This is a genomic window from Streptomyces sp. NPDC057002 (assembly GCF_042673825.1).
Classification (GTDB): domain Bacteria; phylum Actinomycetota; class Actinomycetes; order Streptomycetales; family Streptomycetaceae; genus Streptomyces.
Genome location: NZ_JBHURZ010000009.1, coordinates 227565 through 284650, shown reverse-complemented (window position 1 = coordinate 284650; position 57086 = coordinate 227565). Strand labels below are relative to the sequence as shown.

The window sequence follows — 57086 nt, the reverse complement described above, 5'->3', positions numbered from 1 at the left end:
GATCGAGCTGCGTGACCTGTCGGAGGCCCTGGTGCAGCCCGCGGCCGAGGACCCTGAGGTCGTGGTCGAGGTCGGGCCCGGCGGCCGCTGGGTCGCCGAGTACTACCCGCACGACAGCGCGGACGAACTGCCCGACGGCGGCCTGAAGATCACCCTGCGCACGCCCGACCCGGCGTCGCTCCGCCGGCTGGCGCTGCGGCTCGGGCGGGACGGCCGCATCGTCTCGCCGCCCGAGCTCGCCGACAGCGCCCGGCAGGCGGCCCGCGAGGCGCTGACGGCGTACGACGGGATCGAGGCGGCCGGGACGGCCGACGCGGTGGAGACGGCCGAGGCCGGCGGGCCGCGCGGCGTGAGCGCGGTGCGCCTCGCCCCGGACGGGCCGGACGGCGGGCGCGCGTGATGCGCGGGTGCCCGCGGCGTCGACGGCCGAGTGGGACTGCCCCCGGCACCGGCCGCGGTACCGGGACACGGCCCCGGCCGGCGTCGCTGATGAGCCGGCCCGCACCGGTGTCACCCGGGCGCCCCGGAGTCGCACGACCCGAGGAAGAGGAGCGAGGCCTGTGAGCGAGTCGGCGACGCCCGGTGCGCGCGGCATGACGGTGGAGTCCGCGTTCGCCGGGATGACGAGTGTGTCCCCGGTGGTCTTCAAGGCGGGCTGCCCGGACTGCCGGGAGCGCTTCGAACTCACCGCCGGAGCCCTGCGCCTCGCCATCGGCGCCAGCAGCCGCACCACCTTCTACTCCTTCACCTGCCCGGAGTGCGGCGCGTCCGTCCGCAAGCCCGCGGGGGAGCGGATCGTGGAGCTGCTCACCGGCGGCGGTGTGCGGACCCTGCGGCTCGCTCCGGCCCTCTGAGGGTCTGAGCGTCCGTCCCTCCTGGAGGGTCTAGGCTCGACGGCATGTTCTGGCCGATGTTCGCGGTTGCCGTGGGGTTCGTGGGTCTCGCCGTGCTCGGGGTGCTCGCCGTCCGGGTCTTCGTCGAGGCAGAGCGCCTGGGCAGGCAGGTCTCGGAGTCCGCGCGCCGTATCAACCGGGCCGCCGAGGACCTGGAGCGGGCCGCGGGGAGCGCGGCCCGGTCCGTGGACGCCCTGTGAGCCGTTCGGCAGGCGGCTGTGAGTTGCGCTTTGGGACACTTCGCCCTGTCACCTCTGCGGTTCGGACAGGTACTCTGCTGGTCGCGGCCCGGTTAACGAGGCACTGGCCGCGGACGGGAGTACGCACAGGAGATGCAGAGGGATTGCCCCGCGTTTACCCCTGGGCGTTACGATCGCTGTCAACACGATCGTTCGGACATATGTCCGACCGGTCGGACAGCATCCCACCCCAGCCGCCTCGGTGAGAAGGTAAAGACTTATGTTCGGAAGGCTCGGAGCCCCCGAGATCATTCTCATCCTCGTCGTCATCATCCTGCTGTTCGGCGCGAAGAAGCTTCCGGACATGGCTCGGTCGCTCGGCAAGTCCGCCCGCATCCTCAAGAGCGAGGCCAAGGCGATGAAGGACGAGAGCAAGTCGTCCACGACCCCGGCCGGCCCGCCCAACAACGACGAGCAGCCCTCGCAGCGCACCATCCAGTCAGCGCCCGGTGACGTGACCAGCTCCCGCCCGGTCAACGAGCCCACGGACACGACCAAGCGCTGAAGCCGGGCCGGTGACCTCCGGCCCGCCGCACGAGATGGGAACGTGGGTTGCTGAAGTCTGCCCGCAAGCAGGAGAGGGATCCCGAGGGGCGGATGCCCCTCGCGGAGCACCTTCGCGAGCTCCGCAACCGGCTCGCCAAGGCGATGCTGGCGATCGTCGTCATCACGGTCGTCGCCGCCTTCTTCTACAACGACATCATCAACTTGATCACCAAGCCGATCCTCGACTCGGTCGGCTGTGACAAGACCTTCGAGGAACTGGCCGCGTCGCGGGCGTCCTCCAAGCCGTGTGCGCAGATCACCATCAACGGTCTGATCACCCCCTTCACGCTGGCGCTGAAGGTGTCCCTGATGGCCGGCGTCGTACTGGCCTCGCCGGTATGGCTCTACCAGCTGTGGGCCTTCGTCGCGCCGGGCCTGCACCGGCACGAGAGGAAGTACGCGTACGCCTTCGTCGGCACCGGCGCCCCGCTGTTCATCATCGGCGCCTACTTCGCCTACACGGTGCTTCCCACCACGGCGAAGGTGCTCCTCGAGTTCACCCCGGGCGGCACGTCCAACCTCCTCCCGCTGGACGACCTGCTCGACCTGGTCATGCGGATGGTGCTCGTCTTCGGCCTCTCGTTCGAGCTGCCCCTGCTGCTGGTCATGCTCAATCTCACCGGAGCACTCACCGGCAAGCGCATGCTCGGCTGGTGGCGCGGCATGATCATGGGCATCACGGTCTTCGCGGCCATCGCCACCCCCAGCACCGACCCGCTGACCATGCTGATGCTCGCCGGGCCGATCTGGATCCTGTACTTCGCGGCCGTCGGCTTCTCCCTGCTCAACGACCGCCGCCGCAGCCGTCGCGAGGCCCTGGGCCCCGACGACGACGAGGCCTCCGAGCTGGACCTCACGCCCGACGACATCGGCGAGATCGAACCCGTGACCACCAGCCGGGCCGCGCTGCCCGAGCAGGCGAGTTCGGACCGCTCGGACCGGGTCAACGGTTATGACGACGTGACCTGAAGATCGCCGGGCAGCTCATAGGGTCGGTCGCGTGACCAGCGAGATCACCCTCTTCGTCAACCCCACCGCGGGCCGCGGCCGGGGCGCCCGCGCGGCGCAGCCGGCCGCTTCCGCTTTGCGGGCGGCAGGTTTCTCGGTGCGCACGGTGCTCGGTGAGGACGCCGCGGACGCCCTCACCCGTGCCCGTGCCGCCGTCGAGGGCGGTACCGGAGCGCTGATAGCCGTCGGTGGTGACGGCATGGCCAACCTGGCGCTGCGGGCGGTCGCGGGCACCGCCACCCCGCTCGGCCTGGTCGCCGTCGGCACCGGCAACGACTTCGCCCGCGCCCTCGGCCTGCCCGTGCGCGAGCCGGCCGCCGCGGGCCGCATGATCGCCGACGCCCTCAAGTGCGGCCGGATCCACGACATCGATCTCGGCCAGGTGGGCGACCGCTGGTTCGGCACGGTCCTCGCCTCCGGCTTCGACTCCCGCGTCAACGACCGCGGCAACCGCATGCGGTGGCCCGCCGGCCGCTTCAAGTACGACCTGGCGATGATCGCCGAACTCGCCGCGTTCCGGCCCGTCCCGTACCGGATCCGGCTCGACGACGGCGAGGTCCGTGAGGTCGAGGCGACTCTGGTGGCCGTCGGCAACGGCTCGTCGTACGGCGGCGGAATGCGGATCTGCCCCGGGGCCGATCTCACCGACGGGCTGTTCGACATCACGGTGGTCGGGGACTGCAGCCGTACGACCCTGCTGCGGGTGTTCCCGCGGGTGTACCGGGGGACCCACGCCGAGCATCCGGCCGTGACCGTGCTGCGGGCGTCCCGGGTCGAGATCGCCGCCGAGGGGATCACCGGGTACGCGGACGGGGAGCCGCTCGGCCCGCTGCCGCTGAGCGCGCGCTGCGTGCGCGGGGGCGTGCGCGTCGTCGGCCCCTGAACTGCGCCGATCCCCGGTTTCACAGGAATGGATCCGGATAATGATCGTCCTGTTGTCAGTGCGGCCCGGTACGCTCGAAAGCACGATGACAGAGGACCTCTCACCGGCCGAGCGGTACGCGGCAGCCCGCAAGCGTGCTGTCGAGCAGGCCACCGCGCTCGCCTCCTTCCGCGAGATGTACGACTTCGGCCTCGATCCCTTCCAGATCGAGGCCTGCCAGGCGCTCGAGGCGGGGAAGGGCGTCCTGGTCGCCGCACCCACCGGCTCGGGCAAGACGATCGTGGGCGAGTTCGCCGTCCACCTCGCTCTCCAGCAGGGCAAGAAATGCTTCTACACGACACCCATCAAGGCGCTGTCGAACCAGAAGTACGCCGACCTGTGCCGCCGCTACGGCACGGACAAGGTGGGCCTGCTCACCGGCGACAACAGCGTCAACTCCGACGCCCCGGTGGTCGTGATGACCACCGAGGTGCTGCGGAACATGCTGTACGCCGGTTCGCAGACCCTCCTGGGCCTCGGCCATGTGGTGATGGACGAGGTGCACTACCTCTCCGACCGGTTCCGGGGCGCCGTGTGGGAAGAAGTGATCATCCACCTTCCCGAGTCGGTGACGCTCGTGTCGCTGTCGGCGACCGTGTCGAACGCCGAGGAGTTCGGCGACTGGCTCGACACCGTCCGCGGTGACACCGAGGTGATCGTCTCCGAGCACCGGCCCGTGCCGCTGTTCCAGCATGTGCTCGCCGGGCGGCGGATGTACGACCTGTTCGAGGAGGGCGAGGGCCACAAGAAGGCCGTCAACCCCGACCTCACGCGCATGGCGCGCATGGAGGCGAGCCGGCCGTCGTACCAGGACCGCCGGCGCGGCCGGTCCATGCGCGAGGCCGACCGCGAGCGCGACCGCAGACAGCGCTCCCGGGTATGGACGCCGAGCCGGCCCGAGGTCATCGAACGGCTCGACGCCGAGGGGCTGCTGCCCGCCATCACCTTCATCTTCAGCCGCGCCGCCTGCGAGGCCGCCGTCCAGCAGTGCCTGTACGCGGGCCTCAGGCTCAACGACGACGAGGCACGCGAGCAGGTACGTTCACTCGTCGAGGAGCGTACGGCCTCCATCCCGACCGAGGACCTGCACGTCCTCGGCTACTACGAGTGGCTGGAAGGCCTGGAGCGCGGCATCGCCGCCCACCACGCCGGCATGCTGCCGACCTTCAAGGAGGTCGTCGAGGAGCTGTTCGTACGCGGCCTGGTCAAGGCCGTGTTCGCGACCGAGACCCTCGCCCTCGGCATCAACATGCCCGCCCGCTCGGTGGTGCTGGAGAAGCTCGTCAAGTGGAACGGCGAGCAGCACGCGGACATCACCCCGGGCGAATACACCCAGTTGACGGGGCGTGCGGGGCGGCGCGGCATCGACGTCGAGGGCCATGCCGTGGTGCTCTGGCAGCGCGGCTCCAGCCCCGAGCACCTGGCGGGCCTGGCGGGCACGCGCACGTATCCGCTGCGCTCGAGCTTCAGGCCGTCGTACAACATGGCGGTCAACCTGGTCGAGCAGTTCGGCCGGCATCGTTCGCGAGAGCTGCTGGAGACGTCCTTCGCGCAGTTCCAGGCGGACAAGTCGGTCGTCGGTATCTCCCGCCAGGTGCAGCGCAACGAGGAGGGTCTCGAGGGCTACAAGGCCTCCATGACCTGCCACCTCGGCGACTTCGAGGAGTACGCGCGGCTGCGCCGCGAGCTGAAGGACCGTGAGAACGACCTGGCCCGGCAGGGCGCGGCACAGCGGCGCGCCGAGGCCGCTGTCGCGCTGGAGAAGCTGAAGCCCGGTGACATCATCCATGTGCCCACCGGCAAGTACGCGGGCCTGGCGCTGGTGCTGGATCCGGGCCTGCCCGCGGGCCGTTCGAACGGCCATCGGGGCTTCGAGCACCACGACGGGCCGCGCCCCCTGGTGCTGACCGCCGAGCGGCAGGTGAAGCGGCTGGCGTCCATGGACTTCCCGGTGCCGGTCGAGCCGCTGGAGCGGATGCGGATCCCGAAGTCCTTCAACCCGCGTTCCCCGCAGTCCCGTCGGGACCTCGCGTCCGCGCTGCGCACCAAGGCCGGGCACATCCCGGCCGACCGGCACCGCAAGCGGCGCTCCCAGGCGGCCGACGACCGCGAGATCGCCCGGCTGCGGACGGAGCTGCGCGCACACCCCTGCCACGGGTGCGACGACCGTGAGGACCACGCCCGTTGGGCCGAGCGCTACCACCGGCTGCTGCGGGACACCTCGCAGCTGGAGCGCCGGATCGAGGGCCGTACGAACACGATCGCGCGGACGTTCGACCGGATCGTCGCGCTGCTGACCGAGCTCGACTATCTGCGTGCCGACGAGGTCACCGAGCACGGCAAGCGGCTCGCGCGGCTTTACGGCGAGCTGGACCTGCTCGCCAGCGAGTGTCTGCGCGAGGGTGTCTGGGAGGGGCTCGGCCCGGCCGAACTGGCGGGCTGCGTCTCGGCGTTGGTGTACGAGGCGCGCGCGGCGGACGACGCGATGGCGCCGAAGCTGCCGTCGGGGAAGGCCAAGGCCGCGCTGGGTGAGATGGTGCGGATCTGGGGGCGGCTGGACGCGCTGGAGGAGGAGTTCCGGATCACCCAGACCGAGGGTGTCGGACAGCGTGAGCCGGACCTTGGGTTCGCCTGGGCCGCGTACATGTGGGCCTCCGGGTCGGGGCTCGACGAGGTGCTGCGTGAGGCGGAGATGCCGGCGGGGGACTTCGTGCGGTGGTGCAAGCAGGTGATCGATGTGCTGGGGCAGATCGCGGCGGCGGCGCCGCAGGGGTCTTCTGTGGTGAAGAACGCGCGTAAGGCTGTTGATCTGTTGCTGCGGGGAGTTGTCGCCTACTCGTCGGTGGGGTGATCGTTGCTGCGCGGGTGCCGGTTGTGTGTGGTTGCTCGCGCAGTTCCCCGCGCCCCTTTTAGGGGCGTTGTTCTGAAGGCCACTCACCCGTCACGGTGAGTGGTTTTCGTATGTCTGTACGCCGTTACTTACTGCATTCGAACGATGCCGCAGCGTGCAAACGACCGAGCGTACTATCCCTTCGCGTCCGGTTTCCGGCGGATGCTGAATATGACACGGCGATGATCCGGTCGGACTAAGCTCGCCCGCAGCGCACCGGCTTGAGATGAATTCGTGCGCTTGTTCCCCGTTTGTGTGGAACCCCAGCCGACTCCTGTCAGAAGGCCTACATGGTGAGTGTTCAATCCCCTCCCGTTCGCCGTGAACTTCCCTACGCGCGCGTGCTGTTGCTGCCGGCCATAGCGATGGCCGCGGCGTCCGGAGCCGCCGTCGCCCTGGTGACGGAGTCGGCCCGGCTCGCCGTCGGCTGGTGCGGCGGCATCGCCACAGCGCTGGTGATCGCGACGGCAGCCGAGGCGGTCCGCCGCGGCCGTGCCCTGCGGAACCAGCGTGCCGAGCACGCCCGTCACAGCGCGTATCTGGAACAGCGGATCGCCGGCCACGAGCACGAGTTGGTCCGCTTCTCGAGGGAGGTCGTCCCCGCCGCCCTCGACCTGCTGCGCACCGGAGAATCCCCCAGGGAGGTGATTCGCAAGCTCGGCCTCGCCGACCCCGCGTACCGCGACCTGCCCGAGCCCGAGGTCGAGACGCTCCTGACGGTGCTCAGGATCGTCGACAACGAAGTGACCATGCGTGACGCCGCCGCTCGCTCCTTCGTCACGGTCGCCCGCCGCGTCCAGGCGATCGCGCACCAGCAGGCCGAGGAACTCCGGGAGATGGAGGAGGACCACGGCCGCAACCCCGAGGTCTTCGACGACCTGCTGCGCATCGACCACGGCAACGCCCTGATCGGCCGCCTCGCCGACTCCGTCTCCGTCCTCGGCGGCGGCCGCCCCGGACGGCAGTGGCCCGAGCCGGTGTCCCTGTACAGCACGCTGCGCGGCGCCATGTCCCGCATCCTGGAGTACCGGCGCATCCAGCTGTCCTCCATCGCCAAGATCAGCGTCAAGGGCATCTACGTCGAGCCGGTCATCCACGCCGCCGCCGAGCTCCTCGACAACGCCACGCGCTACTCGCCCCCGCAGACCAAGGTGCACGTCACCGCCACCGAGGTGCAGACCGGCGTCTGCATCGAGATCGAGGACGGCGGTGTCAACCTCAACGAGGAGGCGCGGGCCCGGATCGAGGGCATGCTGGAGGCCGCCAAGGCAGGCGTCGACCTCCAGGACATCGGTGAGCACCCGCGTCTGGGCCTGGCCGTCGTCGGCCGCCTCTGCACGGCGTACAACATGCAGGTGTCGCTGCGCGCCTCCGCCTACGGCGGCGTCCGCGCCATCCTCATCGTGCCGAGCGAGATGGTCACCCACGAGCCCGGCGTCGGACTCGCCCACGGCATCGGCGCCACCGGCGCCCCCATGACGGTCGGCATTCCCGAGGGCCCCAAGCGCGCACCCAAGAGGCGCCGTCCCACCAGCCCGCGCATCCCCGAGACGGTCTCCATGGAGGACGACGACGTCCCTGAGGTCACCGAGTGGACGGCGAACGGTCTGCCGCAGCGCCGCAGCCGGGTGAAGATGCCGCTCTCCGAGCGACTCGCCCAGCAGGCCGCCAACGAGAAGGCCGACCGGGAGGCCGAGGAGCGGGGCGAGTACAACCCCTGGGCGGCGACGGCGGAGCCCGAGTCCAAGCCCCTGCGCGACATGTCGGCGCCGGACGCCCCCGGCAAGGGCCTCGAGGCCTTCTGGGAGGGACTCAAGCAGGGCATCGAACCCGGCACCCACCCGACGGACTTCCTGCGGAACCCGACCAAGTATCTGCACCTGATCAACGACCCGGCCCGCACCGAGGCCGATGACGAGGGGGACCTCAAGTGATCCAGCAGCGAGGCAACTTCGACTGGATGCTCAAGGAGCTCGCCAACGGCGTGCCGGGCATCGAGATGATCGTGGTGCTCTCGGCCGACGGTCTGCGCATCGCCCGCTACGGCGGTGAGCCCGACGCGGCCGACCGGGTCGCCGCGGCCTGCGCCGGCCTGCAGTCCCTCGCGGGCAGCATCTGCCAGGAACTCTCCGTGGGCGACGGCGAGATGAAGCTCGTCATGATCGAGATCGACCGCGGCTACTTCTATCTGATGAACGCCGGCGCCAACGCCTTCCTCGCGGTGCTCTCCGACGTGCGGTGCGAACCCGGCCGGATGAGCGCGATGATGCGTGACCTCATCGTCCGGATCGGCGGCCATCTGACCACTCCGCCCCGGCGCAACGGGCAGATCGTATGACGCCTCCGCAACGCCAGCGGCGCGACCCCACCCCGGAATCGCCCCCGCCCGAGGAGGGCGAGGGCAAGGTCAGAAACCCGGAGCGGATGTACGTGGTGGCCGGCCCGGACGGAGAACGGGCCGAGCTCGACCTGGTCACGTTAATCGTGGCGCGTGCCGAAGACCCGCCGCCTTCCGCCTCCCCCGAGCAGGCGGCGCTGCTCCGGCTCTGCGCCGCCCCCCTGTCCGTGGCCGAGCTCTCGGCCTACCTCCACCTGCCGTTCAGCGCGATGGGCGTGCTGCTCACCGAGCTGATGACGGCGGAACTGGTGCAGGCGCGCGCCCCGATCGTCCGCCAGTCACGCACCGACCGTTCCCTCCTCGAAGCGGTGATGAATGGACTTCAAAGGCTCTGACACCATCCCGGGCCCCCGGGCCGAGGACCAGTTGCCCCACACGGCACAGTCCGCGGCCAAGATCGTGATCGTGGGTGGCTTCGGCGTCGGCAAGACGACCATGGTCGGCTCGGTCAGCGAGATCACACCGCTGACCACCGAGGAGACCATGACGCAGGCCGGCATCGGTGTCGACGACAACTTCGGCTCCGCGTCCAAGACGGCCACCACCGTCGCCATGGACTTCGGCCGCATCAGCATCACCGACCAGCTCGTGCTGTACCTGTTCGGCACACCCGGCCAGCAGCGCTTCTGGTTCCTGTGGAACGGCCTGTTCGAAGGTGCGCTCGGCGCGGTGGTGCTGGTCGACACCCGTCGGCTGGAGGTCAGCTTCGACGTCATGGGGCGCCTGGAGGAGCGCGGTGTGCCGTTCGTGGTGGCGGTCAACTCCTTCCCGGACGCGCCGCGTTACGCCATCGAGGAGCTCCGTACGGCCCTCGACCTCGCCCCGGACATCCCGATCATGGAGTGCGACGTACGCCGCCGGGCCTCCAGCCGTGACGTCCTGATGACCCTCATGCGCTTCCTGCACTCGCTCGCGATGTCGGGCTCGCGCACCTGATCCCGTACCCGCCCCACTCCACCCCCGATTTCCCCCACCAGACACCTGGATTCACTTCAGTTTCGGAGCGACCACTGTGACGCCTGAATCCCACGCCCCGACCGATACCGACGCCTCCCGGCTCGGCCCGCCTCCCGGCTGCCCCGCACACGGCCTCGGGCCCGGCGGACTGCACCGGCTGCACGAGTCGGAGGATCTGGGAGCGCTGTACGAGCAGCTGCGGAAGGACCACGGCCCCGTGGCGCCGGTGCTGCTCCACGACGATGTACCGATCTGGGTCGTCCTCGGCCATGCCGAGAACCTGCACATGGTGCGCGCGCCCTCGCAGTTCTGCCGGGACAGCCGCATCTGGACCCCGCTCAAGGACGGCCTGGTCAAGCCCGACCACCCGCTGATGCCGCACATCGCCTGGCAGCCCATCGCCTCGCACGCCGAGGGCGATGAGCACAAGCGGCTGCGCGGCGCGGTCATGGGCGCCATCTCGACCATCGACTTCCGCAGCCTGCGCCGCTACATCAACCGCAGCACGCAGGCCATCGTCAACCGCTTCTGCGAGCAGGGCGAGGCCGACCTCGTCGGCCAGTTCGCCGAGCACCTGCCGATGGCCGTGATGTGCGAGATCCTCGGCATGGCCGACGAGTACAACGACCGTCTCGTCGAGGCCGCCCGCGACGCGCTCAAGGGCACCGAGACCGCGATCGCCAGCCACTCCTACGTCATGGACGCCCTGAGCCGGCTCACCGCACGGCGCCGCGCCCAGCCGGAGGAGGACTTCGCCAGCTACCTGATCACCCACCCGGCCCGGCTGACCGACGACGAGGTCAGGGAGCACCTGCGCCTGGTGCTCTTCGCCGCCTACGAGGCCACCACCAACCTGCTGTCCAACGTGCTGCTCACGGTGCTGATCGACCCGCGCTTCCGGGCCCAGCTCAACGGCGGCCAGATGACGGTGCCGGAGGCGGTGGAGCAGTCCCTGTGGAACGAGCCGCCGTTCAGTACGGTCTTCGCCTACTTCGCCAAGCAGGAGACCGAGCTGGGCGGTCAGCGCATCCGCCGGGGCGACGGACTGCTCTTCGCCCCGGCACCGGCCAATGTCGACCCGCGGGTACGGCCCGACCTGTCCGCCAGCATGCAGGGCAACCGCTCGCACCTCGCGTTCGGCGGTGGCCCGCACGAGTGCCCCGGCCAGGACGTCGGCCGCTCCATCGCCGATGTCGGCGTCGACGCGCTGCTGATGCGGCTGCCCGACGTCGAACTCGACTGCGACGAGGAGGAACTGCGCTGGACGGCGTCCATCGCCTCCCGGCACCTCGTGGAGATGCCGGTGCAGTTCTCGCCCAAGCCTCCGCAGGACGTGACGGAGCCGCCGAACCACAAGCAGGTCCCCGCGCAGCGCTCCGACTGGCAGATCGGCAGTCCCCAGCCGCAGGCCGCACCGGCCGCCGCCCAGCCGCAGCCGGCCCCGGCGCAGCCCCAGCCGGCGCCTGTGCACCCGCAGGCGCAGCCGACGGCGCAGGTGCCGGTCCGCCGCAAGGGCGTCTGGCAGCGCTTCCTGAGCTGGTGGCGCGGCTACTGACCGGCTGACGGGCCGTCGTACGTCCCGGCGGCCCACCGGTCGTACGACGCCCACGCCGAAAGCTCCCGGCCGCTGCGGAACCGGTGTTCCTCGCCCGTGACCGGATCGGTGAACTCCAGGGCCCGTGCCAGCAGTTGGAGCGGGCGCCGGAAGTCACCGGCCGGGACGGGGTCGGTCACCTCCGGGTAGAGCGGGTCGCCGAGGATCGGCACTCCCAGCGCGGTCATGTGCACCCGCAGCTGGTGCGTCTGCCCGGTGCCGGGCACCAGCCGGTACCGGGCGAGTTCGCCTGCTCCTTCCGGTCGGTGCTCGACGAGTTCGACACGGCTCACGGCGTTCGGCTCGCCCGCCACCTCCCGCGCGGCGAGCACCCCGCGCTCCTTCACGATCCGGCTGCGTACGGTCCGGGGCAGGGTGAGGGCGGGGTCGTACGGGGCGACGGCCTCGTACTCCTTGTGGACCCGGCGGTCACTGAACAGCGTCTGGTACGCGCCGCGTTCCCCGGGGCGCACGGTGAACAGCACGAGCCCCGCGGTGAGGCGGTCCAGGCGGTGTGCGGGGCCGAGCGCGGGGATGTCCAGCTCCCGGCGCAGCCTGGCCAGCGCGGTCTGGGTGACATGGCTGCCGCGCGGGGTGGTGGCGAGGAAGTGGGGTTTGTCGACGACGACGATGTGCTCGTCCCGGTGCACGACCTTCAGCGGGAAGGGCACCGGCACCTCCTCGGGCAGCTCCCGGTGGAACCACACGAACATCCCCGGCGCGTACGGCGCGTCCGCCGCCACGGCCCGTCCGTCCGCCCCGACGATCCGCCCCGCGTCGAACATTCCGTCGACGACACCGGCACCCGCGCCGCTGAGCCGCTCCACCAGGTGCTCGCGCACGGTGGTCCACGACCCGGCGACGGGCAGCCGCACCCGTACCGGATCCACACCGTGGCGCTGCGGCAGGGGAGAGGGCGGGATGCGGGGCTTGCGTCTCATCGCGCCCAGCGTACGAGGCCCGGCGCGCCGGGCGGAAAACCACTGGGGCAGCCCCTCACGTCCTTGCCAGGATGCGGGGCATGCCGTTCCTCACCAGCCCGGTCCTGGCCGCCGGGACCCTCGCCCACCGCCCGCAGCCCACCCTCGCCGACGAGGGACTTCTCCTGCGTCCCTGGCGGGCCTCGGACGCGCCCGCGGTGTACGAGGTCTTCCAGGATCCCGTGATGCACCAGTGGCACGCCCGGGCCGCCGACTCCGAGGAGGAGGTCACCGGCTGGATCCGTGACTGGCACCGGGCGTGGGAGGAGGAGCGGGAGGCGCAGTGGGCCGTCACCGACGCGGACTCCGGCTTGCTGCTGGGGCGGGTCGCGCTGCGCGAGATACGGCTCGACGACGGTGTGGCGGAGGTGGCGTACTGGACCGTCCCGGCGGCACGGGGGCGGGGCGTCGCCGTGTGTGCCGCGACCGCACTGACCCGCTGGGCCCTCGACGAGACCGGCTTCCACCGCCTCGAACTGCTGCACGCCGTGCGCAACGAGGCGTCCTGCCGCGTCGCCACCAGGACCGGCTTCCTCCTGGAGGGCACCAAGCGCAGCGCCCTCCTGCAGCCGGACGGCCGGCACGACGCGCATCTGCACGCGCGCGTGCGGGGTGACTGAAAGGGCGTCGCCGGGGCCGTCGCGCTCGCGGCGCTCAGGCGGCCGGGGTGTTCTCCTGCTCCGCCTCGATGCGCGCGTTCCAGTCCCGCTTCGAGGCCTGCCAGCCGTCCTCGTTGTGGCCGCGTCGCCAGTAGCCGGAGATCGACAGGTCCTCGCGCGCGATGTTGCGCTCGACCCGGAGCAGATGGCGCAGCTCCTTCACGAAATGCGCCTCGCCGTGGACGAAGGCGTGCACCCGGCCCTCGGGGAACTCCAGGCTCCGTACCGCCTCGACCAGCGCCTCGCCGAGGGGCCGGTCGCCGCGGTGCAGCCAGACGACGTCCACGTCCGAGTCGATCTTCTGCTCCTCCTCGGGGCCGGAGATCTCCACGAAGGCCCAGGCCTTGGCGCCGCGCGGCAGGGCCTCCAGGGCACAGGCGATCGCGGGCAGCGCGCTCTCGTCACCGATGAGCAGATGCCAGTCGGCGTCGGTGTCGGGCGCGTACGCCCCGCCCGGTCCCATGAAGCGCACGGTCTCGCCCGGCTGGACACGCACCGCCCAGGGGCCGGCCAGGCCCTCGTCGCCGTGGATGACGAAGTCCAGGGTCAGCTCGCGGTGCTCGGCGTCCCACTGGCGCACCGTGTACGTCCGGGTCACCGGCCACTGTTCGCGGGGGAGCTCGTCGCGAATGCGCTGCATGTCGAAGGGTTCCGGGTAGGTCACGCCCTCGGGTGCGAACAGCAGTTTCACATAGTGGTCGGTGCATGTGCCCGCCGCGAAGTCGGCGAGGCCCTCGCCGCCGAGCACCACACGCTGCATGTGCGGAGTCAGCCGCTCGGTACGGACGACCTGAGCGGAATGCGGCTTACGCGGCTGGCGTCCGGGTCGCTCTGCCATGAGGACCTCCCTGTCTCGCATAGTTAGGCTTACCTAAGTTAGCACCTCGCCCCCACTTAACACCTCCCGAATGAGAGGTTCATGAACACCGCCGGTCTCCGGGAGGCCGCCGGCCCGCCCCCGTCACACCGCCAGTGTGGTCAGAAGACGCTCCAGTGAGCCGCCCAGTCCCCAGCGGGTCGCCAGCGCTTGAAGCTCCGCCGGGTCGCGCGGGGACCGGGGCAGCGCCGGGGTGACATCGGGCAGCGGTACGTCGTCCGCGACCCGGACCACCTTCGGCGCGACCGCGAGATAGGGGCGCGACTCGTCCAGCCGCCTGCGCTGCGTCGGCGTGAGCTTCGACCGCCGGTCCTCGACCGCCGCCATGATCCCCGCCAGGTCCCCGTACTCGGCCAGCAGCTTGGCGGCCGTCTTCTCTCCGACGCCCGGCACGCCCGGCAGGCCGTCGCTGGGGTCGCCGCGCAGCAGGGCCAGATCCGCGTACCCGCTCCCGCCGACCCCATACTTCCCGCGCAGCACGGCCTCATCGGTGAGCTGGAGGGTGCCCACGCCCTTCAGCGGGTACAGCACGCGCACCCCGCGCGCGTCGTCCACCAGCTGGTACAGGTCCCGGTCGCCCGTGACGATGTCGACCGGGCCCTCGGCCCGCGCGGTGAACGTGCCGATCACGTCGTCCGCCTCGTACCCCGCGACGCCCACGCGCGCGATGCCCACCGCGTCCAGCACCGCCTCGATGACCGGCACCTGCGGCGACAGCGTGTCGGGCACCTCCTCCTCGTCCGGGCCGGCCGCGCGCTCCTCGGCGACGCGGTGCGCCTTGTACGAGGGGATCAGCTCCACCCGCCAGTGCGGCCGCCAGTCGGCGTCCATACAGGCCACGAGCTGGTCCGGCCGGTGGTCCTTGACCAGGCGGTCGATGAAGTCGAGCAGCCCGCGCACGGCGTTCACCGGCGTGCCGTCCGGGGCCCTGACCGAGTCCGGGACGCCGAAGTAGGCGCGGAAGTACAGGGAGGCGGTGTCGAGGAGCATCAGTCGTCCGGTCACGCCACGCATCATGCCGTACGCCACTGACAGCCACTCGCCGCTGAGCAGCGCGTTGCCGTGTGTGCGTCTTGTGTGAAGCGCCCCACTTGTGGGTTTGGCTTTCCGGATCGGGGGGAGGCGCGGCCCCAGAGCGAGGCTGGTTGCGCAATTCAACTGTTTGCGGCCCTGTCCTCGCTCTGTTCTATTGCCGTCGAGATTGAGGTGCACGTGTCAGCGAGGCTTCAGGCAGAGAGCCTGTACAAAGTGTTCGGCAGAAGACCGGACCGAGCGGTCGAGCGGCTCCGTGACGGAGCCGACCGGGAGGAACTGCGCGCCGAGGGCACGACCGCCGCCGTGATCGACGCGTCCTTCACCGTGGAGCCCGGCCAGATCTTCGTCGTCATGGGTCTGTCCGGATCCGGCAAGTCCACCCTGCTGCGCATGCTGAACGGCCTGCTCGAGCCGACCGCCGGACACGTCCGCTTCGACGACCAGGACCTGACCGCGCTCGGCGACCGGGAGCTGCGCAAGGTCCGCTCCCGGAAGATCAGCATGGTGTTCCAGCACTTCGCGCTCTTCCCGCACCGCAGCGTGCGCGAGAACGCCGCCTACGGTCTGGAAGTGCAGGGCGTGCCCCGCGCCGAGCGCGTACGCCGCGCCGACGAGGCGCTCGCCCTGTGCGGCCTGGCCGGCTGGGAGAAGTCCTGGCCCGACGAGCTGTCCGGCGGCATGCAGCAGCGCGTCGGTCTCGCCCGCGCGCTCGCCACCGACGCCGACCTGCTGCTGATGGACGAGTCCTTCAGCGCCCTGGACCCGCTGATCCGCCGCGACATGCAGGACCAGCTGCTGGAGCTCCAGCAGAAGCTCAAGAAGACGATCGTCTTCATCACCCACGACCTGAACGAGGCCATGCGCCTGGGCGACCACATCGCCGTCATGCGCGACGGCCGGATCGTCCAGATCGGCACCGCCCAGGACATCCTGCTGCGACCGGAGAACGACTACGTCGCCTCCTTCACCCAGGACGTCGACCGCTCCCGCGTCCTGACCGCGGGCGAGCTCATGGACCCCTCGGTCACCGCCGACGACCCCGGCTGCGACTGCCGGACCGCCACGGCCGACACCCCGTTCACGGAGCTGTGCGCGATCAGCGCCCGGCTCTCCCACCCCGTCTCGGTCGTGGACAAGGACAACAAGCAGATCGGCGTCGTCCCCCGGCAGCGCCTGATCGGCTTCCTCAGCGACGAGCAGGACGCCACCCCGCAGCCCTGCGACTCCCCGCGGGACAAGGGCGGAGACGGAGAGAAGGTGACCGCCCGTGCCTAGGATCGAGCTCGGCACCTGGGTCAACGACGCGGTCGACTGGCTCACCACCCACATGGCGTGGCTGTTCGACTTCTGCAAGACCGTCTTCCTCGGCCTCTACGACGGCATCAACGCCGTCCTCCAGGCCCCCGAACCGCTCCTCCTCGCGGGCATCTTCGCCGTGGTCGCCTTCTGGCTGCGCGGCACGCTCGCCGGTGTCCTCACGTTCGTGGGATTCGCGTTCATCGACTCCCTCGAACTGTGGGAGAACGCGATGATCACCCTGGCGCTCGTCCTCGTGGCGACCGTCATCGCGCTCGTGATCTCCATACCCGTCGGCATCTGGGCGGCCCGCTCGGACCGCGTCAGCGGTCTGGTCCGGCCCGTCCTGGACTTCATGCAGACGCTGCCCGCGATGATCTACCTCATCCCGGCGATCCTGTTCTTCGGCACCGGCGCCCCCGCCGGCATCGTCGCCACGCTGATCTTCGCGCTCGCACCGGGCGTGCGCATGACCGAGCTGGGCATCCGGCAGGTCGACAAGGAACTGGTCGAGGCCGCCGACGCGTTCGGCACCACGCCCCGCAACACCCTGCTGCGCGTCCAGCTCCCGCTCGCCCTGCCCACCGTCATGGCCGGTGTCAACCAGGTCATCATGCTCGGCCTTTCCATGGCCGCGATCGCCGGCATGGTCGGCACCGGCGGCCTCGGCGGCGACGTCAACGAGGCCATCGGCCAGCTCAACGTGGGTCTCGGCTCCGAGGCCGGTGTGGCCATCGTGATCCTCGCGATCTACCTGGACCGCATGACCAGCGCCCTGGGCACCCAGGTCTCCCCGCTCGGCCGCCGCGCCGCCGCCAAGCTGCGCGCCGCCCAGGGCCTGAAGATCTGGTCCTACCGGCCCCGCCCGGTCGTCGCCGTGATCGGCGTCGTCGTCCTCGCGCTCGCCGCGGGCGGCATGGGTGTCTTCGGCAAGAGCGCCGACTCCACCGCCGTCGCGGGCGGCAAGAACGTCGGCCAGGGCAAGAAGATCAGCATCGGCTACATCCCCTGGGACGAGGGCGTCGCCTCCACCTTCCTGTGGAAGGAGGTCCTGGAGCAGCGCGGCTACGAGGTCGAGGCCAAGCAGTTCGAAGCGGGCCCGCTGTACACCTCGCTCGCCCAGGGCAGCGTCGACTTCCAGACGGACGGCTGGCTGCCCACGACCCACGCCCAGTACTGGAAGAAGTACGGCAAGCAGCTCGACGACCTCGGCTCCTGGTACGACAAGACGTCCCTGGAGCTCTCCGTGCCCTCCTACATGAAGGGCATCGACTCCCTCGAGGACCTCAAGGGCAAGGCGTCCGAGTTCGGTGGCAAGATCACCGGCATCGAGCCCAGCGCCGGCGAGATGGCCCTGCTCAAGAGCAAGGTCCTCAAGGAGTACGGCCTGGACAAGGAGTACAAGGTCGTCGACAGCTCCACGCCCGCCATGCTGGCCGAGCTGAAGCGCTCCTACGCCCAGAAGAAGCCGATCGTCGTCACGCTCTGGTCGCCGCACTGGGCGTACAACGACTACGACCTCAAGAAGCTCAAGGATCCCAAGGGCGCCTGGGGCAAGGGCGACGGCGTGCACACGCTGTCCCGCAAGGGCTTCGCCGACGACGACCCGACGGTCGCCAAGTGGCTGAAGAACTTCAAGATGAACGAGAAAGAGCTCACCAGCCTCGAAGCCGAGATCAACAAGGCCGGCAAGGGCAACCAGCAGGAGGCCGTGCGCGCCTGGCTGAAGCAGAACCCCGGCTTCGCCGACAAGATGGCCCCGGTGGAGAACGCAGGCGGCAGCACACCGGCCGAGGCCAAGCAGCCTCTGGACGTGGCGTGGTTCCCGTGGGACGAGGACATCGCCGTCACCTACCTGTGGAAGAACGTCCTCGAGCGGCGCGGCTACAAGCTGAACCTGAAGCAGATGGACGTCGGCCCCGTCTACACGGGCCTGGCCTCGGGCGATCTCGACCTCAACTTCGACGCCTGGCTGCCCTATGCCCAGAAGAACTACTGGGACAAGAACAAGGACCGGCTCAAGGACCTCGGCACCTGGTACGAACCGACCTCCCTGGAGATCGCCGTACCGTCCTATGTGAAGGGCGTCGACTCCCTGGAGGACCTCAAGGGCAAGTCCGGCACCTTCAAGGGGAAGATCATCGGCATCGAGCCGGGCACCGGCGAGATGGACCTGGCGAAGAACAAGGTCCTGCCCGCCTACGGCCTGGACAAGGAGTACGAGGTCGTCGACGGCTCCACCCCGGCCATGCTGGCCGAGCTGAAGCGCGCGTACGCCAAGAAGGAGCCGATCGCCGTCACGCTCTGGTCGCCGCACTGGGCGTACAGCGACTACGAGCTGACCAAGCTGAAGGACCCCAAGAAGGCCTTCGGCGAGGGCAACACGATCCGCACCATCTCCAACGAGAAGTTCCCCGAGGAGTATCCGCAGCTCACGAAGTGGATCAAGAACTTCAAGATGACCGAGGAGGAGCTCGGCACCCTGGAGAGCGAGATCAAGAACCGCGGTCAGGGCCATGAGGAAGAGGCCGTCGCCGCGTGGCTGAAGGAGCACCCCGACATGGTGGAGCGCATGACGCCGCAGTGAGGCCGGATGCGGGGCGGGACGCGAGCACGACGCGTCCCGCCCCGCACCCGTTTCCACGAGCGGGATCCGGACAACCACAGAGCGCGACGCCACCCCCAGAGCCCCTCCTGGCACCCTGTTCCTCCCGTAGGAGGAATCCGCACCCCTCCCCTGAAGGCGGCGGATCCCCTGGCGCGAACCATGAGGTCGCGCACCGCCCTGTATGACGTCGATGTGACGGGCGCATGAAACGGTTTGCCGAACATGCGTAGGGTGCAGACAACTCAACAGAAGCGGTGCGCCGGGACACCGGCGCACAAGGACCGGATCGACGGGCGAAGGAGGGAGCCGGAGCGATGGGCGACCACAAAGAGCAGTCCCTTCGGGTGGGCGCGGCCGTGCGCCGCCGGCGCCGCGCGCTGGAGCTCACCCTCGCCGCCGTGGCCGAGCGCAGCGGCCTGTCGGTCCCGTTCCTGAGCCAGATCGAGAACGACCGGGCGCGTCCCAGCCGAAGCTCCCTGGAGAAGGTCGCCGACGCCCTGCGCACCACCGCCGTGGAACTGCTCGCCGCGGCCGACCCGGCGTGCAGCGTGGACGTAGTCCGCGCCGAGAACGGCGAACCGCTGCCCCGGCCCCGGACCCGGTCGCTGGTGCGCGGCCACCACCAGATGCACGCCTCCGAGTTCATCGGCGACCATGACGCGGGCCGGGAATTCCAGTACCGCAACGACCAGTTGATGTACGTCGCCGACGGCGCGGTGGAGATCGAGGCGGAGGGCCGCGCCTACCGGCTCGGCCGCGGCGACACGCTGTACCTCACAGGCGGCGTACGGCACCGCTGGCGGGCCACGGAGTCGGACACCCGCGTGATCGTCGTCGCCGTGGCGGAGCACATCGAGGCGGTCCGGGACCGGCCGCGCCGGTGAGGGTCGTCTCGCTGGTCCCCTCGCTGACCGAGGCCGTGGCCCGTTCCGCGCCCGGCGCCCTGGTCGGCGCCACCGACTGGTGCACCCATCCGCCCGGCCTGGACGTCGTGCGCGTCGGCGGCACGAAGAACCCGAAGCCCGAACGGATCGTCTCCCTCGCCCCCGACCTGGTGATCGCCAACGAGGAGGAGAACCGCGAGCCCGACCTCGCGGCCCTGCGCGCGGCGGGCGTCGAGGTCCTGGTGACGGAGATCCGCGACGTGCCGGGGGCCTTCCGGGAACTGGCCCGGGTCCTGGATGCCTGCGGGGTGGCGGCGCGCCCGCGCTGGCTGGACGAGGCGGAGCACACCTGGTCGTCCCTGCCGCGGCCGGTGACCCGCCTGACGGCGGTCGTGCCGATCTGGCGCCGCCCCTGGATGGTCCTGGGCCGCGACACCTTCGCGGGCGACGTCCTGGCCCGCCTCGGCATCGACCACGTACACACGGCGCACCCCGAGCGCTACCCCCGCATCCCGCCGGCGGAGTTGCGCGCCGCGGCGCCCGACCTGGTGATCCTCCCGGACGAGCCCTACCGCTTCACCGCCGACGACGGCCCCGAAGCCTTCCCCGGCCTGCCCTGCGCGCTCGTCAGCGGACGGCACCTCACCTGGTACGGGCCATCGCTGGCCGAGGCGCCACGGGTCCTGGAGCGGGCCCTGCGAGCAGCTCGCCCCTGAGCAGCCCGCGTACGGTGCCCGCGGCGGCGGTGCCCCACGCGACGACCAGCACCGCGTACAGGACGACCGCCGGCCCTTCGTAGGCCACGAGCCCGGTGTGCCGGCCCAGGGCCTCGGCGCCGGTGACGCAGGTGCCGACCGGGAAGGTGAACGACCACCACGTCATCGCGAACCGCATCCCGTGCCGCCGGGCGCGCAGCACATGGACGGTGGCCAGGCAGAACCACAGCAGCGCGAACCCCATCACGGGCACGCCGTAGAGCACGGCGAGCACACCGAAGCCCTGGCTGTACGGCTCCGGTACGACTCCGGGGGCGGTGTCCGCGAAGGCGCCGACGGCGGTCGTCGACTGCCCGAGCGGGCCCAGCACCAGGAACAGCGTGGGGGTGAGGGCGAGGGGCAGCGGTCCGCCGGTGAGCAGCCGCCCGAAGACCAGCGGCAGCATGACGAGCGTCGCGAGCAGACTGAGCCCGAACAGCGCGAAGCAGCCCAGCAGCAGCGTCTCCCGGGCCTGCCCGGGAGGCAGATGGGGAACCAGCTGCGGCCCGACGGCGGCCGACACCATGGGCGCGACCAGCGGCAGCAGCCAGACGGGGTTGGCCTGTCCCGCTTCGACCCGGTGCCGTACGGCCATCAGATACGGCACGGCGACGGCGGCGGCCAGCCCGAGAGCCGTACCCGCGCTGAACAGCACGCCGTCGAGCGCGACGGCCGCGCGGACGCCGATCACGTCCCGGCCCACGGTGAGCGCGCCGCCGCCCACGGCGAGCAGGGCCATGGCGAGACAGCCGTAGAAGGGGGCCGTCGCCGGGTCGAGGAGATGGGCGCGGGCCTGGTCCCGGTGGTGGGCCCAGTGCAGGGCCCGGGCCCCGAGCAGGGTCAGGAGCAGGACGAGCGCGAGGGCCCAGACACCGGCGAGCACGGGGCGCAGCCCGGGGAGGTGCGACGGCAGGGCGGCTCCGGCGGTGGCGACGACGGCGGTGCCCATGACGGTGGCGTACCAGTTGGGCCCGAGATGACGGACCGACACGGGGTACGCGAGGGGCTGGGCTGCGGTGACCATGACTCCACGGTCGGTCCGCCGGAGCCGTACCACCAGGGACCATGCCTCTATGGCGACATAAGCTGGGTTTATGAGCAGGACGGATGAGCAGGGTGACGTGCCGACCACCGCGACCGGGTCCCTGGCACACCGGGTGCCGGATCTCGGGGCGCTGGAGCTGCTGTTGGCGGTGGCGCGGCTCGGCAGCCTCGGCGGGGCGGCGCGGGAACTCGGCATCACCCAGCCCGCGGCGAGCAGCCGGATCCGGTCGATGGAGCGGCAGCTCGGTGTGGCGCTGGTCGACCGTTCGCCCCGCGGGTCCCGGCTGACGGACGCCGGTGCGCTGGTGACGGACTGGGCGCGGCGGATCGTCGGGGCGGCGGAGGCGTTCGACGTCGGGGCGCAGGCGCTGCGCGACCGCCGTGACTCGCGGTTGCGGGTGGCGGCGAGCATGACGATCGCCGAGTACCTGCTGCCGGGCTGGCTGCTCGCGCTGCGCGCCCAGCGGCCCGACACGGCGGTGTCCCTGCACGCGGGCAACTCCACGGTGGTGGCGGAACGCCTGCTGTCGGACGAGGCGGATCTGGGCTTCGTGGAGGGGCTGTCGGTCCCGACGGGGCTGGACTCCGTCGTCATCGCCCACGACCGGCTGATAGTGGTCGCGGCCCCCGGCCACCCGTGGGCCCGCCGGCGACGGCCGCTGGCGGCGGGGGAGTTGGCGTCGACACCGCTGATCCTGCGTGAGAAGGGTTCGGGTACGCGGCAGGTCCTGGACGCGGCGCTCGGGGGGCTGGCCCGGCCGCTGATCGAGTTGTCCTCGACGACGGCGGTCAAGGCGGCGGCGGTGAGCGGGGCGGGGCCGTCGGTGCTGAGTGAACTGGCGGTGGGGGAGGAACTGGCGATGCGGCGGCTGGTGAGTGTGCCGGTGGAGGGGGTGGCCTTGGCGCGGGATCTGCGGGCGGTGTGGCCTACGGGGCATCGGCCTACCGGTCCGGCGCGGGATCTGCTGTCGCTGACGCGGGGGTAGTTTCATCCCCAGGGGGCTCCGCCCCTGGGCCGTGTGCGTATCCGCTCAGGCCGCTGCTGCCGCCTCCACCAACGCTCGCATCACCCGCACGTCATCCCCCATCTCCGGGTGCCACTGCACACCCAGCACCCACCCCGGGTGAGTCGGCAGTTCCAGCGCCTCGATCGTCCCGTCCGCCGCGTACGCCGACGGCACCAGGCCCTCGCCCAGCCGGTCCACGGCCTGGTGGTGATACGTCGGTACGAATGTCTCCTCCGGTACGACACCGCCGTACAGACTCCCCGGCACCGGCTTGACGGTGTGGCCGCCGAAGACGCCCACCTGCTCCGCGTGCCCGTCGATGTGCTGCACCAGCGTCCCGCCGAGCGCGACGTTGAGCAGCTGCATGCCCCGGCAGATGCCCAGCAACGGCACCCCGGCCGCCAGCGCCGCGTCGATCAGCGCCAGCTCCCACGCGTCCCGCTCCCGCGCCGGCAGCCCGGTCCGCGGCTCGCGCTCCGCGCCGTAGCGGACCGGCTCGACATCCGGCCCGCCCGCGATGACCAGCCCGTCCAGCCGGGCCACGACATCGGCCGCGTGCAGCGGGTCGTCCGGCGGAACCATCGCGGCCAGCGCGCCCGCCCGCCGCACCAGCCGCGGGTAACCGGCCGGCAGCAGCGCCGCCTCCAGCTCCCACACGCCCCAGCGCGCACCGGACTCCAGATACGTGCTGACCCCGATCAACGGCCTGGACACAGAAACTCCCTCACCTCGACGCCCCGGTTTCCTCAGTCCCGTGACAACTCTGCCTCGGCCGCCGCCAGCGCCGCGAACTCCTCCTCCGGTGCCTTCGCCACCAGCCGCTTGCGGCTGTACAGGCCGAAGTACCCGATGGCGACGATGTACACCACGAGCGCGATGACAGCCGCCGTCACATCCACCAGGAACGTGGCCACCAGCGCCGCACAGGCCAGCACCAGGGCGACCGAGGAGGTCAGCACCCCGCCCGGCGTACGGTACGGCCGCGGCAGCTCCGGCTCGCGGCGGCGCAGCACGATGTGCGACAGGGACATCAGCGCGTAGGAGATGGTCGCGCCGAAGACGGCGATGTTCAGCATGCGGGCGCCGTTGCCCGACCACGCCGCCAGCACGAAGCCGATCGTGCCGGGCACCAGCAGGCCCAGATATGGCGCCTTGCGGCGGCTGGTGAGGGACAGGAAGCGGGGCAGATATCCCGCGCGGGACAGGGCGAAGAGCTGGCGCGAGCCCGCGTAGATCAGGGAGAAGAAGGAAGCCACCAGGCCGGCGAGGCCCGCGTAGTTCACGATCCGGCTCAGTGTCGTCGCCTCGCCGCCCGGCTGCAGTGCCTCGACCAGCGGGTTGCCCGCCTCCTGGATCGCCGCGGAACCGCGTGCGCCGGCCGCCGCGAAGAACGTGACCACGGCCAGCACCACCAGGATGCCCATGGACCAGCGGATCGCCTTCGGCAGCGTACGCGCCGGGTCCCTGGTCTCCTCGGCGGCCAGCGGCACCCCCTCGACGCCCAGGAAGAACCACATGCCGAACGGGAACGCCGCCCAGATGCCGAGCAGGCCGAACGGCAGCCAGGAGCTGGATCCCGCGGCCGAGGCGTCGACCGGGATGTCGTCCAGCGACGCGAAGGAGAAGTCGGGCAGGGCCGCCAGCCCGAACACGATCAGGGCGGCGACCGCGATGCCGGTGACGACGAAGCTGAACCGCAGCGCCTCGCCCACGCCCCACAGATGGATGCCGAGGAAGATCGCGAAGCAGACCAGGTACACCGGCCAGCCGGACTCCAGGCCGAACAGGCCCAGCGACTCGACGTAGTCCCCGATGAAGATGACGATCGCGGCGGGCGCGAGGACGTACTCGATGAGGATCGCCGTACCCGTCAGGAAGCCGCCCCAGGGCCCCAGCGCCCGACGGGCGAAGCCGTAGCCGCCGCCCGCCGTCGGCAGGATCGAGGACAGCTCGGCGAGGGCGAAGACCATACAGGCGTACATCGCGCCCATGAGCACCATGGCGATCGCGAGCCCGCCGAAGCCGCCCTCGGCCAGGCCGAAGTTCCAGCCCGAGTAGTCGCCGGAGACGACGTAGGCGACACCGAGGCCGGTCAGCAGCACCCAGCCGGCACTGCCGCGGCGGAGCGCTCTGCGCTCCAGATAGTCGTCGCCCTCCGGGGCGGCGGGAGGGGTGGCGGATTCCTGGGACATGGGCAGACTCCCCACGGGGCGGCGGACACGGCGTCGAGCGGGCTTCGACTCAATGCGACTCGATGGAACTCGATGGAACTCAATGGAATGAGGCCATACCTTTGCGGTGCCGACCGAGGGAAGGCAAGACCCGTGCGTTAATCGCCCGTAAATCCTCACGGCGCCACCGCGCCGGAACACGGCCCGGCTCAGCCCAGGAACCCGCGCAGCAGCGCCGCCGTGCCTCCGCAGTGCTCGCGCATGATCTCCCGCGCCTGGTCCGCGTCGCCCTCGATCACGGCCTCCACCAAGGCGGTGTGCTGCCGCTGGGAGTGCTCCAGGTTGCGCACCAGGAGCGGGATGCAGTCGAGCAGGTCGTTGACGCTCGCACGCACGGCCGCGTACTGGGCCGTGAGCGTGGGGGAGCCGGACAGCTCGGCGATCGTGAGGTGCAGCAGCGTGTCCAGACGGCGGTACTCGGCGAGCGGGGCGTCGTGCGTACGGGCCAAGGCCTCGCGGAGCTGTCCGGCCTGCTTCTCGTCCAGTCCGTGGGCCGCGCACAGCCCCGCGGCGCCCACCTCCAGCACCTCCCGGAAGCGCAGGACGTCCTCTATGTCGACCTCGGCGACCCGGCGCCGCAGCTCGTCCTCGCCGCCGGCGTCCGTGCGGTGCCGTACGAACGTCCCGCCGTACCGGCCGCGCCGTGACTCGACGAGACCCTGGTCCTGGAGCACCTTCAGCACCTCGCGCAGCGTCACCCGGCTGATCCCCAGCCGCTCCGCCAGCTCCCGCTCGGCCGGCAGCCGCTCGCCCCCCGCCACCAGGCCCAGCCGTACGACCTGAAGGATCTGCTCCAGCGCCTCCTCGAAGCCGTTGCCCGCGCGCACCGGCCGCAGCACCGGCGTCAGTCCGTCCCGCACCTCGCCCCCAGCTTCCTCCGGCATGTGGCCGTACCCCCTTCCCAAGCAATGGTTCTCCGCAATACCTTATGGCTCCCGGCGGATCCAAGGAGCCTAGGAGGCCCTCCCGTGGCAGACCGCACAGCCCCGCTCAGCGTCGAGGAGCTGCACGCCCTCGTCGCGGGCGGTGAGATCGACACTGTCGTCCTGGCCTTCCCCGACATGCAAGGGAGGCTCCAGGGCAAGCGGTTCGCCGCCCGCTTCTTCCTCGACGAGGTGCTCCAGCACGGCACCGAGGGCTGCAACTACCTGCTCGCCGTCGACACCGAGATGAACACCGTCGACGGGTACGCGATGTCCTCCTGGGACCGCGGCTACGGCGACTTCGCGATGCACCCGGACCTGAGCACCCTGCGCCGCGTCCCCTGGAACGAGGGCACGGCCATGCTCCACGCCGACCTCGCCTGGAGCGACGGCTCCCCGGTCGTCGCCGCGCCCCGCCAGATACTGCGCCGCCAGCTGGAACGCCTGGCCGAGCTCGGCTACACCGCCCAGGTCGGCACCGAGCTGGAGTTCATCGTCTTCAAGGACACCTACGAACAGGCGTGGGACGCCAACTACAGAGGCCTGACCCCGGCCAACCAGTACAACATCGACTACTCGGTCCTCGGCACCGGCCGGATCGAGCCCCTGCTGCGCCGCATCCGCAACGAGATGGCGGCGGCCGGCCTCACCGTCGAGTCCGCCAAGGGCGAGTGCAACCCCGGCCAGCACGAGATCGCCTTCCGCTACGACGAGGCCCTGGTCACCTGCGACCAGCACTCCGTCTACAAGACCGGCGCCAAGGAGATCGCCGCCCAGGAGGGCATGTCGATCACCTTCATGGCCAAGTACAACGGGCTCGAGGGCAACTCGTGCCACATCCACCTCTCGCTCGCGGACGCGCACGGCGGCAACGCCATGGCAGGCGACGGCGAAGGCGGCATGTCGGACGTCATGCGCCACTTCCTCGCCGGCCAGCTCGCCGCCCTGCGCGACTTCTCCCTGCTCTACGCCCCCCACATCAACTCCTACAAGCGGTTCCAGCCCGGCTCCTTCGCCCCGACCGCCGTCGCCTGGGGCCACGACAACCGCACCTGCGCGCTGCGCGTGGTCGGCCACGGCCGCTCCCTGCGCTTCGAGAACCGGCTGCCCGGCGGCGACGTCAACCCCTACCTCGCCGTCGCCGGACTCGTGGCGGCCGGTCTGCACGGCATCGAGCAGAAACTGGAGCTGCCCGAGCCCTGCCCCGGCAACGCCTACACCGCCGACTTCGCCCACGTCCCCACCACCCTGCGCGAGGCCGCCGAGCTCTGGGAGAACAGCCCCGTCGCCCAGGCCGCCTTCGGGGACGAGGTCGTCGCGCACTACCGCAACATGGCGCGGGTCGAACTGGACGCCTTCGACGCCGCGGTGACTGACTGGGAGCTGCGCCGCTCCTTCGAACGCATGTGAGGCCCCTCTTGTCTTCCGAGCACCTCCTGGAAGTACTGAACCCCGCGACCGAGGAGGTCGTCGCCGCCATCGCGGCGGCCGGCCCGGCCGATGTCGACGCCGCGGTCACCCTGGCCACCCGGGCCCAGAACGTCTGGGCCGCCCTGGCGCCGGGCGACCGCGCCCGGCTGCTGCGCCGCTTCGCGGCCACCGTCGACGAGCACCTCGAGGAACTGGCCCGTCTGGAGGTCCGCGAGGCCGGCCACCTCATCGGCAACGCCCGCTGGGAGGCCGGCAACGTCCGGGACCTGCTGGACTACGCGGCCGGGGGAGTGGAGCGGCTCACCGGCCGGCAGATCCCGGTGCCCGGCGGCCTGAACGTCACGATCCTCGAACCGCTCGGCGTCGTCGGCGTGATCGCGCCCTGGAACTTCCCCATGCCGATCGCCGCCTGGGGCACCGCCCCCGCCCTCGCGGCCGGCAACGCGGTCATCCTCAAGCCCGCCGAGACCACACCCCTCACCGCGCTGCGCCTCGCCGAACTCGCCCTGGAGGCAGGGCTCCCGGAACACCTCTTCCAGGTCCTGCCGGGGCACGGCGCCGTCGCGGGCGAAGCACTGGTACGACACCCCGGCGTCGCCAAGGTCGTCTTCACCGGCTCCACCCGCACCGGGACGCGCGTCGCCGCGCTCGGCGCCGAGCAGGTCAAGCCCGTCACCCTCGAACTCGGCGGCAAGAGCCCCAACATCGTCTTCGCCGACGCCGACCTCAAGACCGCCGTCGACCCCTTCTCGTTCCTGGACAACTCCGGCCAGGACTGCTGCGCCCGTACTCGCATCCTGGTCCAGGAGCAGGTGTACGACGAGGTCCGTGAGCTGCTCGCGAAGGCGCTGGCCGACGTGGTGGTGGGCGATCCGGCCGACGAGCGGACGCAGATGGGCCCGTTGATCTCCCGGCAGCAGCTCGACCGCGTCCGGGGCTATGTGCCCGAGGGCACCCCGGCCCTGCGCGGCAGCGCACCCGAGGGGCCCGGCTTCTGGTTCCCGCCGACCGTGCTCACCGGCGAGCAACCCGACTCGGCGGCGGCCTGCGAGGAGATCTTCGGCCCCGTGGCCGTCCTGCTGCCGTTCACCGACGAGGCGGACGCGATCCGCCTGGCCAACGGCACCCCGTACGGCCTGTCCGGTTCCATCTGGACGAGGGACGTCGGCCGGGCGCTCCGCGTCTCCCAGGCCGTCCGCGCCGGCAATCTGTCCGTCAACTCCCACGCCAGCGTCCGCTACTGGACCCCGTTCGGCGGCTACAAGCAGTCGGGCGTCGGCCGCGAGCTCGGCCCCGAGGCCCTGGCCGCCTTCACCGAAACCAAGAACGTCTTCATCAGCACGGAGGGCCCCGCACAGTGACTGCTCAGGACACCATCTGCCGCCGTCTGGTCGGCCGCACCGCCGTCGTCACCGGAGCCGGCAGCGGCATCGGCCTCGCCGCCGCGCGCCGTCTCGCCTCCGAGGGCGCGCACGTCGTCTGCGGCGACGTCGACGAGGTACGCGGCAAGGCCGCCGCCGAAGAGACCGACGGCACCTTCGTCAAGGTCGACGTCACCGACCCCGAGCAGGTCGAGGCCCTCTTCCGGACCGCCTACGACACCTACGGCAGCGTCGACATCGCCTTCAACAACGCCGGCATCTCCCCGCCCGACGACGACTCCATCCTGGAGACCGGCCTGGAGGCCTGGAAGCGCGTCCAGGAGGTCAACCTCACCTCCGTCTACCTGTGCTGCAAGGCCGCCATCCCCTACATGCGGCGCCAGGGCCGGGGCTCGATCATCAACACGGCGTCCTTCGTGGCGAGGATGGGCGCCGCCACCAGCCAGATCTCGTACACGGCCTCCAAGGGCGGCGTCCTCGCCATGTCCCGCGAACTGGGCGTGCAGTTCGCCCGGGAGGGCATCCGCGTGAACGCCCTCTGCCCCGGCCCGGTCAACACCCCGCTCCTCCAGGAGCTGTTCGCCAAGGACCCGGAGCGCGCCGCGCGCCGTCTGGTGCACATCCCGCTGGGCCGCTTCGCCGAGGCCGAGGAGATCGCCGCCGCCGTCGCCTTCCTGGCCAGCGACGACTCCTCCTTCGTGAACGCCACCGACTTCCTGGTCGACGGCGGGATCGCGGGGGCGTACGTCACCCCCCTCTAGGCCCTGGCTCTAGAGTGCCGGGATGAGCATGACGCCTCCGCCCGGCTGGTATCCCGACCCGCACGGCCCCCATCTGGAACGCTGGTGGGACGGCACGGCCTGGACCGAGCACCGCCGCGCGCCGGGGGGCGCCGCGGGCCCGGTGCCTCCGCCCCCGGGCGGCGGCACCGGGCGGGCGAAGGTGATCGCCCTCGTCGCCGCCGGGGCGGTCCTGGTCGCGGCGATCGTCACCGGAGCCGTGGCCCTCACCAGCGGCGACGACAGCGGCGCTGAGACGAGGACGATTCCGACGCCCTCCGGCCCCACCGCGCCGGAATCCTCGGCATCCTCGGAGCCGGCTCCCGCGGCGTCCGCCTCCGAGCCGTCCGCCGACGACCCGGCGGTCGTCGAGGACCAGCTCAACGGCGTCACCTTCCCGCTGCTCGACGGCTGGGTCCGCCCGCAGTACGTCGCCGAGGACGACGTCGTCATGACGACGGACGGCACCTACGACTGCCCCGGCGACGGCACCGCCTGCCGCCACGGCCTCGTCTTCTCCCGCACGGTCACCGCGAACGACGAGAAGTCCCCCGAGGCCCTCGCCAAGGCGGACATCTCCGAGGCGGCCAAAGATGCCTACGACCGCGACCGGATCGGCCGCAAGCCCTACGGGGGCATGGAATCCCACGAGGTCGTCAAGTCCGGTCCGGTCGCGGTGGCGGGCCGCGCCGGGTACTTCGTGCGCTGGCGCGTCCACACCGCCAAGGGACCGGGCGGCTACGTCCAGTCGCTCGTCTTCCCCTCCAGCGTCGGCACCGAGTCACCCGTCCTCGTCCGCTACGTCTTCGACGCGGGCGAGGACGGACCGCCGCTCGCCGACATGGACCGCGTCACCAAGGGCATCCGCCCGGTCGGCGACGGGGACACGGGCGGCGGCGTCGGCAGCAGCATCGGCCCGTCGGACTGAACGGCCGGCGGGCTGACGGGCTGACGTCCTACAGGAACGTGTGACCCTCGCCGCGGTAGGTCGGCACGGTCGCCGTCACCGCGTCGCCCTCGATCAGCTGCAGCCGCTCGAACCGCTCGCACAGCTCACCGGCCTTCGCGTGCCGGAACCAGACCTTGTCACCGATCAGCAGATCGTCGGCGGGCGAGCCGAGCAGCGGAGTCTGCACCTCACCGGCCCCCTCCTGAGGGTCGTAGCGCAGCCCCTCGGGCAGATACGGCACGGGCGACCGGTCGGCCCCGGCGGCCCCGGAAGCCGGATACCCGCCACCGAGCACGGTCACCACGCCCACCCCGGGCCGCCGGACGACCGGCTGGGCGAAGAGGGCCGCCGGACGGCCGCTGAACGACGTGTAGTTGTCGAACAGCCGCGGCAGGTACAGCCCCGACCCGGCGGCGATCTCGGTCACCGAGTCCTCCGCCGCCGTGTGCTGCACCGAACCGGTGCCGCCGCCGTTGACGAACTCCAGCCCCGGCACGACGGCCCGCACCGCGCGCACCACCTCCGCACGCCGCTCGGCGAGTTCACGCTTGGCGGCGGCCTGCATCAGCCGTACGGCACGGGACCGCAGCGGGCGCCCCGCCACCGCGTCCCCGACACCGGCGACATGCCCCTCGTACGCCATGATCCCCACGACCTCGAAGCCGGGCCGCCGGGCCACCGCCCGGGCCACGTCCGCGACCTGCGCGGGGGAGTGCAGCGGCGAACGCCGGGCCCCGACGCGCACCCGCCCGCCGAGCAGCCTCAGGGACGTGTCCAACTCCAGGCACACTCGCACCACTTCACGACCGCCACCCCGCGAGGCGTCGATCAGATCGAGCTGGGCCACATCGTCGACCATGACGGTGACGGCGGCGGCGAGCTTGGGATCACCGGCGAGCTCGGCGAACGCGGCACGGTCGGCCGACGGGTAGGCGAGCAGCACGTCCTCGAACCCCGACCGGGCCAGCCACAGCGACTCGGCGAGCGTGAAGGACATGATCCCGGCGAAGCCCTCCCGGGCCAGAACGCGTTCCAGCAGCGCCCGGCACCGCACGGACTTGCTGGCGACCCGGACGGGCTTGCCCCCGGCGCGGCGGACCAGATCGGCGGCGTTGGCGTCGAAGGCCTCCAGGTCCACGATCGCGAGAGGGGCGTCGAGATGGGCTGTGGCCCGGTCGTAACGGGCCCGGTCGGCGGCGCGCGCAGTCATGAACGCAGCCTGCCAGACTGGATTACCGCAGGGTAGGGGGACGTTCCGGGCAGATGCCCCGGGGTCGTGGACTGGTTCCCGTTCGTGCGGCGACAAGCCGTAGAGTGACGCGCACGTACGGCGGACGAGCCGGCCGGGGATCCGCGCCGGATGACGCTCCGTCCGTACGGGTATGTGTGCCCGGGACGATTCCGTGCCGGGCCTCGGGCAGGGCGCCACCGGCCCGCGCGGAACGCAGCGGCCCGGGCACGAGGAAACGGGGGGTGCATGAGCACGGAAGCGCGGCGTGCCTCCTTCCCCCCACGCCCCAGCAGCCCACCGCGTCCCCCGCACCCCCCGAAGAACACGACAGCCGAACCGCCCGACACGGCCACGGGCGACGACGCCCCGTCGGGTGCGGACGGGCGCGAGTCAGCTGACACCGGCCGGTCGCGCACCATGCAGGGCGAGGGCTCGACGACGGGTTCACCGAGGCTCTCCGCGCAGCGGGACACCGACCAGCCCGGTTCTTCCGTCGCCGGGGCGCGTGGTGTGTCGGACGGGCGTGGGTTCTTCGATGCCGGTGGCCTGACGGCAGGTGCGCAGGGGCCCTCCTCGGCGCGTGAGGCGGCCTCGACGGGCTCTGCCGCCGAGGACCGGGACTCGTCCCGTGGGCGCTCCGGTGCGGGTGGCTCGTCGGCAGGGGACGGCACCGGGCCCGGAACGGCGGCCCGGGGCGGCGGCTCGTCCGGTCCGGCAACCTCCGGCACCCGCGGCGGTGCGAACGGCCGCCCTCGCTTCCCGAGCCTCGGCGCCACCGCGCCCGAGCGCACCGAGCGCACCGAGCCCACGACACCGCCCCCGCCCCTCGCCTCCGCCCGCTTCCCGGACACGCCGCCCGGCGTCCGCCTCGAGAGCCGGCCCGCGTCGAACAGGCCGTCCACACCGCCCGACACCCCTCCGCGGCCGCGTCACCTTCCGGGCTCCTCCGTCCGGCCCGGGCCGCTCCCCATGCCACGCCGTACCGGCGCCCCCGCCGAGAACGCGGCGGAGACGACCCGACGCCTGCGGCCGATCCCCGCGGACCCGTCACCCGCCGAGCGGTCCGACCGGCCGGCCTCCGGGACCACCGAGACCTCCGGCCGTCCCGGCCCCGTACGCCCCGGCACCCCGCCGCCCCTCACGCGTGAGCCGCAGGCCGGTGAAGGTCTGTTCGCCGGAGCCGGAGCCGGAGCCGGAGCCGGAGCCGGTGCCGGCTCCAGTTCCGGTTCCGGTGAGGGCCTGGGGACGCGCGTGCCGCCCGCGCCCACCCAGCGGCCCCGCCCTGCCGCCTCGGCCCCTCCGCTCCCGGACTCCGCCCCCGCCTCCCCCGACCCGGCCTTCTCCTGGAGCGCCCCCCTGACGCCCGGCGGAACCCTCACCGGCGCGCGGCCCGTCGTGTCGTTCGGGGAGCCCGAGGGATACGACGGTGAAGCCCGGCCCCGCCCGCTCGGCCGGCGCGGTGCGTCGCAGGCCGCCGCGGCCGCGGCCTGTCTCGTGCTCGGGCTGGGACTCATCTCGGGCGCGGTCACCGGCAGCTGGCTGGTCGGGGACTCCGGTGAGGAGGGCTCGCGCAGCACCTTCGCCACGGCCGGCAGCCTCTGGCACAACGTCCCCGTCGACCAGTTGTTCCCGCCCACCGTGGAAGGCCGGGGCGCCGGCCCCGGCGGAGCCGACCGCACCTGGACCCGGATCGCCGTCGCCCCGGACAGCGGTTGCAAGGACGCCTTCGACCCCCTGCTGCGCAAGGCCCTCGCCCCCGTCGGCTGCGAACGGCTCCTGCGCGCCACCTACACCGACGCCACCCAGAGCTATGTGACCACCGTCGGCCTGCTCTTCACCACCGCCGACGCCCCGGGCATGACCTCCCTCGCGAACCGTTTCCGCAAGGAGCGCCTGGACCGCCGCAACGACCTGATACCCCTGCCGTACGCCGCGAAGGACACCCCCGCCGTCCACTTCGGCGCGGGGCAGCGCGCCGCCTGGACCGTCTCCGTGCTCACCGAGGCGCCGGTCGTCGTCTACGCCGTCTCCGGCTGGGCCGACGGCCGTACCGTCGACGACCCGCAGCCGGCCGAGGACGCCATGGAGCCGAACGCCACCACCGCCCCGGCCCAGGCCGGCCTCGGCAACGAGGCGCAGGGCCTCGCCGACCGCGTCGAACGCGGCCTCCGCAAGAACGTCCGCTCGGCCACGGAGCAGCCGTCGTGAAAGCCGCAAGCCGCCCGGCGGGCCGAGCCCCCGCGCCCCGGCGGGCCGTCGCGCCCCGGCGAGCCGTCCCGTTCCGGCGGGCCGGAGCCCTGGGCGTCCTGCTCGCCGCCGGCCTCGTCCTGCTCCCCGCCCCCGCCGCCCACGCCGACAGCATCCGCGCCCAGCAGTGGGCCCTGGAGGCCATGCACACCCAGGAGGCCTGGCAGACCACCAAGGGCGACGGCGTCACCGTCGCCGTCCTGGACACCGGCGTCGAGGCCGACCACCCCGACCTGACCGGCAACGTCCTCACCGGCAAGGACCTGGTCGGCTTCGGAGCCGAGCCGGGCGATCGCGCCTGGGCCCGGCACGGCACCGCCATGGCCGGCATCATCGCCGGCCACGGACACGGCCCGGGCAACGCCGACGGCGTCCTCGGCATCGCCCCCGAGGCGAAGATCCTCCCCGTCCGCGTGATCCTGGAGGACGGCGACCCCTCCCGAGCCAAGGCCCGCAGCACCCGCGGCAACGCCCTCGCCGAGGGCATCCGCTGGGCCGCCGACCACGGCGCCGACGTCATCAACCTCTCCCTCGGCGACGACTCCGCCTCCGCACACCCCGAACCCACAGAGGACTCGGCCATCCAGTACGCCCTGAAGAAGGGCGTGGTCGTCGTCGCCTCCTCGGGCAACGGCGGTGAGAAGGGCGACCACATCTCCTACCCGGCCGCCTATCCGGGCGTCATCGCGGCCACCGCCGTCGACCGCTCCGGAACCCGCGCCTCCTTCTCCACCCGCCGCTGGTACGCCACCGTCAGCGCCCCCGGCGTCGACGTCGTCATCGCCGACCCCGACCACAAGTACTACGAGGGCTGGGGCACCAGCGCCGCCGCCGCCTTCGTCTCCGGCGCCGCGGCCCTGGTCAAGGCCGCCCACCCGGACCTGGCCCCGGCCCAGGTCAAGTCGCTCCTCGAGGACACCGCCCGCAACGCCCCCGTCGGGGGCCGCGACGACTCCCGGGGCTTCGGCTTCATCGACCCGGCCGCCGCCATCAAGGCCGCCGACGGGCTCGAGCCGGAGGGCCTGCGCTCGGCGTCGCACGGCGAGAAGTACTTCGGCAGCGGGCCGGACGCCGCCGCCTCCGGCGACGACACCGCCGACTGGGCCGCCCCCCTCGCGGGCAGCGCCGGCGGCGTCCTGCTGGTGGCGGCCGTGGTCCTGTGGCGCGGCCGCCGCACGAGCCGCGACGACTTCTAGCGGCCGGCCGTCAGAACCGCCGCCGAAGCCGCGGCAGCCGGCCGATAGGGTCGACGACCGTGGCGAACAAGAACATCCCCGACTCCGGCTTCTCCGACGACGACGGCTCCGCCGACCCCCGGCTGAGCGCGGCACTCGCCGCCTGGTCGGAGGACCGCGCCGCAGTGGGCCCGGTCCTCGACGCCCTCAAGGACGCCCGGCTGCTGGTCCCCGTCGTGGCCGTGCTCGGCGAGGTCGAGGAGGACGAGCGGGGACTGCGCCGCGAGAAGACCAGCGACATGGCCGTACCGACCCTGAAGGCCGGCGACCGCACCGCCCTCCCCGCCTTCACGTCCACGGACTCCCTCGCCCGCTGGGACCCGGAGGCGCGCCCCGTCGCCGTGCCCCTGCACCAGGCCCTCCAGGCCGCCGCCCACGAGAAGGCGGACACGGTCGTGCTGGATCTGGCGGGACCCGTGCCCTTCGAACTGACCGGCTCCGCGCTGCTCGCCCTCGCGGAGGGGCGGTCCAGCACCGACCCGCTGGCCGACCCGGCCGTGATCGCGGCCGTACGCGAGGCCGTGGCCGCCGAGCCCGCCGTCCTGCGCGCCCATCTCGGACCGGGCCGGGCCGACGGCACCCTCGCCCTGGTCCTCGAAGAGTCGGCGACCCCGGCCGAGGCCGCCCGGGCCGTCGCCGAGCGGCTCGCCGCCGACGAGACACTGAGGGCCCGCCTGGTGCGCGGCCTCGACCTGGCACTGCTGCCGGCCGAGGCGACGCCCCCGGGCGAGCCCCTGTACGAACGCTGACGGACTGGCGGTGGCCGGCCGTAACCGGTTGGCCGCGGCCGGCCTCCCGGACTAGCCGTAGACCGGGCCCGTGTACTTCTCGCCCGGCCCCTGGCCCGGCTCGTCCGGGCTCAGCGACGCCTCGCGGAACGCCAGCTGCAGCGACTTCAGACCGTCGCGCAGCGGCGACGCGTGGAAGGAGCTGATCTCGGTCGCGGAGGCGTCCAGCAGGCCGGCCAGCGCGTGCACCAGCTTGCGGGCCTCGTCCAGGTCCTTGTGCTTGTCGCCCTCCTCGGTCAGACCGAGCTTCACCGCGGCGGCGCTCATCAGGTTGACGGCGACCGTCACGATCACCTCGACCGCCGGGACCTCGGCGATGTCGCGGGCCATGGCGTCGAAGTCGGGGGACTCAGGAGGGGTCTCACTCATGCCCCACACGATAGGCGCAGGACGGGCCCGAGCCGCACCAGGCCCCACGGCGTCCCAATTAGCCTCTCCTGGCCGTTGCTGGTAACCTCGTGTAACGACCGGTCGGACCCGTATGCCTCACGGCCCGCGAGCCCGGCCCACAAGTGGAGGCTTTCGAACTCCCACCTGACCGCCCCCAGGGCGGCGGGTCACCGGTCAGACGATCCCGTCCCAGCGGCGGCGATCCGTCCGAAAGCGCGCCCCGCGGTCACCGCGGCGGTGCTCCGGTAGTTCGAGGAGCCCCGCCTGGGATCGTCCGGGGCATTTTTTCTGCTTCCGCTCGGTTAGGTCTATCGAATAGAGACGTTACGCGGCCGTCCGCCAGACCGTCGCGTGGTGCTACCGAGGAGGATCCATCAGCGCCGAGCCCCGCATCAACGACCGGATTCGCGTTCCCGAGGTGCGACTTGTCGGTCCCAGTGGCGAGCAGGTGGGCATCGTCCCGCTGGCCAAGGCACTGGAGCTTGCGCAGGAGTACGACCTGGACCTGGTCGAGGTCGCGGCGAATGCCCGTCCGCCCGTGTGCAAGCTCATGGACTACGGGAAGTTCAAGTACGAGTCGGCCATGAAGGCCCGTGAGGCGCGCAAGAACCAGGCGCACACGGTCATCAAGGAGATGAAGCTCCGGCCGAAGATCGACCCGCACGACTATGACACCAAGAAGGGTCACGTCGTCCGGTTCCTCAAGCAGGGCGACAAGGTCAAGATCACGATCATGTTCCGTGGTCGCGAGCAGTCCCGGCCCGAGCTGGGCTACCGACTGCTGCAGCGTCTCGCGGAGGACGTCCAGGACCTCGGTTTCGTGGAGTCGAACCCGAAGCAGGACGGCCGAAACATGATCATGGTCCTCGGTCCGCACAAGAAGAAGACCGAGGCGATGGCCGAGGCTCGCCAGGCGCAGGAGGCCCGCAAGGCGGAAGCGAAGGCCAACCCCGGCCGTTCGCAGAACGCCGCGGAAGCCGACGCGGACGCCGACGTGGACGTCGAGGCGCCGGCCGAGGAGCCCGCCGAGGCGTGACCCCTGGGGACGTGAGTCCCGAGGAAGCAACCGAAACAAGACGACGCTCCACCGTGCCCGGTTTCACGACCGGGCACCGGAGCGCCACCGACGAGGAGAGTACGGCGCTATGCCGAAGAACAAGTCGCACAGCGGGTCCAGCAAGCGCTTCAAGATCACCGGCTCCGGCAAGGTGCTCCGCGAGCGCGCCGGCAAGCGCCACCTGCTCGAGCACAAGTCGTCCCGTGTGACGCGTCGCCTCACCGGCAACGCCGAGATGGCCCCGGGCGACGCCAAGAAGATCAAGAAGCTTCTCGGCAAGTGACGCTTCGGCGCGCGAGCGCCGTACGTCAGGACCGGGACCCAATCGATTTCGGGCCGTGTGACGACCACCGCGGCCCCGCTACAAGGAGTTAAAAAGTGGCACGCGTCAAGCGGGCAGTGAACGCCCACAAGAAGCGCCGGGCGATCCTCGAGCAGGCTTCCGGCTACCGCGGTCAGCGTTCGCGCCTGTACCGCAAGGCCAAGGAGCAGGTCACCCACTCGCTGGTCTACAACTACAACGACCGCAAGAAGCGCAAGGGTGACTTCCGTCAGCTGTGGATCCAGCGCATCAACGCCGCTGCCCGCGCCAACGGCATCACGTACAACCGCTTCATCCAGGGTCTGAAGGCCGCGAACGTCGAGGTCGACCGCAAGATCCTGGCCGAGCTGGCCGTCAACGACGCCGGTGCGTTCGCCGCGCTCGTCGAGGTCGCTCAGAAGGCGCTGCCGAGCGACGTCAACGCGCCCAAGGCTGCGTGACGCCGCGCCGGCCGCAAGCCGACGTGATTCAAGGACCCGCAGGCCGAACGGCCTGCGGGTCCTGCTGTGCAGCTAGGAGAAAGTGAACAGGATGTCCCCCGCCACGCCCGAGCTCATCTCCCCCCGCTCGCCCCGTGTCCTGGCCGCGCGGCGGCTGGCCAAGCGGAACTTCCGGGGGAAGGAGCGGCTGTTCCTCGCGGAGGGGCCGCAGGCCGTGCGCGAGGCGGCCGGGCATCGGGCCGGGGACACGGCCACGCTCACGGAGCTGTTCGCGACGCTGGAGGCCGCCGAGCGGTACGCCGACATCCTGGGGGCGGTCCGGGACGCCGGCGCCCGGGTGCACCTCGCCTCCGAGCAGGTCATCGCCGACATCTCCACCACCGTCACCCCGCAGGGACTCGTCGGCGTCTGCCGCTTCCTGGACACGCCCTTCGAGGAGGTCCTCCAGGCGCGACCCCGGCTCGTCGCCCTCCTCGCGAACGTCCGCGACCCCGGCAACGCCGGCACCGTACTGCGCTGCGCCGACGCCGCCGGTGCCGAGGCCGTCGTCCTGACCGACGCCTCCGTCGACGTGTACAACCCCAAGGCCGTCCGTGCCTCCGTCGGCTCCCTGTTCCACCTGCCCGTCGCCGTCGGCGTGCCCGTGGAGCAGGCGGTCGACAGGCTGCGGGCCGCCGGTGTGCGGGTCCTCGCCGCCGACGGGGCGGGCGACCGCGACCTCGACGAGGAGCTCGACAAGGGCACCATGGGCGGGCCCACCGCCTGGGTCTTCGGGAACGAGGCCTGGGGCCTCCCGGAGGAGACCCGCGCCCTCACCGACGCCGTCGTGCGCGTCCCGATCCACGGGAAGGCCGAGAGCCTGAACCTCGCCACCGCCGCCGCCGTATGTCTCTATGCGTCCGCGCGTGCACAGCGCGCCGCCGGAGGGTGCCGTTCCGTCACCGGGAACTAGTAGGGTGACCAGCTCAGGGACCCTCCCCCAAGCTGTCGGCTGCGCTCGAGCAGGGGGGACCCCCATGGAACCTGAGAGGTGGGGAACGGGGATGAGCGTCGGGACGAGCAGCGCACCGGGAGCCCAGGACGCCGGGCACCCGCCCGCCGCGTTCGGGCCGCCCGGTGATCTCGCCGGCCTCGGCATAGACCCCGACCAGCTGCCCGACGGACTCGTCGTCGCCGACGAGCAGGGCCGCGTGATCTGCTTCAACGCCGCCGCCCAGCGCATCACCGCCGTCAGCGCCCGGGACGCCCTCGGGCAGCGGCTTGAGAAAGCCCTGCCGTTAGAAGACCTGGAGGGCCGCCGCTGGTGGCAGCTGACCGACCCGTACGGCGGCCTCGCCATCCGCGTCGGACAGCCCGAGCGCAATCTCCTTCTCCCCGGCGGGCGTGAAGTGCTGGTCTCCGCGCGCTACGTCCGCGGCCGGCCCACCGGGCCCGTCCGGCGCCTCGTCGTCACCCTGCGCGACACCGAGGCCCGGCGCCGAACCGAGCGCAGCCACGCCGAGCTGATCGCCACCGTCGCCCACGAACTGCGCTCCCCGCTCACCTCGGTCAAGGGCTTCACCGCCACCCTGCTCGCCAAGTGGGAACGCTTCACCGACGATCAGAAGCGGCTGATGCTGGAGACCGTCGACGCCGACGCCGACCGGGTCACCCGGCTCATCGCCGAGCTGCTCGACATCTCGCGGATCGACTCCGGCCGGCTGGAGGTGCGCCGCCAGCCCGTCGACATCGGCGCGGCCGTCGGACGGCACATCCAGGCCTACGTCGCCGCCGGGCAGCGGGCCGACCGGTTCCTGCTGCGCGTCCAGCAGCCGCTGCCCGACCTGTGGGCCGACCCCGACAAGATCGACCAGGTGCTCAGCAACCTCCTGGAAAATGCCGTGCGGCACGGCGAGGGAACTGTCACGATCGACGTCACGGCCACGGCGTCCCCCCGAGAGGGCGAGGACACCGGTACGTCGGTCACGGTGAGCGACGAGGGGCCCGGTATCCCGGAGGAGTCCATGAACCGCGTCTTCACCCGCTTCTGGCGGGGCAGCAAGCGCGGCGGCACCGGCCTCGGGCTCTACATCGTCAAGGGCATCGTCGAGGCCCACGGCGGCACCATCACGGTCGGCCGGGCGCCCGGCGCCGGCGCCGAGTTCCGATTTACGTTGCCCGTGAGCGCTCCGGCCTATCTCGCCTGAGTGCCCGCGGGCGCATTCGTATACCTCCACCCCGTTAGACTCGGCCATTGGCACCCATGTGTCCTGCACACGGCCCATCGCGGAGTCTCGGAGTGGGTGACGGGGACCCTCAGCGTGGGGGCACCTCCCAGCGGTAGCTGGGGGACAATCGGAAGCACGGGAAGAGATGTCGGCACCCAATAAGTCGTACGACCCGGTCGAGGTCGAGACACTGAAACCGGAAGAGATCGAGCGCATGCGGGACGAGGCGCTCGCCGCCTTCGCCGCCGCGGACTCCCTCGACGCGCTCCAGGAGGCCAAGGTCGCCCACACCGGCGGCACCTCCCCGCTGGCCCTCGCCAACCGCGAGATCGGCGCCCTGCCCCCGCACGCCAAGGCGGAGGCCGGCAAGCGCGTCGGCCAGGCACGCGGCGCCGTGAACAAGGGCCTCGCCGCCCGCCAGGCCGAACTCGAGGCCGAGCGGGACACCCGCGTGCTCGTCGAGGAGGCCGTGGACGTCACGCTGCCCCACGACCGTGTACCGGCCGGCGCCCGGCACCCGCTCACCACACTGTCGGAGCGCATCGAGGACATCTTCGTGGCCATGGGCTACGAGGTCGCCGAGGGGCCCGAGGTCGAGGCCGAGTGGTTCAACTTCGACGCCCTGAACATCGGCCCGGACCACCCGGCCCGCGGCGAGCAGGACACCTTCTTCGTGAAGGGTCCGAAGGGCGGCACCGAGTCCGGCGTCGTGCTGCGCACCCACACCTCGCCCGTGCAGATCCGCTCCCTGCTCGACCGCGAGCTGCCGGTCTACGTGATCTGTCCCGGTGTCGTCTACCGCACCGACGAGCTGGACGCCACGCACACGCCCGTCTTCCGCCAGGTCGAACTGCTCGCGGTCGACGAGGGCCTCACCATGGCCGACCTCAAGGGCACCCTGGACCACATGGTCCAGTCGCTGTTCGGCGAGGGCATGAAGACCCGGCTGCGGCCGAACTTCTTCCCCTTCACCGAGCCGTCCGCCGAGATGGACATGGTCTGCTACGTCTGCCGAGGCGCCTCCGTCGGCAACCCCGACCGCCCCTGCCGCACCTGCTCGTCCGAGGGCTGGATCGAGCTGGGCGGCTGCGGCATGGTCAACCCGCGCGTGCTGCGGGCCTGCGGTGTCGACCCGGAGAAGTACAGCGGTTTCGCCTTCGGGTTCGGCATCGAACGGATGCTGATGTTCCGCCACAACGTCGAAGACATGCGAGACATGGTCGAGGGTGACGTCCGGTTCACCCGGCCGTTCGGGATGGAGATCTGATGCGGGTCCCGCTTTCTTGGCTGCGGGAGTACGTCGACCTGCCGGAGACGGAGACCGGTCGTGACGTGCAGGCCAAGCTGATTTCGGCCGGTCTGGAGGTCGAGACCGTCGAGCAGCTCGGCGCCGACCTCAAGGGTCCCCTGGCCGTGGGCCGGGTGGCGACCATCGAGGAGCTGACGGAGTTCAAGAAGCCGATCCGCTTCTGCACCGTCGACGTCGGCCAGGCCAACGGCACCGGCGAGCCCCAGGAGATCGTCTGCGGCGCCCGCAACTTCGCCGTCGGCGACAAGGTCGTCGTCGCCCTGCCCGGGGCCGTCCTGCCCGGTGACTTCCAGATCGCCGAGCGCAAGACCTACGGCAAGATGTCGCGCGGCATGATCTGCTCCAGCGACGAGCTGAACATGGGCGACGACGGCACCAAGGGCATCATCGTGCTGCCGCCGGAGACCGAGGTCGGCAAGGACGCCGTCGAGCTGCTGGAGCTGGTCGACGAGGTCCTGGACATCGCCGTCACCGCCAACCGCGGCGACTGCCTGTCCATCCGCGGCGTCGCCCGCGAGACCGCCATCGCCTACGGCCTGCCGCTGCGCGACCCGGCCCTGCTCGACGTGCCCGGCCCGAACGCCTACGGCTACCCGGTGCGGATCTCCGAGCCCACCGGCTGCGACCGCTTCACCGCCCGTACGGTGGCCGGCCTGAGCGCCGAGGCCCGTTCCCCGATCTGGCTGCGGCGCCGGCTGCAGAAGGCCGGCATGCGCCCGATCTCGCTCGCCGTCGACGTCACCAACTACGTGATGATGGAGCTCGGCCAGCCGCTGCACGCCTACGACCGCGGACTGGTCCAGGGCACCATCGGCGTACGCCGGGCCGAGCAGGGCGAGAAGCTCACCACCCTCGACGGTGTCGAGCGCACGCTGGGCGCCGAGGACCTGGTGATCACCGACGACCGCGGTCCGATCGGGCTCGCCGGCGTCATGGGCGGCGCCAACACGGAGATCGCCGACCACGACGACGTGGAGAACGCCACGGCCGACGTGGTGATCGAGGCCGCGCACTTCGACGCGGTGTCGATCGCGCGCACGGCCCGCCGGCACAAGCTGTCCTCCGAGGCGTCCCGGCGCTTCGAGCGCGGCGTCGACCCGCAGGCCGCGGCCGCCGCCGCGCAGCGCACCGTCGACCTGCTGGTCCTGCTCGCGGGCGGCACCGCCGAGGCCGGTGTCACCGAGGTCCTCGCCCCGACCGCGCCGCACACCATCACCCTCCCGGCCGACCACCCGGACAAGGTCGCGGGCGTCGTGTACGGCCGCGAGACCGTCGTACGCCGCCTCCAGCAGGTCGGCTGTGACGTGTACGGGCAGGACGAGCTGATCGTCACCGTGCCGTCCTGGCGGCCCGACCTCACCGACCCGAACGACCTGGCCGAAGAGGTCATCCGACTGGAGGGCTACGAGAACCTGCCCTCCACGCTGCCCAGGCCGCCGGCCGGCCGTGGCCTGACCCACCGGCAGCGGCTGCACCGCCGCGTCGGCCGGGCCCTGGCCGGTGCCGGGTACGTCGAGGCGCCGAACTACCCGTTCGTCAGCGAGCAGGTCTTCGACCAGCTCGGCCTGGAGTCAGACGACCCGGCCCGCCGTGTCGTGCGGCTCAGCAACCCGCTGAGCGACGAGGAGCCCGCGCTGCGCACCTCGCTGCTGCCGGGCCTGCTGGGTGCCCTGCGGCGCAACGACGGCCGGGGCTCGCACGATCTCGCGCTGTTCGAGACCGGCCTGGTCTTCCAGCCGCGCGAGGAGCAGCCGACCGCCGCCGTGCTCACCGTCGACCGCCGCCCGACCGACGAGGAGATCGCCGAGCTGAACGCCGCGCTGCCCGTGCAGCCGCGGCACGCCGCCGTCGTCCTCGCCGGTGCCCGCGAGCAGTCCGGCTGGTGGGGCAAGGGCCGTCCGGCCGACTGGGCCGACGCGGTCGAGTCGGCGCGGAGCGTCGCCCGTGAGGCGGGCGCCGAGCTGATCATCCGCAAGGGGCAGTACGGACCGTGGCACCCGGGCCGGTGCGCCGAGCTGGCGATCACCGTGGACGGTGCCGAGCGGGTCGTGGGGCACGCGGGGGAGTTGCACCCGCGCGTCGTCAAGGCGCTGGGGCTGCCCGCGCGTACCTGCGCGATGGAGATCGACCTGGACGCGGTGGAGAAGGCCGGCGACGCCACGCTGACGGCGCCGCGGATCTCCGCGTTCCCCGTCGCCACGCAGGATGTCGCCCTGGTCGTCGACGCGGTGGTTCCGGCGACGGAGGTCGAGGAGGCCCTGCGTGCCGGGGCCGGGGAGCTGCTGGAGTCGATCCGGCTGTTCGATGTGTACGAGAATGTCGAGCAGTTGGGTGAGGGACGGAAGTCGCTCGCCTACGCGTTGCGCTTTCGGGCGGCTGACCGGACGCTGACGGTGGATGAGGCGTCGGCGGCCCGGGATGCGGCGGTTGCCCGAGCCGGTGAGCGTGTGGGCGCCGAGTTGCGGAGCTAGGGCCGGATCACTCATCTGGGTGGTAAGGGTAGGTAATCCTGCCCTTTCCGGCTTGCTGTCGACAGAATCGGACCGGCCTTCTTGGGCCGGTCCGATTCTGTGTGTCAGGGCCTATTTGGGGGGCCATCGGCATGATCCGCTTCAAGGGTCGGGTGCGCAGCCTCGGTCTTCCCGGTGCAGTCCTCTTCGCGGTCGGTACCGGGGTGATCCTTCATGTGCGGCGGACGCTGGTGCGTGAGCTGCGGCAGTTGCGCCGGGTCGCGGCCGCCGCACAGAACGCGGTGCTGCGGCCGCTGCCCTCGCGTATCGGCGGGCTGGACGTCGCCGCCGTTCAGTTGTCGGCGGAGCCGGGGGCCGCGATCGGTGGTGACCTGTACGAGGTCGTCGCCACCGAGCACGGCGTACGGGCCGTGATGGGCGATGTACGCGGGCACGGGATCGGCGCGTTCGGGACCGTCGCCGCCGTGCTCGGCTGCTTCCGCGAGGCCGCGTACGACGAGGCGGACCTCGGCGGGGTGCTGCGCCGGCTGGAACGCGCCCTGGACCGGCATCTGCGCCAGGTGCATCCGGCGAGCATCGCCGAGGAGTTCGTGACCCTGCTGCTGGTGGAGATCCGCGTCGACGGCGAGATGGTCGCCCTGAACTGCGGGCATCCGTGGCCGTACCGGCTGAGCGGTACCCGGGCCGAACTGCTCGCCCCCGCCGACCCGTACCCGCCGCTGGGAGTGTTTCCCCTGCCGGACGTGCTGTCGACCGTCGGTCTGGGGCATCTCCCGCCCGGCGACGCGCTGTTCCTCTACACGGACGGTGTCCAGGACGCGAGGGACTCGCGTGGCCGGTTCTTCCCCCTGCCCACCGCGCTGACGGGCGCCGCACGGGAGGAGTCGCCCGTACCGCGGGCGGTTCTCCGCCGTGTCCGGAGCGCGCTGGTCGAGCACACCGACGGCGCCCCGGCCGACGACATCGCCCTGTTGGTCCTGAGGAACGGCGCATGCATGCCCCCGGGGGCGCGGGGAACCGCGCGAACCACCGCAACACCCCCGCAGTCGACAACGCACCTCTGACCCACCGGCGATGACTCGCCCGGCCGGCCGGCGATGCCGTCCGCCCCGCCACGGAGTGTCGGGCAGGCGGCTGGGCGGACGGCGGAAGCGGGCCGCCGCACTGTACGAGGGGGAGCCGGCGGCCCGGCCGGCCTCTTTCGAGGCATTTCAGTCAACCGGCCGGCGACTCTGCGCGACAGCGCGCACACAGCGCGGATTCGAGCACTCCGTTCACACCCCGTGTGAAGAAGGAACCACTAATCTGGCCGCACCGAGCCACACGGGGGGCCCATATGCAGCCCAACACTCTGCTCGACGCGATCCTGGACGAAGCCGGGATCTCGCACGCGGGGCTGGCCGCACACGTCAACCAGGCGGGACGGGCACGGGGCCTGTCCCTGAGATACGAACACACCGCCGTCGCCCGCTGGTTGAAGGGGCAGCGCCCCAGGGGCCAGGTACCCGACCTGATCTGCGAGGTGCTCGCCGCCCGGCTCCAACGGCACATCACCCTCGACGACATCGGCCTCGGTATGCCCGGCGAGCCGTCCGCCCCGCACACCGGTTCCCTGTCCGGGTTCGTCGAGCGGGCCACCGCCCTGTGGCGCTCCGACCAGCAGCAGCGTCCGCACATCCTGGGCGCGCCCGCGCTCACCGGTACGCCCGCCGTCATGCCGGTGTGGGAGTGGGAGAACCCGCCCGAGGACGTGGACGTCTCCCGTGGCGGCAGACACCGGGTCACCGCGGGCGATCTGGAGATGCTGCGGTCGGCCCGGGCCCACTACGAGCAGATGTACCGCAAGGCCGGGGGCATCGCGACGCGGGCCCGTATCGTCGGCTTCCTCAACGCGGAGGCCGCCCCGCTGCTGCGCGGCAGCTACACCGACGAGACCGGCCGGCAACTCCACCGGGCGACGGGCGGGTTGGTGGCCGTCGCCGGGATCTGTGCCTACGACTCCGACGCCCACGGCCTCGCGCAGCGCTACTTCCACCAGGCGCTGCGGCTCGCGAAGGCCAGTGGGGACCGGGGACTCGGGGCGTATGTGATCGCCCTGCTCGTCAACCAGTCGCTGTTCATGCGGGAGTACCGGCAGTCCGTCGCCTTCGCGGAGGCAGCGCTGCGGGCCGCCGGCAAGCAGATCACCCCGGCACTCGCCTCCGACCTGTACGCGATGCAGGCCAAGGCGTACGCGCATCTCGGCGACGGCACCAGTGCCCTGTCCTGCATCCGGCGGGCCGAGCAGTCCGCCGAGCGCATCCGGCGTGGTCACGAGCCCGACGAGACCGGTTATGTCCAGCCGGGGCTCGTCAACGTCCAGGTGGCGGAGGCGCTGCTCAGTCTCGGGGAGGTCGCGGCCGCCGGGGAGCATGCCGCCGCCGCCGTCGACAACCCGGCGCACGACCGCGGCCGGGTGCACCGGCTGGCCATGCTGAGCACCATCGAACTGCGGCAGGGCAATGCCGACAAGGCGGTGGCCATCGCCGTGCAGATGGCCGAGCAGGCCCGCGGCATGGAGTCCCAGCGGCTGCGGGACCGGCTGCGCGCGGTGCGCGAGCATCTGGTGCGCAGCGGTGGCGCGGGCACGGCCGAGGCCGCCGAACTCATCGACGGGGCACTGCGCGTACCGTTGTAGATCCGGGCGGTGGTGCCCGTGTCCCTCCGAGGCGCTTCCTGTGCGCCTGCTGTCAGTACGTCCCTGCTGCGATATTGCCACTTACTCGACGGAAGGTGGCAGAACCGTGCAGTGGACGAAACACAACGAACAAACTGTGTACTCAAACCGCTGGTTCAGCGTCAATCTCGCGGATGTCGAACTACCGGACGGCCGGCACCTCGACCACTTCCTCATACGGATGCGGCCTGTCGCGGTGGCCACGGTGGTGAACGAGGCCAACGAGGTGCTGCTGCTCTGGCGGCACCGCTTCATCACGGACAGCTGGGGGTGGGAACTCGCGGCGGGCGTCGTCGAGGACGGCGAGGACATCGCCCGCGCGGCCGCCAGGGAACTGGAGGAGGAGACCGGCTGGCGGCCGGGGCCCTTGCACCACCTCATGAGCGTGGAGCCGTCCAACGGGCTCACCGACGCCCGGCACCATGTGTACTGGGCCGACGAAGGCGAGTACGTAGGGCACCCCGTGGACGACTTCGAGTCGGACCGCCGGGAATGGGTCCCTCTCAAACTCGTCCCCGACATGGTCGCCCGCGGCGAGGTCCCGGCCGCCAACATGGCGGCCGCGTTACTTCTGCTGCACCATCTCAGGCTCGGACAGGACGCGTTGCCCTAGGTCGGGCAGGGGCTAGCGTCCCAGCGCCTGCCAGATCGCCAGGACGAGGGCACCCACGGCGGTGAGGGCGGCGACCGCGGGCAGCGGCCAGCGCGTGTGCTCGAGCGTGTGGATCCGGGTGTTGAGCTCGTCGATTTCCTTGGCGGTCTCCTCGGTGCGGTGGCTGAGCAGAGCCAGCCCTCCCTCGACGCGGGCGTAGGCCACGTCGAGGCGGCGTCGTAACTCTGCGAGTTCTCCATGAACGACGGGATGCTCGGGATCGGCGGCCACGAGTCCGCTCCTTTCCGTAGTCGTTTCACATCCCTTGTATGCGCATGTGGAGTCAACTCGCCTGGTGGGCGCCTGGGGAGAGTGTGCGAGGGGCATATGCGAGCCCGGCACGCACACGGTGTGTGAATGCCGTGGGCCCGGCACCAATTCCGGTGCCGGGCCCACGGTTTGGCCGAAATCTGACCGTCCGTAATCGGCCTCGGGGTCGTCCGGGCCGCATGAAAAGCGGGTCAGTCGTACGTGTAGAAGCCCGAGCCCGTCTTGCGGCCCAGGCGGCCCGCGTCGACCATGCGCTGGAGGAGCGGGGGAGCGGCGTACAGGGGCTCCTTGTACTCCTCGTACATCGACTGGGCCACCGACGCGACCGTGTCCAGGCCGATGAGGTCGGAGAGCTTCAGCGGGCCCATCGGGTGGGCGCAGCCCATTTCCATGCCGTTGTCGATGTCCTCGCGGCTCGCGATGCCCGTCTCGAACATACGGATCGCGGAGAGCAGATACGGGATCAGCAGCGCGTTGACCACGAAGCCGGAGCGGTCCTGGGCGCGGATCGCGTGCTTGCCCAGGAGCTTCTCGGTGAACTGCTCGGCCCGGCCGATGGTGTCCTCGGACGTGGTGAGCGCCGGGATCAGCTCGACGAGCTTCTGCACCGGGGCCGGGTTGAAGAAGTGGATGCCGATGACCCGGTCGGGCCGCGAGGTCGCCACGGCCAGCTTCACCAGCGGGATGGAGGAGGTGTTGGAGGCCAGGATGGCGTCGGGCCGGGTCACGACCTGGTCGAGCACCTGGAAGATCTCGGTCTTGACGTGCTCGCTCTCGACGACGGCCTCGATCACCAGGTCACGGTCGGCGAACTCGCCGAGGTCCGTGGTGAAGCTCAGGCGGGCCTGCGCCGCCTCGTGCTCCTCCTCGGTGATCTTGCCGCGCTCCGCTGCCTTGGCCAGGGAGTTGAACAGCCGGGTCCGGCCGATCTCCAGGGCTTCGCCGGTGGTCTCGGCGACCATGACGTCCAGACCGACCCGGGCGCACACCTCGGCGATCCCCGCGCCCATCTGACCGCAGCCCACGACTCCGACGCGTGCAATGTCTCCCGCTGGGATGTCCGTCACATCGTCCCTTTCGCTGCTGATCCACGTCCGGGCAGGTGCTCCGTGGTCCGGTGCCTGCTCCGTTCGAGCACGTTACTCCCAAGTATCGATGATCGATCGCGGGGGTAGGCCCAGAGTCGGGCATTCTGGGCCCGGAGCGATCCGCGACCGGGCGGATCCGCGGCATTTTGGGGCATGCGGATGGGACGAGTGTCACGCAGGGCGTTCGCGGTGGCGGCGCTGTCGGCTTTCACGATGGTGCCTCCGGCGTCGGCCGCACCCAAGGGGGACGTCGACAGGGACGGCAAGGGAGGTGACAGGGCGGCCTCCGCGATGCGGGGCGTATGGCTGGCGACCGTGGCCAACCGCGACTGGCCGTCCAAGCCGGGGCTGAGCGCGTCGAAGCAGCGCGCCGAGCTGCGCAAGCACCTCGACACGGCGGTCCGCAGGCGGCTCAACACGGTGTTCTTCCAGGTCAGGCCGACGGCGGACGCCCTGTGGCCCTCGCCGTACGAGCCGTGGTCGCAGTACCTCACCGGCACGCAGGGCAAGGACCCGGGCTGGGATCCGCTGGGCACGGCCGTCGAGGAGGCCCACGCCCGCGGTCTGCAATTGCACGCCTGGTTCAATCCGTACCGGGTCGCTACGCACGCCGACCCGTCCCGGCTCGCCGCCTCCCACCCGGCGCGCCGGAACCCGGACTGGGTGGTGACATACGGCGGGAAGCTCTACTACAACCCGGGGCTGCCCGAGGTCCGTGCCTTCGTGCAGGACGCGATGCTCGACGCGGTGCGGAAGTACCCCGTGGACGGCGTCCACTTCGACGACTACTTCTACCCGTACCCGGTGGCGGGCCGGCGCTTCGACGACGACGCGGCCTACGAGGAGCACGGCGGCGGCTTCCCGAGCCGGGCCGCGTGGCGGCGGGACAACATCGACAAGCTGGTGAAGGAGACGGCGGCCCGCATCAAGAAGGCCAGGCCGAGCGCCCGCTTCGGCATCAGCCCCTTCGGCGTGTGGCGCAACGCCGCCACGGACAAGCGCGGCTCGGACACCCGGGCCGGCGTGCAGACCTACGACGACCTGCACGCGGACACCCGCAAGTGGGTGCGCGAGAGCTGGATCGACTACATCGTCCCGCAGCTGTACTGGAACATCGGCTTCGCCGCCGCCGACTACGCGAAGCTGGTGCCCTGGTGGGCGGAGGTCGCGCGCGGCACCTCGACGCAGCTCTACGTGGGGGAGGCGCTGTACAAGGCCGGTGACCCGGCGCAGCCCGCGGCCTGGCAGAACCCGGCCGAGCTGTCCCGGCACCTGGCGCTGGCCGAGGACTACGCGCAGGTGCGCGGGCACGTCTTCTTCGCCGCCAAGGACGTGGCGACCGATCGGATCGGGGCGATGGCGAAGGTCGTCGCCGACCACTACGAGTAGACGTCGCCTCCGGGCCGCATCACGGCCCGGTGGTGGTCTCCCGGTGCCGGATCTCGGTGTCGGGTCCCGGTGAGCACACTCCCTCGTGCCCGTCCTCGAACCGGACGCGGTACGGGGGGCTGCCCTCCTGGCCGAGCACTTCGACGATCTCGCCGACCTTGTCGTGCTGACCGACCACCCTGCCGTGCTGGACAAGCTGGTCGCCCACGGTTGCGCGCATCTGGGGCCTCCTCACGAGGTGCGGAGCAGCGGTCCGTGGCCTCGAGTCTACGGCGGGGGACGCCACTTGGCAGGGGGCCGGGCCCGCCGCGCTCAGCCGCGCGCCCGCTGTGTGACGGCGATGCAGACCAGCACCGCCGCTGCCGTCAGCGGGGCGGCCACCGGCAGGTGCTCGCCCAGCAGCAGCACCGACCACACCAGTGTGAGCAGGGGCTGGGCGAGCTGCAACTGGCTGGCCTTCGGGATGCCGATGGCCGCCATGCCCCGGTACCAGACCACCAGGCCGACGAACTGCGAGCCCGCCGCGACCCACAGCAGCCCCGTGACGCTGTGCGCGGTCAGGCGGACGGGCTCCTGCGCCAGCGCGAACGCCGCGACGGGCACGGTCAGCGGCAGGCACAGCACCAGCGCCCAGCCGATGACCTGCCAGCCCGGCATCACCCGGGCCAGCCGGCCGCCCTCGGTGTAGCCGGCCGCGCACACCAGTAGCGCCGCGAAGAGGTACAGGTCGGCCGTGCTCAGTGCGCCGCCGCTCTGCTGCACCGTGAAGGCCAGCACCGCCGCCGCGCCCACGAGAGCCGCCGTCCAGTAGGTGCGCGAGGGCCTGGTGCCGACGCGCAGGGCGGAGCAGAGGGCGGTGGTGAGGGGGAGCAGGCCGACCACGACGGCGGCGTGCGCGGTGGTCGAGGTCCCCAGCGCCAGCGTGGTCAGCAGCGGGAATCCGAGCACCACGCCGCCCCCGACGACCGCGAGGCCCGGCCAGTGCCCCCGGTCGGGCAGCGGCACACGCAGGGCGAGCAGACACCCGCCCGCGATCACCGCGGCCAGGACACTCCGCACGGCGACCAGCGACCAGGGCCCGAAGCCCTCCAGTCCCCAGGCGGTGGCGGGGAACGTGAGGGAGAAGGCGATGACGCCGAGGGCGGCCTGGAGGGTGCCGAGGCCGGGGCGGTCGGAATCCGTGGCGACTGCTATCCGAGGTGCGGTAGTAGCGCTACTCTGTACTCTCATGCAAGAGCGTAGCAGTGTCGCTGAGCTGGCAGAACGGCTCCGGAGGGAGCTTGACCGCTACTCACCGGGTGGAAAGCTGCCGTCGAGCCGTGCCCTCGTCGAGCGGTTCCGAGTGAGCCCCGTGACGGTCTCCCGGGCTCTGGCGCAGCTCGCCGCCGAGGGCCTGGTGATCACCCGGCCCGGTGCGGGCGCGTTCCGCGCGCAGACCAGGACGGCACCGGCGTCCGCCGGGGACACCTCCTGGCAGGAGGTCGCGCTCAGCGCGGACGGCGCCGCCGACCTAGTACCGCGCTCGGTGGACGCCTCAGGCGTGCTGGTGTCGCTGGCCGCCCCGCCGCCCGGCGTGATCGAGTTCAACGGCGGCTATCTGCACCCGTCGCTTCAGCCGGAGCGGGCGATGGCCGCCGCCCTGTCGCGTGCCGGACGGCGTCCCGGGGCCTGGGGGCGCCCGCCCATGGAAGGGCTGCCGGAGCTGCGCGAGTGGTTCGCGCGTGGCATCGGCGGGTCCTTCACCGCCGCCGAGGTGCTGGTCACCGCGGGCGGACAGTCCGCGCTCACCACCTCCTTGCGCGCCCTCGCCCCGCCCGGCGCCCCCGTCCTGGTCGAGTCGCCGACCTATCCCGGCATGCTCGCCATCGCCCGTGCCGCGGGCCTGCGCCCCGTGCCCGTCCCGGTGGACGCCGACGGAGTGAAACCGGCGCTGCTCGCCGACGCCTTCCGGGCCACCGGCGCCCCGGCCTTCGTCTGCCAGCCGCTCTTCCAGAACCCCACCGGTGCGGTGCTCGCGCCCGAGCGCCGCGCCGAGGTGCTGCGCATCGCGCGCGAGGCGGGCGCATTCGTCGTCGAGGACGACTTCGTACGGCGGCTGGTGCACGAGGACGCCGGGCCGCTGCCGCGCCCGCTGGCCGCCGACGACCCCGACGGCGTCGTCGTCCACGTCTGCTCGCTGACCAAGGCGACCTCGCCGAGCTTCCGGGTGAGCGCCCTGGCCGCGCGCGGGCCGGTCCTGGAGCGGCTGCGCGCCATCCAGGTCGTCGACACCTTCTTCGTGCCCCGGCCCCTTCAGGAGGCCGCGCTGGAACTCGTCGGCTCGCCCGCCTGGCCGCGTCATCTGCGGTCCGTCTCCGCCGAGTTGAAGGCGCGCCGGGACGCGATGACCACCGCGCTCGGGCTGCACCTGCCGGACTTCGCACTGCCGCACATCCCGTCGGGCGGCTACCACCTGTGGCCGCGGCTGCCCGAGGGCGTGGAGGAGTCCGCCCTGACCGGTGCCGCCCTGCGCGCGGGTGTCGCGATCACTCCCGGGCGCCCCTACTTCAGCGCCGAGCCGCCGGCCGCCCACATCCGGCTGAGCTTCGCGGCGGTCGCGGGGACCGGGGAGATCACGGAGGGCGTACGGCGGTTGCGTACGGCCTGCGACGAGGTGCTGGGATAAGCGTTCGACGCGTGGGCGGGGGCCTGCGAGCATCCCGTCATGACCGAGACGCCGCCCCTGCCCGAGGGCTACGAGATGTCCGCCGACCCCGCTCGTATCGACCCCGAGCGCGTCCACCACTGGCTGTCCACCGACGCGTACTGGGCACTGGGACGCTCCCGCGAGAAGCAGGACCGGGCGATCGAGGGTTCGCTCAACTTCGGCGTGTACGAGACGGTTTCGGGGGAGCAGGTGGCGTATGCCCGGGTCATCACGGACCGGGCCACCTTCGCATGGTTGTGCGACGTTTACGTGGACCGGTCGGTGCGCGGCAAGGGGATCGGCACCGCGTTCCTGACGGCCGTACGGGACGAGCTGCGGTCGTACGGTGTGCGGCGCGTCCTGCTCGCCACGCACGACGCGCACGGTGTCTACGAGCGGCTGGGCTTCGCGGAGTTGGAGCACCCCGAGCACTGGATGGCGCTCATCTTCGGCCAGTGAGGGCCGGCGCACCCTGGGTAACTCCCAGGTAACAGCTCTTGACCTGCGCACTTGCGGGAACCACGATCGCCGCATGCCACTTCGGGTCACATTCGTCGCCGCAGCGCGCAGCTCTCCGCTGCTCGCCGAGAGATTCGAGGACGACCGGCCGCTGGACCAGGCCGGCTGGGGTGAGGTGGAGCTCGCCGCCCAGGAACTGCTGCCGCTCGCCGCGGCCGAGCTGCGCTACTGCTCGCCGACCCCGCGCAGCCGCGCGACGGGGGAGGGGCTCGGGTACGCGCCGCTCGTGCAACTCGCCCTGCGGGACTGCGGCATGGGCCGCTGGCGCGGGCTGACCCTGGGCGAGGCGATGGCCCGGGAGCCGGAGGCCGTGGACGCCTGGCTCGCCGACCCGCGTGCCACACCGCACGGCGGTGAGTCGCTGATGGACTTCATCACCCGGGTCGGCGGCTGGCTCGACACCCGGCCCGTCGACGACGGCTGCCGTGTCGTGGCGGTGGCCGAGCCGTCCGTGATCCGCGCCGCCCTGGTCTACGCCCTGAAGGCGCCGCCCTCGACGTACTGGAACATCGACGTCCGCCCGCTGTCGACGACCTCGGTGACAGGCCGGGGCGGGCGCTGGAACCTGCGCTTCGACGGGGTGTCCGCTCAGCCCTCGCGCGCGTAGTCGGTGCGCAGCACCAGGTCCTTGGCCGGACCGCGCACCCGCCACACCGTCCGCCAGTGGTCCGCGTCCAGGACCGTGAACTCGCCGCGGTAGAGGTCCGCCGAGCAGGGGTGGTCGGCGACATGCCGCCCGGACGTGAGGTCCAGGTCGTGGAACGGCCGGCCGTCCGCGAACCGCACGTCGGCGGTACCGTCCGGGCCCGGCAGGAACCGCAGCGTCCGCTCGGCCGGCCGGGCGACGCCCTGCCAGACGAAGGTGCCGGACTCGTGGTGCAGCAGGCCGCCGCCCGACTCCGTCCGGAAATCGGTGGTTCCGGAGAACTCCCCCTGCTCGCCGCCCGCGAGATCCCGCACCGACCGCGTCACGCCCCAGCGTCCGGCCAGATACGCCAGCGCGTCCGGCACTGGCCAGAACTCGCCCATTCCGTCCCGCTCTCCGTCCCACCCGTTGCTGCGCGACCCATTGACGCGCATCGGCCCCCTCCCTATCTTGCCGTTCGAAGTGCTGATCAATGTCTGATATTTCGAACACTCCTCTACCAGAGAGCCGCGGAGTATCCATGCCACGCACCGCCCGCACCCGATGGAGACTCGGTCTCGCGACCACCGCCCTCCTGACGGCAGCAGCCCTCGTACCGGCCCCCGCGCACGCCGAGGACGTCACCGACTACGCGATCACCGTCGACCCGTCAGCCAAGGGCGCGGCGATCGACGACACGATGTACGGCGTCTTCTTCGAGGACATCAACCGGGCCGCCGACGGCGGTCTGTACGCCGAGCTCGTGCAGAACCGATCCTTCGAGTACTCCACCGCCGACAACGGCTCCTACACGCCCCTGACCTCCTGGGCGGTCGGCGGCACGGCCGAGGTCGTGAACGACGCGGGCCGCCTCAACGCGCGCAACCGCAACTACCTCTCCCTGGGCGCCGGCGCGTCCGTCACGAACGCCGGCTACAACACCGGAATCCGGGTCGACAAGGGCAAGCGGTACGACTTCTCCGTATGGGCCCGTGCCGAGAACGGCACCACGCTCACCGTCTCGCTGAAGGACACCGCGGGCACGCTGGCCACCGCACGCCAGGTCGCCGTGAAGGGCGGCTGGGCCAAGTACAAGGCCACCTTCACCGCGACCCGCACCAGCAACCGGGGCCGCCTCGCCGTGGCCTCGACGAACGCCGCCGCGCTCGACGAGGTGTCGCTGTTCCCGCGCGAGACGTACAAGAACCAGCCGAACGGCCTGCGCAAGGACCTCGCCGAGAAGATCGCCGCCCTCGAGCCGGGCTTTGTGCGCTTCCCCGGCGGCTGCCTGGTCAACACCGGCTCCATGGAGGACTACAGCGAGGCCTCGAACTGGCAGCGCAAGCGCAGCTACCAGTGGAAGGACACCATCGGCCCGGTCGAGGAGCGCGCCACCAACTCCAACTTCTGGGGCTACAACCAGAGCTACGGCCTCGGCTACTACGAGTACTTCCGCCTCTCCGAGGACATCGGCGCCATGCCGCTGCCCGTCGTCCCCGCGCTGGTCACGGGCTGCGGCCAGAACAAGGCCACCGACGACGACGCCCTGCTCAAGCGGCACATCCAGGACACCCTCGACCTCATCGAGTTCGCCAACGGACCGGCGACCTCCAAGTGGGGCAAGGTGCGCGCGAAGATGGGCCACCCCAAGCCGTTCCACCTCACCCACATCGGGGTCGGCAACGAGGAGAACCTCCCCAAGGAGTTCTTCGCCCGCTTCCAGCAGTTCCGGGCCGCCATCAAGGCCGAGTACCCGGACATCACCGTCATCTCCAACTCGGGCCCGGACGACGCCGGCACGACCTTCGACACCGCCTGGCAGCTCAACCGCGAGGGCAAGGTCGACATGGTCGACGAGCACTACTACAACAGCCCGAACTGGTTCCTGCAGAACAACGACCGCTACGACTCCTACGACCGCAAGGGCCCCAAGGTCTTCCTCGGTGAGTACGCCTCCCAGGGCAACGCCTGGAAGAACGGCCTCTCCGAAGCCGCGTACATGACCGGCCTGGAGCGCAACGCGGACATCGTCAAGCTCGCCTCGTACGCCCCGCTGCTCGCCAACGAGGACTACGTCCAGTGGCGGCCCGACATGATCTGGTTCAACAACCGGGCCTCCTGGAACTCGGCCAACTACGAGGTCCAGAAGCTGTTCATGACCAACGTCGGCGACCGCGTGGTCCCGTCGAAGGCCACCACCACACCGGACGTCAGCGGCCCCATCACCGGCGCCGTCGGCCTGTCCACGTGGGCCACCAGCGCCGCGTACGACGATGTGAAGGTCACCTCGGCGGACGGCTCGACCCTGCTGAGCGACGACTTCTCCGGTGACGCCTCGAAGTGGACGGGCAGCGGCCGCGGCAGCTGGAGCATCCAGGACGGGCAGTACGTCCAGACCGACGCCGCGACCGAGAACACCATGGTCACGGCGGGCGACCCGGCCTGGAAGGACTACGACCTGCATGTGAAGGCCACCAAGAAGTCCGGCAAGGAGGGCTTCCTGGTCGCCTTCGGAGTCAAGGACACCGGCAACTACTACTGGTGGAACCTGGGCGGCTGGAACAACACCCAGGGCGCCATCGAGCAGGCCGTGGACGGCGGCAAGGGCACGCTGATGACGAAGGCGGGCTCGATCGAGACCGGCCGTGCCTACGACATCGACATCAAGGTGCGCGGCCGCCAGGTCACCCTCTTCCTGGACGGCAAGGAGTGGGGCAGCTTCACCGACGACAAGCCGGCCGAGCCGTTCCGCCAGGTCGTCACCAAGGACGCCAAGACCGGTGATCTGATCGTCAAGGTCGTCAACGCCCGGTCCGCCGAGGCCCGTACGGCCATCGACCTGGGCGGCGCCAAGGTCGCCTCCACCGCCCGTGTGACCACGCTGGCCGCCGAGCCGGACGCGGTGAACACCGAGACGGACACGCCGGTGACGCCGGTGACGTCCACCTTCAGGGGCGTCTCCGGGAAGTTCACCTACACCTTCCCGGCGGACTCCGTCACGTTCCTGAGGATCAAGCAGAGGTAGCACCCGCCGGCGGGGGGGGGGGGGGCCCCCCCCCCCCCCCCCCCCCCCCCCCCCCCCCGCCCACCCCCCCCCCCCCCCCCCCCACCCCCCCCCCCACCCCCCCCCCCCCCCCCCCCCCCCCCCCCGCCCCGC

54 protein-coding genes (1 of these 54 only partly in view) are annotated in these 57086 nt (G+C 71.6%); 40 read left to right on the top strand and 14 right to left on the bottom strand.

All coding sequences use genetic code 11. The annotated features are described in order from the left end of the window. The 12 genes from ACFT32_RS36695 to ACFT32_RS36640 all read left to right on the top strand — a co-directional run. Window positions 1-400, top strand: partial view of a helix-turn-helix transcriptional regulator gene (locus ACFT32_RS36695; protein ID WP_382497834.1) — the 3' end only. Its footprint begins 677 nt before the window's first position; only the last 400 of its 1077 coding nucleotides appear in the window; the start codon falls outside the window, past its left edge; the stop codon is at window positions 398-400. Window positions 401-560: 160 nt separating this feature from the next. Beyond that, window positions 561-854, top strand: coding sequence for a hypothetical protein (locus ACFT32_RS36690; protein WP_382497832.1), 294 nt, complete (start codon window positions 561-563; stop codon window positions 852-854). A 44-nt stretch (window positions 855-898) separates the two neighbouring features. Continuing rightward, entirely contained in the window at window positions 899-1093 is a 195-nt protein-coding gene (locus tag ACFT32_RS36685; RefSeq protein ID WP_382497831.1) for a hypothetical protein, read from the top strand. A 259-nt stretch (window positions 1094-1352) separates the two neighbouring features. After that, on the top strand, window positions 1353-1637 hold the full coding sequence (gene tatA, locus ACFT32_RS36680) for a Sec-independent protein translocase subunit TatA (protein ID WP_382497829.1): 285 nt from the start codon (window positions 1353-1355) through the stop codon (window positions 1635-1637). 47 nt (window positions 1638-1684) lie between these two features. Beyond that, entirely contained in the window at window positions 1685-2647 is a 963-nt protein-coding gene (gene tatC, locus ACFT32_RS36675) for a twin-arginine translocase subunit TatC (RefSeq protein ID WP_382497827.1), read from the top strand. Between the two features lie 31 nt (window positions 2648-2678). Beyond that, window positions 2679-3569, top strand: a complete 891-nt coding sequence (locus ACFT32_RS36670; protein WP_382497825.1) for a diacylglycerol kinase — start codon at window positions 2679-2681, stop codon at window positions 3567-3569. Window positions 3570-3609: 40 nt separating this feature from the next. Continuing rightward, window positions 3610-6459 carry a DEAD/DEAH box helicase gene (locus ACFT32_RS36665; RefSeq protein WP_382497824.1) on the top strand — a complete coding sequence of 950 codons (2850 nt, stop codon included), beginning with the start codon at window positions 3610-3612 and terminating at the stop codon, window positions 6457-6459. A gap of 329 nt (window positions 6460-6788) precedes the next feature. Then, window positions 6789-8432, top strand: coding sequence for a sensor histidine kinase (locus ACFT32_RS36660; protein ID WP_382497822.1), 1644 nt, complete (start codon window positions 6789-6791; stop codon window positions 8430-8432). Next, window positions 8429-8836, top strand: a complete 408-nt coding sequence (locus ACFT32_RS36655; RefSeq protein WP_382497820.1) for a roadblock/LC7 domain-containing protein — start codon at window positions 8429-8431, stop codon at window positions 8834-8836. The genes ACFT32_RS36660 and ACFT32_RS36655 overlap by 4 nt, the downstream gene beginning before the upstream one ends. Continuing rightward, entirely contained in the window at window positions 8833-9231 is a 399-nt protein-coding gene (locus tag ACFT32_RS36650; RefSeq protein ID WP_382497818.1) for a DUF742 domain-containing protein, read from the top strand. The genes ACFT32_RS36655 and ACFT32_RS36650 overlap by 4 nt, the downstream gene beginning before the upstream one ends. Beyond that, window positions 9212-9832: an ATP/GTP-binding protein gene (locus ACFT32_RS36645; protein ID WP_382497816.1), complete on the top strand. Its 621-nt coding sequence runs from the start codon at window positions 9212-9214 to the stop codon at window positions 9830-9832. The genes ACFT32_RS36650 and ACFT32_RS36645 overlap by 20 nt, the downstream gene beginning before the upstream one ends. Window positions 9833-9908: 76 nt before the next feature. After that, on the top strand, window positions 9909-11408 hold the full coding sequence (locus ACFT32_RS36640) for a cytochrome P450 (RefSeq protein WP_382497814.1): 1500 nt from the start codon (window positions 9909-9911) through the stop codon (window positions 11406-11408). On the opposite strand, the gene ACFT32_RS36635 is transcribed toward ACFT32_RS36640, so the two are convergent. After that, window positions 11402-12388, bottom strand: a complete 987-nt coding sequence (locus ACFT32_RS36635) for an RluA family pseudouridine synthase (RefSeq protein WP_382497812.1) — start codon at window positions 12386-12388, stop codon at window positions 11402-11404. The two genes, ACFT32_RS36640 and ACFT32_RS36635, sit on opposite strands and share 7 nt — an antisense overlap. 80 nt (window positions 12389-12468) lie before the next feature. On the opposite strand from ACFT32_RS36635, the gene ACFT32_RS36630 reads away from it, so the two are divergent. Continuing rightward, window positions 12469-13047, top strand: a complete 579-nt coding sequence (locus ACFT32_RS36630) for a GNAT family N-acetyltransferase (RefSeq protein ID WP_382497810.1) — start codon at window positions 12469-12471, stop codon at window positions 13045-13047. A 34-nt stretch (window positions 13048-13081) separates the two neighbouring features. Here the strand turns inward: ACFT32_RS36630 and ACFT32_RS36625 are convergent, their stop codons facing one another. Both ACFT32_RS36625 and ACFT32_RS36620 read right to left on the bottom strand, forming a co-directional pair. Continuing rightward, the gene (locus ACFT32_RS36625; RefSeq protein WP_382497809.1) at window positions 13082-13924 is read right to left on the bottom strand and encodes a siderophore-interacting protein; all 843 of its coding nucleotides are present in this window, start codon (window positions 13922-13924) and stop codon (window positions 13082-13084) included. Between the two features lie 123 nt (window positions 13925-14047). Further along, window positions 14048-14977 (bottom strand): 5'-3' exonuclease H3TH domain-containing protein, encoded by a 930-nt coding sequence (locus tag ACFT32_RS36620; protein WP_382498130.1) that lies wholly within the window; start codon window positions 14975-14977, stop codon window positions 14048-14050. Window positions 14978-15175: 198 nt separating this feature from the next. Here ACFT32_RS36620 and ACFT32_RS36615 point away from each other — a divergent pair, with 198 nt between their 5' ends. The 4 genes from ACFT32_RS36615 to ACFT32_RS36600 all read left to right on the top strand — a co-directional run bounded on the left by ACFT32_RS36615 (window position 15176) and on the right by ACFT32_RS36600 (window position 20502). Further along, on the top strand, window positions 15176-16273 hold the full coding sequence (locus ACFT32_RS36615; RefSeq protein WP_382497807.1) for a glycine betaine/L-proline ABC transporter ATP-binding protein: 1098 nt from the start codon (window positions 15176-15178) through the stop codon (window positions 16271-16273). Beyond that, complete coding sequence (locus ACFT32_RS36610) at window positions 16266-18881, top strand: ABC transporter permease/substrate binding protein (RefSeq protein WP_382497805.1); 2616 nt, start codon at window positions 16266-16268, stop codon at window positions 18879-18881. The genes ACFT32_RS36615 and ACFT32_RS36610 overlap by 8 nt, the downstream gene beginning before the upstream one ends. 335 nt (window positions 18882-19216) lie before the next feature. Continuing rightward, the gene (locus ACFT32_RS36605; RefSeq protein WP_382497803.1) at window positions 19217-19786 is read left to right on the top strand and encodes a helix-turn-helix domain-containing protein; all 570 of its coding nucleotides are present in this window, start codon (window positions 19217-19219) and stop codon (window positions 19784-19786) included. Beyond that, a complete protein-coding gene (locus ACFT32_RS36600; protein WP_382497801.1) occupies window positions 19783-20502 on the top strand; it encodes a helical backbone metal receptor in 720 nt (239 codons plus the stop codon). The genes ACFT32_RS36605 and ACFT32_RS36600 overlap by 4 nt, the downstream gene beginning before the upstream one ends. Here the strand turns inward: ACFT32_RS36600 and ACFT32_RS36595 are convergent. Next, window positions 20429-21565 carry a TDT family transporter gene (locus ACFT32_RS36595; RefSeq protein WP_382497799.1) on the bottom strand — a complete coding sequence of 379 codons (1137 nt, stop codon included), beginning with the start codon at window positions 21563-21565 and terminating at the stop codon, window positions 20429-20431. The genes ACFT32_RS36600 and ACFT32_RS36595 overlap by 74 nt on opposite strands. A 70-nt stretch (window positions 21566-21635) precedes the next feature. Here ACFT32_RS36595 and ACFT32_RS36590 point away from each other — a divergent pair, with 70 nt between their 5' ends. Next, window positions 21636-22571 (top strand): LysR family transcriptional regulator, encoded by a 936-nt coding sequence (locus tag ACFT32_RS36590; RefSeq protein WP_382497797.1) that lies wholly within the window; start codon window positions 21636-21638, stop codon window positions 22569-22571. A 45-nt stretch (window positions 22572-22616) separates the two neighbouring features. Here the strand turns inward: ACFT32_RS36590 and ACFT32_RS36585 are convergent, their stop codons facing one another. The 3 genes from ACFT32_RS36585 to ACFT32_RS36575 form a co-directional block, all read right to left on the bottom strand. After that, the gene (locus ACFT32_RS36585; protein WP_382498128.1) at window positions 22617-23294 is read right to left on the bottom strand and encodes a gamma-glutamyl-gamma-aminobutyrate hydrolase family protein; all 678 of its coding nucleotides are present in this window, start codon (window positions 23292-23294) and stop codon (window positions 22617-22619) included. Window positions 23295-23338: 44 nt separating this feature from the next. Further along, complete coding sequence (gene eat / locus ACFT32_RS36580) at window positions 23339-24784, bottom strand: ethanolamine permease (protein WP_382497795.1); 1446 nt, start codon at window positions 24782-24784, stop codon at window positions 23339-23341. Window positions 24785-24972: 188 nt separating this feature from the next. Beyond that, window positions 24973-25707 carry a FadR/GntR family transcriptional regulator gene (locus ACFT32_RS36575; RefSeq protein ID WP_382497793.1) on the bottom strand — a complete coding sequence of 245 codons (735 nt, stop codon included), beginning with the start codon at window positions 25705-25707 and terminating at the stop codon, window positions 24973-24975. 84 nt (window positions 25708-25791) lie between these two features. On the opposite strand from ACFT32_RS36575, the gene ACFT32_RS36570 reads away from it, so the two are divergent. Genes ACFT32_RS36570 through ACFT32_RS36555 form a run of 4 tightly spaced genes read left to right on the top strand, consistent with a single transcriptional unit; the run spans window position 25792 to window position 30266 of the window. Then, the gene (locus tag ACFT32_RS36570) at window positions 25792-27156 is read left to right on the top strand and encodes a glutamine synthetase family protein (protein ID WP_382497791.1); all 1365 of its coding nucleotides are present in this window, start codon (window positions 25792-25794) and stop codon (window positions 27154-27156) included. 8 nt (window positions 27157-27164) lie between these two features. Then, the gene (locus ACFT32_RS36565) at window positions 27165-28538 is read left to right on the top strand and encodes an aldehyde dehydrogenase family protein (protein ID WP_382497789.1); all 1374 of its coding nucleotides are present in this window, start codon (window positions 27165-27167) and stop codon (window positions 28536-28538) included. Continuing rightward, window positions 28535-29320: a 3-oxoacyl-ACP reductase gene (locus ACFT32_RS36560; RefSeq protein WP_382497787.1), complete on the top strand. Its 786-nt coding sequence runs from the start codon at window positions 28535-28537 to the stop codon at window positions 29318-29320. The genes ACFT32_RS36565 and ACFT32_RS36560 overlap by 4 nt, the downstream gene beginning before the upstream one ends. A gap of 28 nt (window positions 29321-29348) precedes the next feature. Further along, a complete protein-coding gene (locus ACFT32_RS36555) occupies window positions 29349-30266 on the top strand; it encodes a DUF2510 domain-containing protein (RefSeq protein WP_382498126.1) in 918 nt (305 codons plus the stop codon). 28 nt (window positions 30267-30294) lie between these two features. Here the strand turns inward: ACFT32_RS36555 and ACFT32_RS36550 are convergent, their stop codons facing one another. Next, a complete protein-coding gene (locus tag ACFT32_RS36550) occupies window positions 30295-31497 on the bottom strand; it encodes an amino acid deaminase/aldolase (RefSeq protein WP_382497785.1) in 1203 nt (400 codons plus the stop codon). Window positions 31498-31764: 267 nt separating this feature from the next. On the opposite strand from ACFT32_RS36550, the gene ACFT32_RS36545 reads away from it, so the two are divergent. The 3 genes from ACFT32_RS36545 to ACFT32_RS36535 are packed head-to-tail and all read left to right on the top strand — an operon-like array spanning window position 31765 to window position 35749. Then, on the top strand, window positions 31765-33726 hold the full coding sequence (locus tag ACFT32_RS36545) for a hypothetical protein (protein ID WP_382497783.1): 1962 nt from the start codon (window positions 31765-31767) through the stop codon (window positions 33724-33726). After that, window positions 33723-34961 carry a type VII secretion-associated serine protease mycosin gene (gene mycP, locus ACFT32_RS36540; protein WP_382497781.1) on the top strand — a complete coding sequence of 413 codons (1239 nt, stop codon included), beginning with the start codon at window positions 33723-33725 and terminating at the stop codon, window positions 34959-34961. The genes ACFT32_RS36545 and mycP overlap by 4 nt, the downstream gene beginning before the upstream one ends. Before the next feature lie 59 nt (window positions 34962-35020). Further along, a complete protein-coding gene (locus ACFT32_RS36535) occupies window positions 35021-35749 on the top strand; it encodes an SseB family protein (RefSeq protein ID WP_382497779.1) in 729 nt (242 codons plus the stop codon). A 51-nt stretch (window positions 35750-35800) separates the two neighbouring features. Here the strand turns inward: ACFT32_RS36535 and ACFT32_RS36530 are convergent, their stop codons facing one another. Then, window positions 35801-36157, bottom strand: coding sequence for a DUF1844 domain-containing protein (locus tag ACFT32_RS36530; protein ID WP_215122530.1), 357 nt, complete (start codon window positions 36155-36157; stop codon window positions 35801-35803). 394 nt (window positions 36158-36551) lie between these two features. Between ACFT32_RS36530 and infC the strand changes: the two genes are divergently transcribed. The 10 genes from infC (at window position 36552) to ACFT32_RS36480 (ending at window position 47313) form a co-directional block, all read left to right on the top strand. Continuing rightward, window positions 36552-37214, top strand: a complete 663-nt coding sequence (gene infC / locus ACFT32_RS36525; RefSeq protein WP_359896758.1) for a translation initiation factor IF-3 — start codon at window positions 36552-36554, stop codon at window positions 37212-37214. Window positions 37215-37323: 109 nt separating this feature from the next. Beyond that, the gene (gene rpmI / locus ACFT32_RS36520; RefSeq protein WP_059419477.1) at window positions 37324-37518 is read left to right on the top strand and encodes a 50S ribosomal protein L35; all 195 of its coding nucleotides are present in this window, start codon (window positions 37324-37326) and stop codon (window positions 37516-37518) included. A 95-nt stretch (window positions 37519-37613) separates the two neighbouring features. Beyond that, window positions 37614-37997, top strand: a complete 384-nt coding sequence (gene rplT, locus ACFT32_RS36515; protein WP_004002577.1) for a 50S ribosomal protein L20 — start codon at window positions 37614-37616, stop codon at window positions 37995-37997. A gap of 91 nt (window positions 37998-38088) precedes the next feature. Continuing rightward, on the top strand, window positions 38089-38949 hold the full coding sequence (locus ACFT32_RS36510; protein ID WP_382497777.1) for a TrmH family RNA methyltransferase: 861 nt from the start codon (window positions 38089-38091) through the stop codon (window positions 38947-38949). Between the two features lie 91 nt (window positions 38950-39040). After that, a complete protein-coding gene (locus tag ACFT32_RS36505; protein WP_382497775.1) occupies window positions 39041-40183 on the top strand; it encodes an ATP-binding protein in 1143 nt (380 codons plus the stop codon). 166 nt (window positions 40184-40349) lie between these two features. Further along, complete coding sequence (pheS, locus tag ACFT32_RS36500) at window positions 40350-41471, top strand: phenylalanine--tRNA ligase subunit alpha (protein ID WP_382497773.1); 1122 nt, start codon at window positions 40350-40352, stop codon at window positions 41469-41471. Then, on the top strand, window positions 41471-43984 hold the full coding sequence (pheT, locus tag ACFT32_RS36495) for a phenylalanine--tRNA ligase subunit beta (protein ID WP_382497772.1): 2514 nt from the start codon (window positions 41471-41473) through the stop codon (window positions 43982-43984). The genes pheS and pheT overlap by 1 nt, the downstream gene beginning before the upstream one ends. A 131-nt stretch (window positions 43985-44115) precedes the next feature. Further along, window positions 44116-45048 carry a PP2C family protein-serine/threonine phosphatase gene (locus ACFT32_RS36490; RefSeq protein WP_382497770.1) on the top strand — a complete coding sequence of 311 codons (933 nt, stop codon included), beginning with the start codon at window positions 44116-44118 and terminating at the stop codon, window positions 45046-45048. Between the two features lie 272 nt (window positions 45049-45320). Next, window positions 45321-46661, top strand: a complete 1341-nt coding sequence (locus ACFT32_RS36485) for a transcriptional regulator (protein WP_382497768.1) — start codon at window positions 45321-45323, stop codon at window positions 46659-46661. Window positions 46662-46767: 106 nt separating this feature from the next. Then, on the top strand, window positions 46768-47313 hold the full coding sequence (locus tag ACFT32_RS36480) for an NUDIX hydrolase (protein WP_382497766.1): 546 nt from the start codon (window positions 46768-46770) through the stop codon (window positions 47311-47313). Between the two features lie 12 nt (window positions 47314-47325). Here ACFT32_RS36480 and ACFT32_RS36475 read toward each other — a convergent pair whose 3' ends face one another. Both ACFT32_RS36475 and ACFT32_RS36470 read right to left on the bottom strand, forming a co-directional pair. Beyond that, window positions 47326-47583: a hypothetical protein gene (locus ACFT32_RS36475; protein WP_184597347.1), complete on the bottom strand. Its 258-nt coding sequence runs from the start codon at window positions 47581-47583 to the stop codon at window positions 47326-47328. Between the two features lie 230 nt (window positions 47584-47813). Next, window positions 47814-48689 carry a 3-hydroxybutyryl-CoA dehydrogenase gene (locus ACFT32_RS36470; protein WP_382497764.1) on the bottom strand — a complete coding sequence of 292 codons (876 nt, stop codon included), beginning with the start codon at window positions 48687-48689 and terminating at the stop codon, window positions 47814-47816. Between the two features lie 180 nt (window positions 48690-48869). Between ACFT32_RS36470 and ACFT32_RS36465 the strand changes: the two genes are divergently transcribed. Continuing rightward, on the top strand, window positions 48870-50099 hold the full coding sequence (locus ACFT32_RS36465) for a glycoside hydrolase family 10 protein (RefSeq protein ID WP_382497762.1): 1230 nt from the start codon (window positions 48870-48872) through the stop codon (window positions 50097-50099). A gap of 19 nt (window positions 50100-50118) precedes the next feature. Here the strand turns inward: ACFT32_RS36465 and ACFT32_RS36460 are convergent, their stop codons facing one another. Beyond that, complete coding sequence (locus ACFT32_RS36460) at window positions 50119-50319, bottom strand: DUF1918 domain-containing protein (protein WP_059422898.1); 201 nt, start codon at window positions 50317-50319, stop codon at window positions 50119-50121. A gap of 92 nt (window positions 50320-50411) precedes the next feature. After that, window positions 50412-51329, bottom strand: coding sequence for a DMT family transporter (locus tag ACFT32_RS36455; protein WP_382497760.1), 918 nt, complete (start codon window positions 51327-51329; stop codon window positions 50412-50414). Here ACFT32_RS36455 and ACFT32_RS36450 point away from each other — a divergent pair. From ACFT32_RS36450 to ACFT32_RS36440, 3 genes are all read left to right on the top strand, one after another. Next, complete coding sequence (locus tag ACFT32_RS36450) at window positions 51328-52764, top strand: PLP-dependent aminotransferase family protein (protein ID WP_382497759.1); 1437 nt, start codon at window positions 51328-51330, stop codon at window positions 52762-52764. The genes ACFT32_RS36455 and ACFT32_RS36450 overlap by 2 nt on opposite strands. 39 nt (window positions 52765-52803) lie before the next feature. After that, the gene (locus ACFT32_RS36445; protein WP_382497757.1) at window positions 52804-53244 is read left to right on the top strand and encodes a GNAT family N-acetyltransferase; all 441 of its coding nucleotides are present in this window, start codon (window positions 52804-52806) and stop codon (window positions 53242-53244) included. Window positions 53245-53317: 73 nt separating this feature from the next. Beyond that, the gene (locus ACFT32_RS36440) at window positions 53318-53911 is read left to right on the top strand and encodes a histidine phosphatase family protein (RefSeq protein WP_382497755.1); all 594 of its coding nucleotides are present in this window, start codon (window positions 53318-53320) and stop codon (window positions 53909-53911) included. On the opposite strand, the gene ACFT32_RS36435 is transcribed toward ACFT32_RS36440, so the two are convergent. Further along, window positions 53893-54333, bottom strand: a complete 441-nt coding sequence (locus tag ACFT32_RS36435) for a DUF6314 family protein (RefSeq protein ID WP_382498124.1) — start codon at window positions 54331-54333, stop codon at window positions 53893-53895. The genes ACFT32_RS36440 and ACFT32_RS36435 overlap by 19 nt on opposite strands. 137 nt (window positions 54334-54470) lie before the next feature. Between ACFT32_RS36435 and ACFT32_RS36430 the strand changes: the two genes are divergently transcribed. Continuing rightward, on the top strand, window positions 54471-56954 hold the full coding sequence (locus ACFT32_RS36430) for an alpha-L-arabinofuranosidase C-terminal domain-containing protein (RefSeq protein WP_382497753.1): 2484 nt from the start codon (window positions 54471-54473) through the stop codon (window positions 56952-56954). Window positions 56955-57086 lie beyond the last annotated feature (132 nt).

Coding starts and splice junctions, on each gene's coding strand:
- ACFT32_RS36685 (WP_382497831.1), top strand. CDS start 899: ATGTTCTGGCCGATGTTCGCGGTTGCCGTGGGGTTCGTGGGTCTCGCC.
- tatA (WP_382497829.1), top strand. CDS start 1,353: ATGTTCGGAAGGCTCGGAGCCCCCGAGATCATTCTCATCCTCGTCGTC.
- ACFT32_RS36665 (WP_382497824.1), top strand. CDS start 3,610: ATGATCGTCCTGTTGTCAGTGCGGCCCGGTACGCTCGAAAGCACGATG.
- ACFT32_RS36660 (WP_382497822.1), top strand. CDS start 6,789: ATGGTGAGTGTTCAATCCCCTCCCGTTCGCCGTGAACTTCCCTACGCG.
- ACFT32_RS36650 (WP_382497818.1), top strand. CDS start 8,833: ATGACGCCTCCGCAACGCCAGCGGCGCGACCCCACCCCGGAATCGCCC.
- ACFT32_RS36645 (WP_382497816.1), top strand. CDS start 9,212: ATGGACTTCAAAGGCTCTGACACCATCCCGGGCCCCCGGGCCGAGGAC.
- ACFT32_RS36635 (WP_382497812.1), bottom strand. CDS start 12,388: ATGAGACGCAAGCCCCGCATCCCGCCCTCTCCCCTGCCGCAGCGCCAC.
- ACFT32_RS36630 (WP_382497810.1), top strand. CDS start 12,469: ATGCCGTTCCTCACCAGCCCGGTCCTGGCCGCCGGGACCCTCGCCCAC.
- ACFT32_RS36625 (WP_382497809.1), bottom strand. CDS start 13,924: ATGGCAGAGCGACCCGGACGCCAGCCGCGTAAGCCGCATTCCGCTCAG.
- ACFT32_RS36620 (WP_382498130.1), bottom strand. CDS start 14,977: ATGCGTGGCGTGACCGGACGACTGATGCTCCTCGACACCGCCTCCCTG.
- ACFT32_RS36605 (WP_382497803.1), top strand. CDS start 19,217: ATGGGCGACCACAAAGAGCAGTCCCTTCGGGTGGGCGCGGCCGTGCGC.
- ACFT32_RS36595 (WP_382497799.1), bottom strand. CDS start 21,565: ATGGTCACCGCAGCCCAGCCCCTCGCGTACCCCGTGTCGGTCCGTCAT.
- ACFT32_RS36590 (WP_382497797.1), top strand. CDS start 21,636: ATGAGCAGGACGGATGAGCAGGGTGACGTGCCGACCACCGCGACCGGG.
- eat (WP_382497795.1), bottom strand. CDS start 24,784: ATGTCCCAGGAATCCGCCACCCCTCCCGCCGCCCCGGAGGGCGACGAC.
- ACFT32_RS36575 (WP_382497793.1), bottom strand. CDS start 25,707: ATGCCGGAGGAAGCTGGGGGCGAGGTGCGGGACGGACTGACGCCGGTG.
- ACFT32_RS36555 (WP_382498126.1), top strand. CDS start 29,349: ATGACGCCTCCGCCCGGCTGGTATCCCGACCCGCACGGCCCCCATCTG.
- ACFT32_RS36550 (WP_382497785.1), bottom strand. CDS start 31,497: ATGACTGCGCGCGCCGCCGACCGGGCCCGTTACGACCGGGCCACAGCC.
- ACFT32_RS36545 (WP_382497783.1), top strand. CDS start 31,765: ATGAGCACGGAAGCGCGGCGTGCCTCCTTCCCCCCACGCCCCAGCAGC.
- ACFT32_RS36530 (WP_215122530.1), bottom strand. CDS start 36,157: ATGAGTGAGACCCCTCCTGAGTCCCCCGACTTCGACGCCATGGCCCGC.
- rpmI (WP_059419477.1), top strand. CDS start 37,324: ATGCCGAAGAACAAGTCGCACAGCGGGTCCAGCAAGCGCTTCAAGATC.
- ACFT32_RS36510 (WP_382497777.1), top strand. CDS start 38,089: ATGTCCCCCGCCACGCCCGAGCTCATCTCCCCCCGCTCGCCCCGTGTC.
- ACFT32_RS36505 (WP_382497775.1), top strand. CDS start 39,041: ATGAGCGTCGGGACGAGCAGCGCACCGGGAGCCCAGGACGCCGGGCAC.
- pheS (WP_382497773.1), top strand. CDS start 40,350: ATGTCGGCACCCAATAAGTCGTACGACCCGGTCGAGGTCGAGACACTG.
- pheT (WP_382497772.1), top strand. CDS start 41,471: ATGCGGGTCCCGCTTTCTTGGCTGCGGGAGTACGTCGACCTGCCGGAG.
- ACFT32_RS36490 (WP_382497770.1), top strand. CDS start 44,116: ATGATCCGCTTCAAGGGTCGGGTGCGCAGCCTCGGTCTTCCCGGTGCA.
- ACFT32_RS36485 (WP_382497768.1), top strand. CDS start 45,321: ATGCAGCCCAACACTCTGCTCGACGCGATCCTGGACGAAGCCGGGATC.
- ACFT32_RS36465 (WP_382497762.1), top strand. CDS start 48,870: ATGGGACGAGTGTCACGCAGGGCGTTCGCGGTGGCGGCGCTGTCGGCT.
- ACFT32_RS36460 (WP_059422898.1), bottom strand. CDS start 50,319: ATGCGCGCAACCGTGGGCGACCAGCTTGTCCAGCACGGCAGGGTGGTC.
- ACFT32_RS36450 (WP_382497759.1), top strand. CDS start 51,328: ATGCAAGAGCGTAGCAGTGTCGCTGAGCTGGCAGAACGGCTCCGGAGG.
- ACFT32_RS36455 (WP_382497760.1), bottom strand. CDS start 51,329: ATGAGAGTACAGAGTAGCGCTACTACCGCACCTCGGATAGCAGTCGCC.
- ACFT32_RS36445 (WP_382497757.1), top strand. CDS start 52,804: ATGACCGAGACGCCGCCCCTGCCCGAGGGCTACGAGATGTCCGCCGAC.
- ACFT32_RS36440 (WP_382497755.1), top strand. CDS start 53,318: ATGCCACTTCGGGTCACATTCGTCGCCGCAGCGCGCAGCTCTCCGCTG.
- ACFT32_RS36435 (WP_382498124.1), bottom strand. CDS start 54,333: ATGGGCGAGTTCTGGCCAGTGCCGGACGCGCTGGCGTATCTGGCCGGA.
- ACFT32_RS36430 (WP_382497753.1), top strand. CDS start 54,471: ATGCCACGCACCGCCCGCACCCGATGGAGACTCGGTCTCGCGACCACC.